Consider the following 56,758-nt stretch of genomic DNA (forward strand, 5'->3'; position numbering starts at 1 on the left):
GAAGAACCGTCAAACGCTTGACCTTCTTCGAACTTGCTTTCGTCAAACTGCGACACGGGCGCAGTGATGTGCTGCCATTTGCCACGGGTGTCGGTGAAACGGAAGTCCACGAATTTGACTTCGTTCTCTTTCACCATTTTGATTACGTCTGCGACGGTCTTGGCCATCAAGTTCTCCTGCTAGGGTAGGTTGGGTTAAAAAGTGTTTCGAGGTTTGAGAATGCAGTTTCTGTGCCAAGTTATGAATAACTTGATCGTTCTATGCACACCCCCATGAAGGGGCTTATTTTGCACCGAGTTCGGGCAGACTCACCGGCAAGTCTGCAGTTTGACGCACAAAAAGCCCGAAACTGAATGCACCAAAATAAGGCAATTCATCCATCATGCACCAAAATAAGGCAGACTCAAGGGCGCACCAATTCGGGGCCTAACGCAACACCAAATGGCTGCAAGCCCGCCAACAATGCGGGATAAGCCAACGCCACTTGCGCGGGTGAGCCCTTCACACCGAGCTCAATGTGGCGGCCATGCACAGGGTGGTCCACGCTGGGCAGGCTGAACACCTTGACACTGGCATGTTCGCGCTCCAAGGTTTCCATCAAAGGCGTCAATGTCGCCTCCATCGAGCCGTACACCACGACTGACTTTTCAATCCACGCTTCGTGCTGGAACAAATGCGGGTAATGCGTGTCGAGTACCCAAGCCATCATGGGCCAAGCCATGACCGGAAAGCCCGGCACAAAGTGCACCGTGCCGCCGCCTTGGCCGTGGCAGCTGAAACCCGGAATTTTGTTGTACGGGTTGGGGATGATGCTGGCCCCTTTGGGGAACACGCCCATGTTGAGGCGGTGCACGTTGTCAGCGCGGTCGGGCTCGTAGGGGATGCCCTGCTCTTTGGCCGTGTCTTGCATGCGCTCGCGAATCAAGGCTTCGGCTTGCGGGTGCAGTTCTAAGTCAACGCCCAATGCACGCGCTGCGCATTGGCGGGTGTGGTCGTCCGGCGTAGCGCCGATACCGCCGCACGAAAACACAATGCTGTTGCTCTCAAAAGCCCTTGCCAGCGTACGCGTGATGCGCTCGGGCGAATCGCCCACGTAATCGGCCCACTCCAGCGTGAGGCCGCGGGCAGACAACAACTCAATGGCTTTGGGCATGTGCTTGTCGGCGCGTTTGCCCGACAAGATTTCGTCACCGACGATGATCAGACCAAATTCGGGGCGCGTCTCAGACGACAGGGGGTGTGGCGTGTGGTTCATCCGTCAATGCTAGCGCGGGCAGCGGCTCGGAGGCGCCGACCACCACAAAGTCCGACTCCGCCCTCAGACTTTCCAACGCCGCCAAGCTGTAATGGGTGAACCACAAGGACGTGAACGCGAAGACCAAGGCGTAAATCCAAATGGCCAAAGGCACCAGCAACACAAACGCAGCCGCAAAAAAAGCGCCTGATGCCCACACCATGCTGGGCAAGGCGCCCATGTAGCCCGTCAACACGCCCATCAACAACAGCCATCCACGATGGCGACGTCCAATCGTGAGGCGCTCCTCACGGCTGGCGTGCGCCAACAGTGCGTCGTACACCATCACACGGTAGCTCAGCCAGCCCCAAATCAAGGGCGGCACCACAAACATCAAGGGCGGCACCACCCACAAAGGCAAAGAAATCAACATGGCCAACAAGGCCGCCAAGGTAGAGCCCAAGGTCCACAACAAACTGCTGATCACCGTGCCGCCTTGCTTGCGAGACAAGTGCTGAAAGCGGCGTTCGACCACCAGATGAACCAAGGCTGGCGACATCATCAAAGACACGGCCAACAAGGAGGCAATCACCAGCACGGGTGTGATGGCAAAAATGATCACCAACTGAACCATCACCCCTTGTAAGCCGCCCGCGCCACGCGCTTGCAGCCAATCCATCATGCTTTGCAGCATTTGCCACGAGTCCAGCATGCCGCGCACCCAATCTTGCATGGGTTGCCAATAGAAATAGCCCAAGCTCAAGGTCACCGCCAACAGCATGACCAAGGGCAGCAAAGACAGCAGCATCACGCGCGGCATCAGGCAATAAGCCAGAGCACGCCAAAAAGAATCTAAAAACAGTCGCATTGGAAAAGCATAACCGAGGCGGTCAATTTCCAGCATGGCCCTTCAAAACCGCCATCAGTCGCGTCAGCCCCAAGCGCTGCTGCGCCCAAAAGCCGTCACCGTAATCCACGCCTTGTTCCACTTGGTCGCGAATCCCCGTTGCCTCAAAGCGCTCAGAGAAATCGGCCGTGCCAAACAACATGTCCCACCAAGGCAACAACACGCCAAAGTTATGACCACCCAAAACCACCTTCGCGTTTTGCTGGGTTTCATGGCCCAAACCAATGGCGTGGTGCAGCCGATGAAAGCGCGGGCTCACCCACAGGCGCTCACCCCATTTGCCAAAACTCACCGCTAAATTGGCATGCTGAAAGTTTTCGCTGAGTTGCGTAAGCGCCACCACGGCCACAAACTGGCTGGGCGCAATGCCCACCACCTGCGCCACCAGCACCCACACCACAGCGCTGATGAGGTCGTCCAACAGGTGGTTGCGGTTGTCGGTCCACTGCGTCATGTGGCGCTGCGAATGGTGCACGGCATGCAACGCCCACCACCAATGCCACTGGTGCTGAGCGCGGTGCAGCCAGTAGTTCAAAAAGTCAAAGGCCAGCCAATAAATCAAAAAACTGGCCCACGGGCCATCGGTCACACCGGGCCACAGACCATCTAAGTGGAAAGAACCCACGCCTTGCGTGCGCAGCAAGCCCATCCAATCGTCGAGCACAGGCTCGATGGTGAAAAACAAAGCGATACGAAACAGGCCCAAACGGTGGATCAGGGTGTAAATCACATCGGTGCGCACGGCACTGGCTGGGGCGGCTGGTTCGACAGGGCGCCAGCGCTGCAGCGGTCCGATCACGGCCAACATGACCACGATTTGCAGCAAACCGACCAGCAACCAACCCGTGCCATCAAACAAGTCTTCCAAGCGGTTGCCCAACCCCAAAGCAAAGGCCAAGGGCTGCATCACGCCTTCGTACAGGGCGGCTTGTGCAGCGGCGAAAAGGTCGGTCAGCGTGTCCATGCCTTGAATTGTGGATGCGAGGGCAGCGTGGCGAAACAAAACCCTTTGGCTTTGAGGCCTTCAATCAGCGGCTCCAACACCGTAGGCGCCCACGGGTCTTGACGCGACCAAATGCCCAAATGGGCCATCAAAATATCGCCAGAACGCACCTTGCTCAAGGCGCGCTGCAACAACAAAGCGTTCGGGTATTTGTCGCTGGGCAACTCGTCACCCAAGAAGCCTGCGTCGGCCCAGCCTACATGGCCAAAGCCGCACTGCTTGGCCGCGGCCAACAACGAAGGGGACGTTTTACCGCCAGGCGCACGAAACAAGGGCAGCGGGGTTTGGCCCGTCAACTGCTGCAAACGGGTGTTGGCGCGTTGCAACTCGGCGCAATAGCGCTGGCTGTTCCACACCTCGGTTTTGCCTTTGTTCGGCCCCGCACTGGGGCGCATCTGCCAAGTGCCGTGCCCTGCGTCGGCACGCCAATACACATGGTCAAAGGTGTGCGAGGCAAACGCATGGCCTTCGGCGCCGCGTGCGCGCCACCAACTCGCCCAATGCTCGCCTAAGGTGCCATCGCCCTCTTGCGTGGGCTCATTGGCGGCAAAGAAGGTGACCTTCACGTTTTGACGCTGCAACACATCGGCAATCAAAGGCGCGACGCCCATGTGGCCGGTGTCAAAGGTCAGGTAAAGCGGTTTGTTGCAAGGCGAGGCGGCTTGGGCCGTCACACTCGCCGAGGTCAAAACGGTCAAAAAACCTAGCAGCCCATAGCGCGCTATCTTGGGCACGCCACGACGCAACAAATGGTTCAAAAACATGGCGCTTAAAAACGCTTGGCGTGGTCCAAGGTCCAAATGCCATGCGGCGATTTGCCCACGTTCACTTGGCGCAACAACTGGCCGTTGCTCAAGTCAATCACGCTGACTTTTTTGATCCAACGCGAAGACACCAGCAGCAACTTGCCGTCTGCCGTGACCTCCATGCAGTCTGGACCGCCGGGCGCTTTGAACTGCGCCACCGACGTCAAGGTGGTGTAGTCGATCTTGTTGATGGTGTTGGCCACGCGATTGCCCACAAACACATGGCGACCATCGCCCAAAGCACGGAAGGCGTGTGCACCTTGGCCCGTTGGAATGGTTTTGACCAACTTGGCTTGCGGGCCCGTGACGTCGTAGACCTCCACATGGTCGTCGCCGGTCAGGCCCACCAAGAGGTGTTTGTCGTCGGGCGTGCCAAACACGTCGGCGGGCATTTGGCCCGTTTTGACGCGCCATTTCAGGGTTTGGGTTGCCAAGTCCACCGCGACCAACTCGTTGCTGTCTTGCATGGTGGCGTAGGCCGTGGTGCTTTTGGTGTCAATCCAAATGTGGCTGGGCGTTTTGCCAGAAGGAATGCGCTTGGCCAAGGTCAGCGCTTGGCCGTCCCAGCGGTAAATGTCGATGTGGTTGAGACGGTTGGCCACCGTCACAAACCACTTCATGTCTGGCGAAAAACGCAGCTGATACGGGTCCAAGGTGCCGCGAATCATGTGCTGCACTTGTGCGGTACGCGGGTCGATGAAGGTGAGCGAGTCGCTACCCGCGTTGGCCACGATGACCGATTTTTCGTCGGGCGTGAGGTAGAGGTGATGCGGCTCTTTGCCCGTGGCAATGCGGTGGGTTTCTTTCCATGTGGTGGGGTCAATCACGCTGACGTTGGCGTCTTGTGAATTGAGCACAAAAATCGGGTTGGCAGCCTGTGCCGAAAAACAAGCCAAAACCAGTGTGGCCGCAAGGGCCAGCGTCACGCGTTGAAACAAAATCACGGGGGAAACACCTTTGAAAAACGTGTCTCAAGTGTAACGAGCGCGCCTGTCGCCATCCGCCATGTCGTCTTAATATCTGGCGATGGATTTGATTCAGCTCAAAGATGTACGCCTCGAAGTGGTGCGCATCGCCGCCCCTCCCCCTGCGCAAGGGGCCCCCGCCCGCGCGCCCTTGGTGTTTTTGCACGAAGGCTTGGGCTCGGTCGCGATGTGGCGCAGCCGCGCAGGTTTTTGGCCCGAACAGGTGTGTCACGCCACAGGGCGTGCGGGTGTGGTGTTTTCAAGGCGCGGCTACGGCCAGTCGGACGACATTCCCGATGTGCGCGGCACCCACGCGCTGCCCCCCGACTACATGCACCACGAAGCTTGGCATGTGCTGCCTGAACTGATCGAGACGCTGCAGCTCGAAGCGCCCGTGCTCGTGGGCCACTCCGACGGCGGCACCATCGCTTTGCTGCATGCCGCACGCCACCCGTTGAGCGCCTGCATCGTCATGGCACCGCATGTCAAAGTGGAGAAGGTGTCCATCCAAGCCATTGAAGCGGCGCGTGAAGCCTATCTGAATGGCCCTTTACGTGAACGCTTGGCCAAATTTCACGCCCACGTCGACACCGCGTTTTGGCAATGGAACGATGTGTGGTTGTCGCCAGGGTTTCAAAGCTTTGACATCCGGGCTGACTGCCAAACCATCCATTGCCCCGTGTTGGCCTTGCAAGGTGTGGACGACGCCTACGGCACCTTGGCGCAAATTGAAGACATCGCGCCAAGCTCTGAGATTCAACGGCACGCCCTGCCCGCCTGCGGTCATTCGCCGCACCGCGATCAACCCGCGCAGACGCTGGCGTTGATCACCGCGTTTTTACGCGATAAGCCTTAAGCGCTGGGTGCCTTCAAACTATTGGTCGCCAACAGCTTCAACTCATCCTCAGAAATCCAACGCCACTTGCCGGGTGCCAAATCGTCAGGCAAAGGCATGGCGCCAATTTGCGAGCGATGCAACCCCACCACTTTGTTGCCCACCGCCGCCAGCATGCGTTTGACTTGGTGGTACTTGCCCTCGGTCAGCGTCAGGCGCATGTGGTGATCGGCCACTGCCTCACAAGCGGCGGCTTTGACGGGCTTGGGCGAATCGTCCAGCACCACGCCATCGAGCAAGCGCTGCACCTGTTTGGCGTCCAACGGATCGTCGGTCGTCACTTCGTACACCTTGGGCACGTGGTGACGCGGTGAACTCATGCGGTGAATCAAGGGGCCATCGTCGGTGAGCACCAGCATGCCCGTGGTGTCTTGGTCCAAGCGTCCCACCGCTTGCACGCCTTGCACCGCACTTTTTTGCGGACGCTGGCGCAGCGCGGGTGGCAGCAAGGTGTAGAGGCTGGGCCAAGCCGAAGGTTTGTGCGAGCACTCGTAGCCCGCGGGCTTGTGCAGCAACACATAGGCCTTGTCGTGGTACGGCCAAAGAACGCTCTGCACCGAGTACATCAAGCCCTCTTTGACCGACACGTCTTCGAGGTGGTTGTCGCAGTCCACCAGGCCCTCGCCTAAGTCGACCTGCACATGGCCCTGCTGAATCAAACCCGCGCAAATACGGCGCGTACCAAAGCCTTGAGAGTACAAAATTTCTTGCAATTGCATAGCGCAATCGTAAACTGAACGCACCATGAAATTCAGCTCTCACTATTTGCAATGCCACGGCTTCAACCTCCACTACACCGCATGGGGCGACCCGTCGCTGCCGGCGGTCATCGCGTGGCACGGCTTGGCACGCACAGGCCGCGACTTTGATGCCTTGGCCGAACAGCTGTGCGGCCAATACCGCGTGATTTGCCCCGACACCATTGGCCGAGGGCTGAGTCAATGGAGCCACGCCCCTCACAACGACTACAGCTTTGCCACCTATGCCCGCACAGCCTTAGATTTGATGAACGGCTTGCACATTGACCAAGCCCACTGGATTGGCACCTCCATGGGCGGGGCCTTGGGCTTGGTGTGCGCGGCAGGCCTTGAGTTGCCGGCGTTCAAGGGACGCATTCGCAGTTTGCTGCTTAACGACATTGCGCCTGAAATTTCGAGCACGGCGGTAGAACGCATCAAAGCCTACGCAGGCCAGCCGCCTGCGTTTGACACCGTGCCCGAATTGGAAGCCTTCTTTCGCCAAGCCTACGCACCGTTTGGCTTTCACACCGACGCGCAGTGGACGCACCTGACCGAAACCTCCACCCGCCGTTTGCCCGATGGCCGCGTGACGCCCCATTACGACCCGAACATCACCCAACAGTTTTTTCGTGAAGTGCCCGAGTACCCCATGTGGACCGAGTACGACGCGCTGAACATCCCTGTCATGGTCATGCGCGGTGCCAACTCTGACTTGATTTCAACCGACACCCTTCAAACCATGCACACACGCGGACCAGGCACGAAAGATCTGTTGCAAACGGTGGAAATTGCAGGCTGTGGCCATGCCCCAGCGCTGAATGTGCCCGCGCAATGGGCGTTGGTGATGGACTTTTTAAAGTCTACGGATTAAGCCAACAACCAAGGGTTGGCGTACATCTCATGCTTATGGCGGCAGCCAAGCTGGATGCTTGCCCATCACCTCAGCAAACGCCTCTGAATTCTCAAATGCCATGAGCCATTGCGACAACTGAGGCCATGGCTGCGTATCAAACCACAACCGGTCGGTGCGTGCAAACTGGCGCACAAAAGGGGCCACGCAAGCGTCGAGCAAAACCCACCGCGGGCCCGCCAAATAGGCCTGCGCTTGGGCATGGGTTTGCAAATTCGCTTGCAATGTCGACTCCCACTGCATCAACACCTCTGCGCCCAGCGCACGGTGCTGCACCCCGTTCTCCAACCCAAAACGCTGCGGGTATTTGTAACGGTCGAGATGGCCTTTGAACGCGCCATCGTTCAACGCAATACCCGCCTCGGCCAAGATTTGCGCCTCGGGTGACTGGGGCAGCCAAACCTCTGGGTCCTTGTGTTGCAAGGCCCAGCGCATGATGTCCAAGCTTTGGTCCAACACCTCACCCGACGGCAAGCACAGCACCGGCACCGTACCTTTGGGCGACGCCGCCAACATCTGTGCAGGTTTGGCTTTCAGCGCCACCTCACGGTGCTCGTACGCCACACCGCTGACACGCAACGCCAAGCGTGCGCGCATGGCATAAGGACAACGTCGAAACGAATAAAGAACAGGCAGATCAGCCATGTTGCAAGGGCACAAAGGCGGCCCGCGCTTGGTCCCCCAAACTGTCGGTCAGCGTTTGCAGCAAACCAATCAATTGCTTGCGCTGTGCCTCATTCAGTGGCGCCATCAACTGCTCATACGCCTCATGCACAGGCGCCTCTGCTTTTTTAAGCAAGCGCTTTCCCGCAGCGGTCAGCTGAACGGCCATTTGCCGACGACTGCTGGCCGACACTTCGCGCGCCACCAAGCCCCGCTCTTCTAAGCCACGCAGCACGCGCAACACCGTCACTTTGTCAAACGCCAAGGCACGGGCCAAACGACTTTGGTCAATGCCAGGCTCGCTGGCCAGCACCGTCAGTGCCCCGTATTGCGCTTGCGTCAGGCCCACGCCCGCGCAGGCGTTTTCAAACATCGCGGCAGAAATTTGGTGCGAGCGCCTGAGCAAAAAGCCAGGGCGTTGGTACATGTTGGTGAGGTTCATAAATTCGGGTTTCTATGGATGCGCGGCGGTGAGGCTGCCCACAATAATCGTTTGCATGCTAACAAACCAAATCACCCCATGAATCGGGATAAACGATGACAGCCATCAAAGTAGCCATTATTGGCGGAGGCATCGCAGGCTTGGGTCTCGCCTTGGGTCTGCACGAACGCGGCATCGCTTGCGATGTGTACGAGAGCGTGCCCGAGGTCAAAGAAATGGGCGTGGGCATCACGCTGCTGCCCCACGCCACCAAAGAGTTGGCCGCCTTGGGCGTGCTGCCCCAACTCGAAGCCGTGGCCATTGAAAATTTGGAGAGCGTGTTTTACAACCGCTACGGCCAATACATTTACAAAGAACTGCGCGGCCGTCACGACGGTTACGCCACGCCGGAGCTCGGCATTCACCGTGGCAAATTGCACCGCATCTTGTTCGACGAAGTGGTCAAACGCTTGGGCACCGAGCATGTGCACACCGGCCACCGCTGCATACGCGTGGACCAAACCGAACAGCACGCCACCGTGACATTTGAGTTGGCCTCTGGCGGCACCCACCAAGTGCAAGCCGATGTGGCCGTGGCCTGCGACGGCGTGAACTCCACCGTGCGCAAACAGTTCTTCCCCGACGACAAGGTGTGCTTTGCAGGCATCAACACCTGGCGCGGTGTGACTGTGCACAAGCCCATTCTGACGGGCAAGAGCTACATGCGCGTGGGCTCCATTGACACCGGCAAGATGGTGATCTACCCCATCGTCGACAACGTGGATGGCCAAGGCAACCAACTCATCAACTGGATGGCCGAGATTCAACGCCCAGACACCAAGATGAACGACTGGAACAAAGCTGGCGACGCACGCGACTGCATCGACATTTTCAAAGACTGGAAATTCCCGTGGCTCGATGTGCCCCACTTGATCTTGTCGGCTGAGCGTGTGTTTGAGTACCCCATGGTCGACAAAGACGCCCTGCCGCAATGGAGCTTTGGCCGCATCACCTTGATGGGCGATGCCGCCCACCCCATGTACCCACGCGGCTCCAACGGCTCGGCCCAAGGCTTGATTGACGCACGCACCTTGGCCGACCTGTTGAGCAAAACCACCGACGTGGTCGCTGCCTTGCAGCAGTACCAAGACCTGCGCTTGCCCACCACCGCCAAGATTGTGCAAACCAACCGCACCGTGCCGCCCGACGCCATCATCATGAAGGCCGATGCCCTGAGCCACGGCCAACCCTTTGGCCACATCGACGACTTGATCAGCCAAGCCGAGCTGCGCCAAATTTCCGACAACTACAAACAAGTGGCTGGCTTTGCGGCCAAGTCATGAAACACACACGATAAATTCTGAGCGTCAAGATTGTTTAAACCCATGTCACTGCCCAACACCCAACGCCCCGGCAAAGCGCCGTATTTGCGCATCGCCACCGAAGAAGCGTTTTGCCCCAGCGAGATGCTGGACATCTACCGCAACATCTTGGCGCAACCCCATGTCGACCCCGGCTTTCAAAGCCTGATGGGCTTTTACATGAGCAGCCCCAGCGAACGCGCCAAGCACATCATGCGCTGCCTGACCGACCTCGACCAAGTGCGCCTCGGCCACATGGACGATGCGGGCATCGACATGCAAATCATTGCGCTCACCTCTCCCGGCGTGCAGTGCATGGACACAGCCACCGCCGTGTCGTTCGCCAAATTTGCCAACGACGAATTGGCTGAAGGCGTGCGGCGTCACCCCACGCGCTTTGCGGGCATGATCGCCATCGCGCCGCAAGACCCAGCCGCCGCCGCGCAAGAAATCGAACGCGGTGTGAACAAGCTCGGCATGAACTCGGTCATCATCAACTCACACACCCACGGTGAGTATTTGTCGGACCTCAAGTTTTGGGAAATCTTTGAAGCCGCGCAGGCCCACGACACCCCCATCTACCTGCACCCCAACACGCCGCCTGCCAACATGATTCAGCCGTTCTTGGAGTCGGGTTTGGATGGCGCGGTATATGGCTTTGGTGTAGAGACCGGCTTGCATGCCTTGAAGCTCATCACCTCAGGCGTGTTTGACCGCTTCCCTAAGTTGCAAGTGATCTTGGGCCACATGGGCGAAGCGCTGCCGTTTTGGGCCTATCGCTTGGACTACATGCATGCCGCAACCGTGCGCTCCAACCGCTACGAAAGCGTCAAACCGTTGAAGCGCAAACCCAGCGACTACCTGCGCGACAACTTCCACATCACCTGCAGCGGCATGGCGTGGCACAAAGCCATTGCGTTCACCCAAGACGTGGTGGGCGAAGGCCGCGTGCTCTATGCGATGGACTACCCCTACCAATACGCCATCGACGAAGTGCACGCGCTGGACGGCATGGACATGAACCCAGCCGCCAAGAAAAAGTTTTACCAGAGCAACGCCGAAGCTTTGTTCAAGATTCCAGCCAGAACGCTATGAAGGAGCCCATGATGAATCGCATCACCTTACGCCAACGTGTGCTGCTTTGCGGCGCCAGCCTCGTGCTGGCCTGCAGCGCTTTCGCGCAGTCCAGCACCGCCCCGATCAAAATCATCGTGCCCTTCACGCCAGGCACCGGCATGGACACCATTGCCCGCACCGTGCAAGCGCAGCTGGCTGAAAAAATGGGCCAAACCGTGGTGGTGCAAAACATGCCCGGCGCCAGCGGCAACATTGGGGCTGACTTTGTCGCCAAAGCCGCTCCCGATGGCAACACCATTTTGATGGGCGCTAACACCATGTTGATTGCCTCGCAGCTCTACAAAAATGCGTCGTTCAACCCCACCAAAGACTTCGCTCCCGTGTCGATGTCGGCCTACGGCACCTTGATGATGGTGGCCAACCCCAAGACGGGCATCAAGTCGGTGAAAGACTTGGTGGCTTTGTCGCAAGCCAAGCCCGGCTTTGTGTCGTTTGGCTCACCTGGCGTGGGCACACCCCACCACATGGCCATGGAGTTGTTCAAACTGGAGACCAAGGCTTTCATGCTGCATGTGCCCTACCGTGGCACGGCCGGTTACACGCAAGACTTGTTGGCAGGTGAGTTGATGGTGGGCTTCTTGCCTGTGCATGTGGCACAAGGCTTCGTGAAGTCAGGCAAGCTCAATGCCTTGGCCGTGGGCAGCACCAAGCGTCACCCCGTGGCGGCCGATGTGCCCACCTTCCAAGAGCTGGGCTACAAAGAAATTGACGTGGACCTTTGGTACGCCTTTTTCGTCCCCGCCAAAACACCTGCGGCAACGGTAAACAAACTCAACACCGAGTTCGCCAGCATCTTGCAGCAGCCCCAAGTGAAAGAAATTTTGGGCAAGGCGGGCTTAGATGCCAGCGCCTCCACGCCTGAAGAATTGGGCGCCATCGTGGCCAAAGACTACCCACGCTGGGGCCGCGTGATTCAGCTCAAAGGCATCGTCGCCGAATAAGCTCTGCAGCTTGGCCTGAAGCGGGGACAAGGCTCAGTCGTCCCCGTCCAACTTCCAAGTGGGCAAGCGCCATTCAAAATACAACGCCGCCAATCGCAGCAGCGTGGCCGTGGCAGCGCCCAAGGCGACCACCCAATCGGGGTCAAACCCCAACCACTGCAACAGCACCACCACCCACCCACCCGCAAACGCGCACACCGCGTAAGGGTGATGGTCGTGAAAGGCCGTAGGAATTTCGTTGCACACAATGTCACGCAGCACGCCGCCAAAAGTGGCGGTGATCACGCCCATCAGCACCGCGATCAAGGCGGGCATGTGCATGCCCAACGCGATTTGGGTGCCACTGGCCGCAAACAAACCCAGCCCTAAGGCATCGGGCCATTGCATGGAAGTTTGTGTGGGCCGAAAGTGTTTGGCACGCATGAGCAGCATGGCGGTGATGCACAAAATCAGCAGGCACCACACATACCAAGACTGCTCAATCCAAAACAGCGGGCGGCGGTCTAGCAACACATCGCGCAAAGTGCCGCCACCAAATGCCGCCACGCCTGCTACCACACACACGCCGACGGCATCGAGCTTTTTACGTGCGGCCTCCACAATGCCCGAGAGCGCAAAAGCCAAAGTTCCGGCGACTTCAATGCCGATATGCAAACCCGTTGCGGCAGGCAACATCAAACCGTCCATACCACTGCGCCTTAAAAACTCAACGAAGCCGGAGCCACCGCAGCCCCCTCAATGCGGTGTTTCTTCAGCGCTTGGGCGACAAAGCCACTGGCTTTCATCTCTTCTACATACTGGCTCAAATACTTGGCGGCCTCGTCACCACGGCTTTTGGGCAGTCCCATGGCTTGTGAAATGACCATGAAGCGGCCAGGCAACAAACGCAAATTCGGCACGCGCTGGGCATCGGCTTCGAGCTGCTGCTTCACGCCAGCCGCCACATCGGCACCGTTGACCACAAAGAAGTCGACCACCGTGGGCGACGTGGGGCTGCGCAGCAATTGGGCGTGTTTGAGTTCGCGGCTCAAGTACAAGTCGTAAGCACTGCCTTTGCCCACCACCACGGTGTGCTTGGCTTGATCCACCTCGTCGTTGTGCTTGAGGGGTGACTCTTGCTTCACCAAATAACTGCCCTCAATCAGCACATAAGGCGGGGTGAAGGCAATGGCATTGCCGCGCAAAGGGTCGATGGCAAAGAACCCAATGTCGGCCTGTTCGGTACTCACCGCGTCGACCGACTTGCCGGCGGCATCAAACACCACCAGTTGCAAAGGCACGCCCAGTCGTTGAGCCAAGCCCGTGGCCAGATCGACCGACACGCCTACGGGCAAGCCGGTGGTGGCGTCTTTTTGGGCCAAGATGGGGTTACCCAAGTTAATCGCGGCACGCAACACGCCCGTGGGGGCAAAGTGCTGCACCATTTGTGCCGAGGCGCTGGCCGCGCCGAGCACGCTCAACATGAGCGCGCAAGCTTGGCGCTTGCAGCCTTGAAGGAATGAACGGGGCCGGAGGCTTCGCATAAGGGCGACCTTTGACGGAGGGGGTGGGGGTATGAGGTGCATGTCATAACGCGCCATATTGCCTCAAAAAACTTGCATCCACAGTACAACAGCGACATCTTTCAAGCCCGCCCCCACTTGCTGCGAAAATAGCGGCATGACATACAGCGTGAAAGAAATTTTCTACACCTTGCAAGGCGAAGGGGCGAACGCGGGGCAACCCGCCGTGTTTTGCCGTTTTGCGGGCTGCAATTTGTGGACCGGCCGTGAAGAAGACCGCCCCAACGCCGTGTGCCAGTTCTGCGACACCGACTTTGTGGGCACCGACGGCACGGCCGGTGGCAAGTTTGAATCGGCCCAAGCCTTGGCCGACACCATCCTCAGTTTTTGGCCCGCCCACGACACCCAACACCGCTTTGTGGTGCTGACCGGCGGCGAGCCCTTGCTGCAAGTCGACACCGCGCTGGTCGACGCTTTGCACGCCCTGCACTTCACCATCGCGGTGGAAACCAACGGCACCGTGCTGCCGCCCGCGGGCATTGACTGGCTGTGCGTCAGCCCGAAAGCCGGCAGCAAGCAAGTGGTGACCTCGGGCCAAGAGCTCAAGCTGGTCTACCCCCAAGCCACCGCCCTGCCCGAGCAGTTCGCCGCGCTGGATTTTGAAAACTTTTACCTCCAACCGATGGACGGCCCGCTCGCGGCAGTCAACACTGCTGACGCCGTCGCCTATTGCCAAAACCACCCGCAATGGCGCTTGAGCGTGCAAACCCATAAGTTGATCGGCATCCGATGAAATTTGAACTCAGCCAACGCTTTTACTTTGAAGCCGCCCACACCCTGCGCCGCAAAATCGACGCTGAGGGCAGCTTGCGCATCCACGGCCATACCTACCACGTTGAAGTGACGATTGCGGGCATGCCAGATCCTGAGTCCGGCATGATGATGGACCTTGGCTTCTTGCGCCAAGAAGTCGAAAAAGCTCGCCTCACGCTGGACCACCACTTCCTCGACGAAGTCGAAGGCATCGGCCCTGCCACCTTAGAGAACTTATGCCTCTTCTTGCACAAACAACTCAAAGACAGCCTGCCCAACTTGGCCTGCATCACCATTGAGCGCCCCGCCAGTGGTGACAAGTGCAGCCTCAAACTGAGCGACTGACGCACGGCGGCTCCGCCCGCACACGGTTTTCCTTTTTCACACCTCTGGCTCGCCCCGCGCACCTTGCAGCGGGGTGAACCCATGCTTTTTCTTTTGAAGTTATGACCTCTTCCCGCCAAGGCACCCTCGGCATTGACTTTGGCACGTCCAACTCGGCCGTGTCGTGGGCCAGCCCCCAAGGCACCGCACGCCTCATTCCCTTAGAAGGCGAGGCTTTGGCCATGCCCACTGCGGTGTTTTACAACGCCGAAGACGGCACCACCCACTTTGGCCGTGAAGCCATTGGCCTCTACCTCGAAGGCACCGAAGGCCGTTTGATGCGCTCGCTCAAAAGTCTGCTGGGCAGCCCGTTGTTGATGGAAACCACCCTCATCCACAACCGCCAAGTGAGCTTTCAAGACATCGTGGCCACCTTCCTCGCCACCCTGCGCGACCGCGCCACGCACACGCTGGGCTTCGCGCCCCAACGCGTGGTCATGGGCCGCCCCGTGCACTTTGTGGACGACGATGCGGGGCGTGACGCCCAGGCCGAACAATCGCTGCGTGAAGCCGCGCAAGCCGTGGGCTTTGACGAGGTGTCGTTTCAACTCGAGCCCATCGCCGCTGCGCTGGACTACGAACGCCGTCTCTCCCGCGAGAGCACCGTGCTGGTGGTCGACTTGGGCGGTGGCACCTCGGACTTCACCGTGGTGCGTTTGGGGCCAGACCGCATCGCCCGCCCCGACCGCACCCAAGACATCTTGGCCACCACCGGCGTACACATTGGCGGGACCGACTTTGACCAAAAGCTCAGCCTAGAAAACGTGATGCCACTTCTGGGCTACCGCCACCTCGGCCCACAAGAGCGCATGGTGCCCAGCAACTTGTTTTTTGATTTGTCCACGTGGCACTTGATCAACTGGCTGTACCAGCCCCGCGCCATCAACCAAGCCAAAGCGCTACGCACCAATTACAACGACCCGCGACTGCACGAACGATTGATGTGCGTGCTCACCGAACGACACGGGCACCACATCGCGCACGAGGTAGAGCAAGCCAAAATTCGCTGCTCCATGACCGACGCCAACACCTCGGTGGATCTGTCTTGCCTAGAAGCCCATTTGAGTGCCCCGCTCGATGCCTCTCACATGCAAAGCAACTTAGACGCCTTGCTGCAAAGCACCGTGGCCTGTGCACAAGATTGCGTCAAAGCTGCAGGCTTGGCCCACACAGGCATTGATGCGATGTACCTGACCGGAGGCTCCTCAGCCTTGCGCCCATTCCAACGCGCTTTGCAGCACGCATTTCCTAACGTGGCGATGGTGGAAGGCGACTTGTTTGGCGGCGTGGCCTCGGGCTTGGCTTACAGTGCCTGAGCTCCTTCACTTTAAAAAACACATCCATGACCGCTGACACCTTGAAACTCTTTCAACCCACCCGCATCGGCGACATAGAGGTGGCCAACCGCGTGGTCATGGCGCCCTTGACGCGCTGCCGTGCCGACGAACCGGCGGGCGACATTCCCGGCAGCGACATCAACATTGAGTACTACCGCCAACGCAGCAACGCGGGCCTGATCATCAGCGAGGGCACACAGGTGTCGCCACAGGGCAAGGGCTACATGGCCACGCCCGGCATTTACTCGGACGAACAGGTGGCAGGCTGGAAGCCCATCACCCAAGCCGTGCACGACGCGGGCTCCAAAATCGTGGCGCAAATATGGCATGTAGGCCGCATCACCCACCCCGACTTGACTGGCGGCGCACAGCCCATCGCGCCATCGGCCGTACAACCAAAAATTGCCGCCTACACCCGCAACGGAAAAGTAGACGCGCCCGTGCCCCATGCCTTGAGCGTGGCAGAAATTCAAGAGGTGGTGAACCAATACCGCCGCGGCGCAGCCAACGCCATGCGTGCCGGTTTTGACGGCGTGGAAATTCACGGTGCCAATGGCTATTTGGTCGACCAGTTTCTACGTGATGGGGCCAACCACCGCACCGACCTTTACGGCGGCTCGGTCGAAAACCGCTGCCGCTTTGCACTCGAAGTGGTCGATGCGTGTGTGGCCGAAATCGGCGCGGGCCGCGTGGGCATTCGCCTCTCGCCTGTCAGCCCTGCCAACGACTCGTCCGACAGCCACCCCCAAGCCGTGTTTGGCCATTTGGTGGAAGAGCTCAACAAACGCGGCATTGCCTTCATTCACTTCGTCGAAGGCTCCACCGGTGGCCCACGCGACGTGCCGGGCTTTGACTACGCCGGTGCGCGCCTAGCCTTCAAAGGCACCTACATCGCCAACAACGGCTACACCCGCGACATGGCCATTGACGCCATAGCCTCAGACCGTGCCGACGCCATCGCCTTTGGCCGCCCCTACATCGCCAACCCCGACTTGGTGCAACGCCTCAAACTCAACGCACCGCTGAATGCAGCCGTGCCCAAAACGTTTTATGCGCCTGGGGCTGTGGGGTACACGGATTACCCAGCCTTGTAAATCGACCAGGTTTGACTCAAACAAAAGGGCCTCACGCGTGAGGCCCTTTGTCTTGCGATGCAACGGCAAGTGCCGTTGACTTAAGACGCGTCAGACTCGGTTTCAGCCGCCGCCTTCTTCGCCCCAATCCGCGTCTCCTGCCCCGCCACCAAACGGGCGATGTTGTCTTTGTGGCGCATCAGCAGCAAGGCGCTCATCGCCACAACAGCCAACAACTCGGCGTCGCTGGTGGCCCAAGCCACTTTGTCGCCTAGCCAGTAGTACGCAGGGGCAAACACCGAGGCGGCCAGTGCGGCGAGTGAGGAGTAGCGAAAGAAGAAGGCGACGATCAGCCACGTGCCCATGGTTGCAGCGCCCAAGATGGGCTCCACACCAAACAACACGCCAGCCGCCGTGGCCACGCCTTTGCCGCCTTTGAAGCCAAAGAACACGGGCCACAAATGGCCGATGAAGGCCGAGATGGCCACCAGCGCCACAGCGCGATCGTCCAAGCCAAAGTCGGGGCCATACAGCTTGACCAACAACACAGGAAAGTAGCCTTTGAGGGCATCAAACAGCAAAGTGGCGATGGCCGCTTTTTTGTTGCCCGAGCGCAGCACGTTGGTGGCGCCTGGGTTTTGGCTGCCGTAGGTGCGAGGGTCGTCCAAGCCCATCACGCGGCTGACGATGACCGCGAACGACAAAGAGCCCACCAAGTACGCGCCCACGACGAGCAGCATGACCGTTGAAGAATCAGAAAACATAAACAACTTCCATCAAAGCGCGGGGTCGCGCACGTCCCAACGAATGGCGTCAATGGCGGCCAAGACCTCGGGCGACAAGGTGGTGCCCCACGCGTCCAAGTCGGCATCCAACTGCGCCACCGAGGTGACGCCAATGATGGTGCTGGCCACTTGCCACTTGGTGTAACAAAACGCCAAGGCCATTTGCGTGGGGGTCATGCCGTTGTCGCGGGCCAAGGTGTTGTAGCGGCGAGCAGCGGCCAAGGCTTCGGGGCGGCCCCAGCGTTGCTTGCGCATGCTCTCGTAGGCCGACATGCGGCCGCCTTGCGCACCTTGCGGTGCGGTGGGGCCGTCAATGCCGCCTTCGTCGTATTTGCCGGTCAACAGGCCAAACGCCAGAGGCGAATAAGCCAGCAAGGCCACGTTCAAGCGGTGGCAGGTTTCGTCCAACGCGTTTTCATAGGTGCGGTTGAGCAAGCAATACGGGTTTTGCACCGTCTGCACACGGGGCAAGCCATGTTGCTCGGCCAAGCGCACAAACTCATGCACGCCATAAGGCGTCTCGTTGGACAAGCCCACATAGCGCACCTTGCCCGCTTTGACCAACTGAGCCAAGGCGTCGAGTTGCTCGTGAATGGAGGTGACCGATTTTTCTTTGCTGGGGTCGTAATAGGCCATGCCAAACGCCGGCACATGGCGCTCGGGCCAGTGAATTTGGTAGAGGTCGATGACATCGGTCTGCAAGCGGCGCAAACTGGCATCGCAGGCGGCCAAGATGTCTTGCCCATTCATGCCGCTGTTTTCGCGAATCCAAGGCATGCCGCGTGAGGGGCCCGCCACTTTGGTGGCCAACACCAGTTGGTTGCGAGCGCCTGGGTTTTTGGCAAACCAGTTGCCAATGATGGTCTCGGTTGCGCCACAGGTCTCGGCTTTGGCGGGCACGGCATACATCTCGGCGGTGTCGATGAAGTTCACGCCACGCGCCAGCGAACGGTCGAGGATGGCGTGGGCATCGGCTTCGTTCACCTGTTCACCAAAAGTCATGGTGCCCAAGCAAATGGGGGTCACGCGCAAGTCGCTGGTGCCCAGCTGAACGAGGGGGAAAGTCATGGGAACAACTCCAACAAAGGGGGTTTTCAAAAGCTAGCAAGTCTAAAGCTTGGCGCGGGCCTCTTCTTGCAAGCGCAAGACACGACGCTGCACCTTGCCGGTGGTGGTCATGGGCAGTTCAGGCGTGAACTCAATCTCTTTGGGATATTCATAGGGCGCCAGCTGGCCACGTACATGGGTTTGCAGCTCGTACACCAAGGCGTCTGAGGCTTCAAAACCTGCCGCCAACACCACATAGGCTTTGACCAAGGCACCCCGCTCGCGGTCGGGCTTGGGCACCACGGCGGCATTGGCGACAGCGGGGTGTTTGACCAAACAGTTTTCGATCTCGCTGGGGCCAATGCGGTAACCGGCTGACTTGAACACGTCGTCCGCACGGCCTTGGTACCAAAGATAGCCGTCGGCATCGCGGGTGGCGATGTCGCCGGTGCGGCACCAGTCGCCCGTGTACTTCTTGTCGGTGGACGCTGGGTTTTTCCAATAGCCCAAAAAGAAAATGGGGTCGGGCTGGCCATGTTGGTTGAATCGGTGCAAGGCCACGTCGCCGGGCACGCCCACGGCACATTCTTGGCCGTTGTCGTCGATCACCGCCACGCGGTGGCCGGGGTAGCCTTTGCCCATGCTGCCGGGCTTGGCGGGCCAGCCAATGCCGTCGCGTGGTTGGCCGTTCATGGCGCAGTTACCCACGATGTAGTTGATCTCGGTTTGGCCAAACATCTCGTTCACCGTGACGCCCAGCTGCGCTTGGCAATAGCCAAACACCGCGTCGCCCACGGCCTCGCCGGCACTCATGATGGCTTGCAGCTTGAGTTTGAACTGAGCGCTGGGCGTAGGAAAGGCCTTCATCATGGCCTTGAGCGCGGTGGGGAACAAAAAGGTGTGTGTGACCCCGTGCTGCTGCATCAGGGTGAAGGCCAGCTCGGGGCTGAAGCGCCCGTTCCACGCCACGATGGGGCGGCCAAAGTAGAGGGTGGGTAACAAAGCATCCATCAAACCGCCGGTCCACGCCCAATCGGCGGGCGACCAAAACACGGCTTGGCTCTCGCCTGCTGGCTGACGACCTGCATCGGTCGGTGAATCGGTTGAAAAACCAAACCAGTTCTGGCTGCACACAAAGCCCGTGAGGTTGCCGATCAAAGCGCGGTGCGGAATGAGTGCTCCCTTGGGCGGCCCCGTGGTGCCACTGGTGTAGATCAACACCGCCGCTTCGTCGGCCTTGGTTTGCACGGCGGTGAATTGGCGCTGCTGGTCAGCGATGGCGCTGGCGTAGTCCACCTCCACACGCAGCATGTCGTCGGCGCTTTCGAGATCAATGCCAATCACGTCACGCAAGGCGGGGCACTGCTCGCGCACCGACCACAAGTTGCCCACCGACGACGCATCCACAATGGCGGCCACCGCTTCGCTGTCTTGCAGGCGGTATTCCAAGGCATCGGGGCCAAACAACAGCGACAAGGGCATGGCCACGGCGCCCATTTGCAGCACCGCCATGTAGGCCACTGCCGTCTCAAAGCGCTGGGGCAAGACGATGGCCACGCGGTCACCGCGCTGCACGCCTTGCGCGACCAACACATGGCTCAACGCGTCGGCGGCCTGCTGCAACGCCGCGTAGCTATAAGTCAACGGTGCAGCATGGGCCTGGACTGCAGGTGCCGCTTGGTGCGCCACGATGGCCACGCGCTGTGCCGCGTCGGGCAAAGCGGCCCAGCGACGGCTGCACAGCTCGGCAATGTTGACGTGCTCGGGCACGGCCCAGCCGAAGCCTTGCTGCATGGCGTTGTAGAAATCGAGGGTGTCATGTGCTTGACGCTGTCTCATCGGGTGCTTCCTTATGATTCAAAGAATGTACCCAATCCAAAAAGCCTCCCGCACCGAATTTGTACCTATACGACATCTGAACTACCACGTCCGCCAATGGGGCACGCCCAGCCCCGAACGCACGCCGCTGGTGATGGTGCACGGGTGGATGGATGTGTCGGCCTCGTTTCAGTTCGTCATCGATGCGCTGCAACACGACCATTGGGTGATTGCCCCCGACTGGCGCGGCTTTGGCCTGACCGAGACGCCAGGGATCGACAACTACTGGTTCCCCGACTACTTGGCCGACCTCGACCAGCTGCTCGACCACTACGTGGGCGACCGCCCCGTGAATTTGGTGGGCCACAGCATGGGCGGGCACATTGCCACCATGTACAGCGGCATTCGGCCAGAGCGCATTGCACGCTTGGTCAACCTCGAAGGCTTTGGCATGCCCGCCTCGCGCGCTAGCCAAGCCCCTGGGCGTTATGCCAAATGGATGGACGAACTCAAGGCCGTGCAGCGCGGCGAGATGGACCTCAAACCCTACGCCAGCTTAGAAGGCGTGGCCCAACGTTTGATGAAAACCAACCCCCAGCTTGGCTCAGACAAAGCGCATTGGTTAGCGCAGCACTGGTCGCAAGCCAACGCGCAAGGCGAATGGCGCATCTTGGGCCATGCCGCGCACAAAGTGATCAACGCGCAACTTTTCAAGGTCGACGAAACACAGGCCATTTACGAGCGCATCACCGCGCCCACCCTGTGCGTGGTGGCGGGCACCGACAGCCTCACACAGTGGTGGAAAGACAAATACACGCTGACCGAATTCATGGCGCGCATTGCCTCGGTACCACAACTGCAACACGCGGTAATTCAAGACGCGGGGCACATGCTGCACCACGACCAGCCAGAAGAATTGGCGCAATTGCTTGAAACGTTTTTGGCCTAGCTTTCAAACCATTTTTAAGGTGGCAATAATGGCGCATTGCAATGCCATGCGCTTTTTTATGCCAAAGCCATCTCAACTGCCCCGCTCATTCGCTCGCCTTGCTTGGCTCATCGCCTGTAGCCTGCTCAGCGCGTGCGCGAGCTTGTTACCCGAAGCGCGCACAGAATCGCCCTCATTTCAAACCTTTCAAGATGCGCGAGCCGCCATTGAGAGCTTGACCCCGATGCAGAGCCACGTCGACGATGTATCGGCCTTGAAGCTTGGCCCCACCTACCAACCCAACACCATCATCTTGTCGTACCCCGACATCGTGCGACGCGTCTTAAACGGCAGCGTGTTGACCAAGGACGATCTAGGCCCTGGCATCTTGCGATGCATCAACGCACGTGACGCCTGTCGCGGCTGGGAAGTGAACATTGCAAAAATCAACAAAGCCCGCACAGGCGGCTTCTTGGCCGACTTCACCAACTTTCGACGTCGCTCAGAAACCACCGGCTGGCGGTTCAACGCCTTGATCTTGTTGGTCGACGACACCGTGGTGTACCGCTCTTGGGGTGGTCAGCCCGAGATTTACGAGGTCGACATACAGCACAATCCGCTCGGACCGCTGCAAGACATTGGCCCTGCGGCCATCACCCGGCGTTAAAACCTAGCCAACGCCCGCTTGGGAAGCATCGCTCACCCCCTGCGGACTTCACCTAAAATTAACTACTTTTGATACACACCTAGGTTTTTGAATGCGACTGAAATTAGCAAGCCATCTCGTGGTTTGGATGGCTTTTTTATGTGCCAACCCGTTGGCACACGCGCAGTCGACCGACCTGCTCAACACCGCGCACAACTTTCAGCCTTGCCCCAGCGCACTGAAAGCGGACGAGACGCCTGACACACCGCATGTCAAACCTTGGCAATTGATACTTTCACCCTATGCAGAGCACTGGCGCTACAACCCAGAACACCGCCCTGTGCGCTTAATTAGTCTAGAGCGTCAAGACATCAGCGGACGTTTTTGTGGCCTCGCCTTTTTCACCAACTCCTTTGGCCAGCCCTCGCTTTACGGCTTTGTGGGCCAACGCTGGACGGGCGTGATGGGCAACCCCAACGTGTTTTTCAAGCTCTCAGGTGGCCTCCTTTATGGCTACAAAGGGGCTTACAAAGACAAAATCCCGTTCAACAACTACGGCATTGCCCCCGCCATCATTCCGTCCTTGGGCTATCACTTCTCAGGCGACCATTCGGTACAAGCGTCAATGCTGGGCACTGCGGGCTTTTTGCTGGCATACAGCCACGACTTCTGAACGTGAGAAAATCTGCGGTTTCCCCCAGACACCTAAAGAAGACACCATCATGGAAGCTGAACGCACCAACCTCATTGGCACCACCCTCGCAGACTTGAGCGTGCGTACGGTCGACCTCCGGAGGTATCTTTGACTACGATGCCAAAGCTGAACGCCTGCGCACCGTCAACGCCTCGCTAGAAGACCCCACGGTCTGGAACGACCCGAAAAAAGCCCAAGAACTGGGCCGCGAAAAGAAAACTCTCGACGGCGTGGTGGTTACCCTCACACGCCTGACCCAAGAGCTGGCCGACAACACCGAGTTGTTTGAGATGAGCAAGGCCGACAACGACGAAGACGGCTTGCTCACCATCGAAGCCGACACCCAAGGCTTGGTCAAAACCATCGAAGAACTCGAATTCCGCCGCATGTTCAGCAACGAGGCGGACCCGCTCAATTGCTTCTTGGACATCCAAGCCGGCGCCGGTGGCACCGAAGCCTGCGACTGGGCCAGCATGTTGCTGCGCCAGTACCTCAAGTACGCCGAACGCAAAGGCTTCAAAACCACGGTGGAAGACGAATCTGCGGGTGACGTAGCCGGCATCAAAGGCGCCACCATCAAGATCGAAGGCGAATACGCCTTTGGTTTGTTGCGCACGGAAACCGGTGTGCACCGCTTGGTGCGCAAGTCACCGTTCGACAGCTCAGGTGGCCGCCACACCTCGTTTGCCTCGGTGTTTGTGTACCCCGAGATTGACGACTCGATCGAGATCGACATCAACCCCTCCGACGTGCGCACCGACACCTACCGAGCCTCTGGCGCGGGTGGTCAGCACATCAACAAAACCGACTCTGCCGTGCGTTTGACCCACATGCCCACCGGCATCGTGGTGCAGTGTCAAGACGGCCGAAGCCAGCACAGCAACCGTGACGTGGCGTGGAAACGCCTGCGCTCCCGCTTGTACGACTTTGAAATGCGCAAGCGCCAAGAAGAACAGCAAAAGCTCGAAGACACCAAGACCGATGTGGGCTGGGGCCATCAAATTCGCAGCTACGTGCTGGACAACAGCCGCATCAAAGACTTGCGCACCAACGTTGAAATTTCGGCCACCCAAAAAGTGCTGGACGGCGACTTGGACGCATTCATCGAAGCTTCGCTCAAACAAGGCGTTTAACGGCTGGTCCGTTTTTCGCCCTTTTCCCTCTCTCTAGGACACCAACATGCTGCGTGAAGGCACTGCCCCACTGGTTCAACGTGCGGATTACACCGCACCCGCGTTTTGGATCGACACCGTCGACCTGACGTTCGACTTGGACCCCGCCAAGACCCGCGTGCTCAACAAAATGACCGTGCGCCGCAACCCCGATGTGGCGGCCCAGCCGCTGCGTTTGGACGGCGACGAGCTCAACTTGGCGCGCGTGTTGGTCAACGGCCAAGGCACCTCGTTCAAGATGGACGGCAGCCAGTTGGTGCTGGAGAACTTGCCTGAAGGCCATGAAGCCTTCGCACTGGAAATTTTCACCACCTGCCTGCCCGCCAAGAACACCAAGCTCATGGGCTTGTACGTCAGCAACGACTCGTTCTTCACGCAGTGCGAGGCCGAGGGCTTTCGCCGCATCACCTATTTCTTAGACCGCCCGGATGTGATGTCGCACTACAGCGTCACGCTGCGCGCCGACAAAGCCGCCTTCCCCGTGCTGCTGAGCAACGGCAACTTGGTGGAAGAAGGCCCGCTTGAAGACGGACGCCACTTCGCCCGCTGGGTGGACCCGCACAAGAAACCTTGCTACTTGTTTGCCTTGGTCGCGGGCAAGTTTGTGTGCCGTGAACAGCGCGTCAAAACCCGCTCGGGCAAAGACCACGTGCTGCAAGTCTTCGTGCGTTCGGGCGACTTGGACAAAACTGAACACGCCATGAACTCGCTCATGGCCAGCATCGCGTGGGACGAAAAACGCTTTGGCCTAGAACTCGATTTGGAACGCTTCATGATCGTCGCCACCAGCGACTTCAACATGGGCGCGATGGAGAACAAGGGCCTCAACGTCTTCAACACCAAGTTTGTGTTGGCCAATTCATCCACGGCCACCGACACCGACTACGCCAACATCGAGAGCGTGGTGGGCCATGAGTACTTCCACAACTGGACCGGCAACCGCGTGACCTGCCGCGACTGGTTCCAACTCTCGCTCAAAGAAGGCCTCACCGTTTTCCGCGACCAAGAGTTCAGCCAAGACTTGGCCGCTGACGCTCTGACGCACAGCGCCACAGACCCTGTGCAAGGCCGCGCCGCTGCAGCCTCGGCCAAAGCCGTGAAGCGCATTGAAGACGTGCGCTTGTTGCGCACCGCGCAATTCCCTGAAGACGCAGGCCCGATGGCCCACCCCGTGCGTCCTGACAGCTATGTAGAAATCAACAACTTCTACACCGTCACGATTTACGAAAAAGGCTCCGAAGTGGTTCGCATGATGCAGACCTTAGCGGCCCCCGCCATCACGGCATCAGGCACCGAAGGCGGCTTGGCCCACACCGGCCGTGAAGGCTTTGCCAAAGGCATGGCGCTTTACTTTGAGCGTCACGACGGCCAAGCCGTCACCTGCGACGACTTCGCACAAGCCATTGCAGACGCCAACCCCCATTCGGCCTTGGCCCAGCATTTGCCGCAATTCAAACGTTGGTACGCCCAAGCAGGCACGCCCCGCGTGCAAGCGACAGGCGCCTACGACGCCACCACACGCCGCTACACCCTGACCTTGAGCCAAAGCTGCCCACCCAGCCCCGGCCAAGACAGCAAAGCCCCGTTTGTCATTCCCGTGCAAATGGGCTTGATCGGCGCCGATGGCCGTGAAGTGCTGCCCAGCCAATTGCTGGTGCTCACCGAAGCCACACAGACCTTTGAGTTCCATGATTTACCCATCACCACAGACGACGCCCCCGTGCCCTCGCTGTTGCGTGATTTCAGCGCACCGGTGGTGTTGGAGATGGCTTTCACGCCCCACCAATTGCTCACGCTCTTGGCGCACGACACCGACCCGTTCAACCAATGGGAAGCCGCACAACGCCTGTGTTTGAACGCCGCACTGAGCGCCGTTCAAGCCGAAGGCGAACCCACGCAAGTGCTCGACGACGCGCTGGTGCAAGCCCTGCGCACCGTGCTGCGCAACCCCACCTTGGATGCCGCGTTCAAAGAACTGGTGCTGACCCTGCCCGCCGAGACTTACATCGCCGAACAGCTCGATGTGGTGGACCCACAGCGCATCCACGCAGTGCGTGAGGCCATGCGTGCCCAACTCGCCCGTGAACTGCACGACGACTGGGCTTGGGCCTTCAACACCCACCGCGACAACGGCAACTACCGCCCCGACCCGCTGTCCAGCGGACGCCGCGCCTTGAGCGGCTTGGCGCTGACCATGCTCTGCTTAGATGCACGCAGCACCGGCGATGTGGTGTGGCCAGGCCGCACACTGCAAGTCTTTAAAGACGCACACAACATGACCGACCGCTTCAACGCGTTGAACGCCTTGGTCAGCAGCGGCCATGCCTTGGCAGCCGATGCCTTGCAACGCTTTTACAACCTGTTCGCCAACGAAGCCTTGGTGATGGACAAATGGTTTGCCCTGCAAGCGGGCAGCCCAGACCGCGGTGGCAACGTGTTGCCCGTGGTGCGCCATTTGATGTTGCACCCCGATTTCCACATCAAAAACCCCAACCGCGCGCGCAGCCTGATCTTCAGCTTCTGCAGCGCCAACCCAGGCGCCTTCCACCGCAGCGATGCAGCAGGCTATGTGTTCTGGAGCGAACGCGTGTTGGAGCTCGACGCCATCAACCCCCAAGTCGCCGCCCGCTTGGCACGCGCCTTGGACCGTTGGAGCAAGCTGGCCGAGCCCTACCGCACCGCCGCGCACGAAGCCATCAAACGCGTCGCCGCCAAAGCCGATTTAAGCAACGATGTGCGTGAGGTTGTCTCGCGCGCTCTTTCAAACTAAGGACCGAGTCATGAGCATTTCTTTAACCCGCTACCTCGTTGAACAACAACGCGCCAAAGGCCGCATTCCTTCCGAGCTGCGCTTGTTGCTCGAAGTGGTCGCACGTGCCTGTAAAAGCATCAGCCACGCCGTGAACAAAGGCGCCTTGGGCAGCGAACTCGGCGACGTCATGGGCTCGGCAGGCAGCGAAAACGTGCAAGGCGAAGTTCAGAAAAAACTCGACATCATCGCCAACGATGTGTTGATTGAAGCCAACGAATGGGGCGGCCACTTGGCGGCCATGGCGTCCGAAGAAATGGACAGCATCCACGTGGTACCCAACCGCTATCCACAAGGCGAATACCTGTTGATGTTTGACCCACTCGATGGCTCCAGCAACATCGACGTGAACGTCAGCATCGGCACCATCTTCAGCGTGTTGAAAAAGGTAGACCCCAACAAAGGTGTCAGCGAAGACGACTTCATGCAACCCGGCACCCAACAAGTCGCTGCGGGCTATTGCGTGTACGGCCCACAAACCACCTTGGTTTTGACCGTGGGTGACGGCGTGGCCATGTTCACTTTGGACCGCGAGCAAGGCTCGTTTGTGTTGACCCAAGAGAACGTGCGCATTCCCGCCGACACCAAAGAGTTCGCCATCAACATGAGCAACATGCGCCACTGGGACGAGCCCGTGAAGCGCTACATCGACGAGTGCCTGTTGGGCGAAGAAGGCCCACGCGGTAAGAACTTCAACATGCGTTGGATTGCCTCCATGGTGGCCGACGTGCACCGCATCTTGACCCGTGGCGGCGTGTTCATGTACCCCTGGGACAAACGCGAACCCGGCAAAGCGGGCAAGCTGCGTTTGATGTACGAAGCCAACCCCATGAGCTGGTTGGTCGAACAAGCCGGTGGTGCATCGACCAACGGCCAACAACGCATCTTGGAAATTCAACCCACGCAACTGCACCAACGTGTGAGCGTGATCTTGGGTTCTAAGAACGAAGTGGAACGTGTGACGAGCTATCACGCCAAAGCCTAACTGGCGCTACACACCGAAAGCCCAGCAGTTCAGTTTGCTGGGCTTTTTTTTGATCAAAACAACCCGGCTCCCGCGTGTTTCTTGAACTGATCCACAAACATCAGCACAGTGGGCGTCATCTCAGCGCCCTCTTTGGTCAGGGCCACAATTTCACGCGACACACTGGGAGAGACCAAATCCACGGTCGCCACAACGGTGGTGGACGACAAGGTTTGTGCGCGCGAGATCGCATAAGAAGGCAACACCGAAATGCCCTCGCCCTCGCTGACCAGCCCCAAGGCGGTGGCCACTTGCGACACCTCGTACGCGGGCTGAATGTGTTTGTTCCATTTGGCAAAAGCTTTGTCTACCAACACACGCAGGCCGCTGCCGTGGCGCATCAAGATCAAAGGCTCATCCAGCAAGTCTTGCCACTCCACCTCGCGTCGCTGCGCCAAACGATGCGCACGGGGGCAAACCAACATCAGCTTGTCGGTGTAAACCGGTGTCGCCAATAAATCTGCAGCATCGCTGCTGGCGGTGCACACCGCCATATCCGCCTCACCACGACGCACCAACTCGGGCAAAGATTCCACAGAAGCGTCCAACAACGTGACCTTGACCTGTGGGTGATGCAAACGAAAACTCGCAATCACTTTGGGAAACAAAGCGCTCGCCAACAAAGGCGATGCCGCCACGCGCAAGCGACCCGCCTTCACATGCTGTGAATTTTGCAAAGCAGAAATACCGGCCTCTAACTGCGCAAACACCTGTTCCACCGTGGGCAAGAACGCAAGCCCAGCTTCTGTCAACACCAAGCGGCGTGTGGTGCGGTCAAACAAACGCGCCCCTAAATCGTCTTCCATGCCGCGCACCAACATCGACAAGGCCGAGGGCGTGAGGTGCAGTTTCTCAGCCGCACGGGTCATGCTTGATTCTTGGGCCACGGCCAAAAAGGCACGCAGTTGTCTCAAACTCAAATTGGAGGCAGCGATCTTGGAACTCATGGCCTGAGTTTATGTCGCAGACGGCAGACCCCAGATTCAACAAATTGACTGCACGATTGTTCAATTTATATCGCCCCACGCAGGCGCAGGGTTTGATTAAATCCAGCTGTGACTCACTTCAACCCCACTTCCCCCATTGGCAACGCGGCAGCTTTGCACGCGCCCCAAGCCAAACCGCTGCGCCGCGAAGACAGTGCTTTGCTGCGCGGTGCGGGCTGCTTTGGGCAAGACGTGGTGATTCCCAATGCTTGCCACATTGCCTTTGTGCGCAGCCCGCAAGCGCATGCGCAGTTGCTGGGCATCCAGACCGATGCGGCCATGCAAATCGACGGGGTGTTGGCGGTACTGACCAGCACCGAGCTGGGACAGCACAGCCTGCCCGCACACAACCCGTTGCTACACGTGGTGCAAGACACCACGTTTCCTTTGCTCGCGCATGACCATGTGGCCTATGTAGGGCAACCTGTGGCGGTGGTGGTCGCCACCAGCCGCGCCATCGCCCGTGAAGCCGCAGGCGCAGTCGCGCTGTCACTGCACACCCTGCCACCCAGCAACGACTTCGCATCCACCGACGCCACCACACGCACTCAACACAACAGCGGCCAAATGCCGACGGGCAGCACGCATGTGGTGCAGGCGCACATCCAGTCACCACGCGTCAGCGCCATGCCCATGGAGCCACGTGCCTGCAGTGCCATGCTGCATGGCATCGACTCGGATGTGGATGTGAAAAGCCCACACCACATCACCGTGTGGCTGGGCACGCAAACCCCCTCCCGTGCGCAAGCCGACTTGGCAAGGGTGCTGCAAATACCGACCGAGCAAGTGCTGCTCATCAGCCCCGATGTGGGGGGTGCGTTTGGCGCCAAAGCCTCGGTCAGTCCGGAAGACTTGCTGACAGCCCTCACCGCACAACACATGCAATGTCACGTGCAATGGGTGGCCAGCCGCTCAGACGACTTTGTGGCGGGCATGCAAGGCCGTGGCTCAGTGCTGCAAGGCCGCTTGCACGTCAACGCCGAAGGCATGCTGGAAGGCTTGTGGGCACGGCTGCACTTCACGCTGGGCGCATGGCTGCCGTTTTCTGCCGTGGTACCGCTGCGCAACGCTGCGCGCATCTTGCCTGGGCCTTATGCGCTCAAGCACCTCGACATTGAAGGCATGGCCACGCGCGCGCATGCTGCGCCGGTCAATATCTACCGAGGCGCAGGTCGCCCCGAAGCCGCCTTGCTGATGGAAACCTTGATCGAACAAGCCGCGCGTCAATGCCAAATCGATCCGGTGGACTTGCGTTTGCGCAACCTCATTGCCGCCCAAGACATGCCCTACACCACGCCCACGGGCGAAGTGTTGGACTCTGGCGATTACGCCTTGGCACTCCACACAGCCTGCGAACAATTTGGCTACCACGCCGCACGCGTTGAACAATCTGAACGCCGCCGCAAAGGCGAACTGGTGGGCATTGGCATGGCGCTGTATGTGGAGCCCTGCGGTCAAGGGTGGGAATCGGCACGCGTGACTTGGCATGAGAACGGCCACGTCACCGTGGCCAGCGGTGCACCTGCGCAAGGCCAAGGCCACGTCACCACCTTTGCACAACTGGCTGCCGACATCTTGGGTTGCGAAGCCTCAGACGTGGACGTGCACATGGGCAACACAGCCCTATGCCCAGCAGGCACCGGTGCGCTGGCCAGCCGCAGCATTGCCATTGGGGGCAGTGCCATCGTGCAAGCGTGTCGTGCTGTGCTGGCTCGCCGCGAACGTGGCGAAGCGCTGCCGATCACCGCCGAAGAAAAATTCACATCCAACGAAGCATGGAGCTACGGCTGCGTGATCGCGCAAATGCGCATCGACATCGACACCGGCACCCCCACCATCGAACGCATCACTTGGGTCGATGACGCGGGCCATGTGCTGCAACCCCAGTTGGTCCACGGCCAATTGATAGGCGGTGCGGCACAAGGTTTGGGTCAAGCCATGCTGGAGCGTTTGGTCTACGACGACCAAGGCCAACTCATCACCGGCTCGTTGATGGACTACGCCATCCCGCGCGCCGACAACATGCCCCCGATTGACATCAGCAGCATGCACACCCCCAGCCCCAACAACCTGTTGGGCGCCAAAGGTGTGGGTGAAGCGGGCTGCATTGGCGTGCCCGCTGCGTTGATGAATGCCGCGCGTGATGCGCTCTCGCCTTTGGGCGAATTCGATTTGCAACTCCCCCTCACGTCAGAACAACTCTGGCGTGTTTTGTCGACCCATTTTGAAAAGGAAACCCCGTGAAATACAAAAAGTCAGAAGCCAAAGAATACGCACGCGAACACATGGTGGGCGTTTGGGCAGCCAACCTCACCCCCTTCAACGACGCCTTGCAGCTCGACGAAAAAGCCTACCGTGACAACCTGAACCACTGGGTCAACGACTTGAAGCTGGGTGGCTTGTTCATCGCAGGCAAACAGGCTGAGTTTTTCTCGATGTCTATCGCCGAGCGCAAGCGCTTGATCGACCTGTCAGTCGAAGTCGCCAGCGATGCGGGCAATCGCAACGGTGCAGGCGCATGCGGCATCGTCACCTCGTGCTCAGACACCAACCTCGATGTGGTGTTGGAGCTGGCCGAACACTCCAAAAACGTGGGTGCCGACTACGTGATCGTGCACAGCCCCGTGCTGCACTTTGGCGCCGACACCGACGAGACGATTTACGAGTACTACCGCTACTTGTCCGAAAAAGTTGACCTCGGCTTGGCCATGTGGAACCACCCCGACTGCGGCTACGTGATGAGCCCCGAGCTGTGCGCCCGCATTGCCGAGTTGCCCAACGTCGTGGCCATCAAGTACAGCACCGACCGCGCCAAATACGCGCGTCTGACCGAGATGGTGGGCGACAAAATTCACGTCAGCAACCCCGATGAGCCGGATTGGTTAGAGAACATCATCGAACTCGGTTGGAAGCTCTACCTCTGCTCCACGCCACCCTTCTTGTTGCAATCCAAGGTGGACCAGCGCATGAACGAATACACCCAACTGGCCTTTGCAGGCAAGTTTGAAGAAGCCCGCAAAGTGCGTGACAGCTTGGACCCTGTGCGCGAAGCCATCAAACACAGCAAGCCCAAAGGCAAGCCGCAAGCGCACGGCAAATACTGGCAAGAGCTGCTCGGACAACACGGTGGTCCGGTGCGTCGCCCATTGCTGCAATTGACCGAAGCCGAACGCGAAGCCACACGCCAAGCGTTTGCGCAATGCGGCTTGCGCACGGCCTGACATGAACGCACCGCTGCAACTGCACGTCAACGGCCAAGCGATGCGCTTGGACGTGGCGCCATCGCGTTTGCTGTTGGAGGTGTTGCGCGAAGAGTGCCAACTCACCGGCACACACCAAGGCTGCGACACCGCACAGTGCGGTGCTTGCACCGTGCTGGTCGACGGTGCAGCCGTGAAATCGTGCAACCGCTTGGCCGTGCAATGCAGCGGGCAACACATCACCACCATTGAAGGTGTGGCCCCCAACGCGTCTGAATTGCATGTGATGCAGCAATGCTTCAGCAAGCACCATGCGTTGCAATGCGGTTTTTGCACACCGGGTTTGGTCATGCGCGCACTGGCCTTGGTGCATGAAGCAGTGCCCGCCGAAGACCACGCTGTGCGCCATGCGCTGTCTGGCAACTTGTGCCGCTGCACGGGCTATGAAGGCATTGTCAAAGCCGTGTGCGAAGGCCTGACTTTGCTGCGCACACCACCATCGGGTACCACTGCGCCATGAAACACACCGGCTACCTTCGCCCCCAAAGCTTGGCCCAAGCGCAAGCCATGCTGGCGGCGCACCCAGATGCGCAAGCCTTGGCCGGTGGGCAAAGCCTGCTCGCGGCCATGAAGCTTGGCCTGTGCCAGCCCACGCATTGGGTGGACTTGCAAGACCTGCCTGAGCTGCAACACATCACACGTCACCCCGATCACTTGTGGATCGGTGCCATGGTCACGCACGAAGCGGTGGCCAACAGCGCTGACGTTCAAGCGTGGTGCCCCATGCTCGCGCACTTGGCGGGTGGCATTGCCGATCCGCAAATACGCCATGTGGGCACCTTGGGCGGCTCTCTCGCCAACAACGACCCTGCGGCCTGCTGGCCGGCCGGTGTGTTGGCCTGCGCAGCCACGGTGGTCACCACCCAACGCGAGATGGCAGCAGACGATTTTTTTGTCGGCTTGTTCGCCACCGCCTTGCAGCCGGGCGAGCTGATCTTGGGCCTGAAGTTTGCGCCTATCGCATCGGGCCACTACATCAAGTACGAACAACCCGCCTCGCGCTTTGCGTTAGTCGGCATCGCTGTCACACGCTCGGCACAACACACGGTGCGCGTGGCCGTGACGGGCTTGGGGCATGGCGTGACGCGCTGGCATGAAGCCGAAGACGCCCTCACAGCAAACTGGCGCGTGTCGGCCTTGGATGGTTTGTACATCTCTGACGCAGAGGCCATGAGCGATGTGCACGCCAGTGCCAGCTATCGCGCACATTTAACAGCCGTGCTGTGCCGTCGTGCGGTGGCGCATCAAACGGGTGAATCGCCCGCCATGCCACGCACCTCGCAACGCCGCGCTGCCCACCAAGCCACACAGCAAACACCCGGCGCCATCCCACCGGGCCACAGCTTGCATGGCGAACACACATTGAACGCGCGCTTGCTGCAGGTGTGGCAAGCGCTGCTGGACCCCGCCATCTTGCAAATGAGCATTCCGGGTTGCTCGGCCATGCAATTACTCAGCGCGAACCATTACCAAGCGACGGTCAAAGTCGGGTTGGGCCCGGTCTCGGCCAAGTTTGAAACCACGGTGCAACTGCATCCTGACATGGCGCCCACGCCAGGGTCTGCGCATGCGCAATGTGGTTTGGATGTGTCAGGTCAAGCCGGTGCTTTGGGCAGCGGTCGAGCGCAAGTGCATGTGCGCCTAGAGCAAGTCGGCTCACAAACACGTTTGACATGGTCTGCGCAACCGCAGCTGCAAGGCACCTTGGCACAGCTCGGCAACCGTTTGGTACAAGCCAGTGCACAGCGTTTGAGTGAACAGTTTTTTGAACGTTTTGCACAGGCCTTATCGGGTGAATCACCGAGGGCTGGCGCTTGGTTTTTCTTATATGCTTTGTCTCAACCGTTGCGCCGCTGGTGGCAACATTTTTTCAGGAAATAAAGTCCGATGACTTCTTCTCACGATGTACCACGCCACGACCATTACAGCGCGCCGCTGAACTTTCAACGCTGGACCGATGACCACGCCCATTTGCTCAAACCCCCCGTGGGCAATCAGCAAATTTGGAAGAACTCCGATTTGATTTGCACCGTCGTGGGCGGCCCCAACCAACGCACCGACTTTCACGTCGATCCGTTCGAAGAATATTTCCACCAATTCAAAGGCAACGCATCGCTGCTGATTGCCGATCGCGGCAAGTTTGAGCGCGTGCACTTGCGCGAAGGCGATGTGTTTTTGTTGCCCGCTTTTGTGCGCCACTCACCCCAACGCCCCGAAGCTGGGAGCATGTGCACCGTGATCGAACGCACCCGCCCCTTAGGCGAGATGGATGCCTTCGAGTGGTACTGCGCCGAATGCGGTCACATGGTGGCCCGCCGCGAGCTGCAACTGCAAAGCATCGTGGAAGACTTGCCCAAAGCCTTTGCCTCGTTTTACGACACCACCGACACCCAACGAACCTGCCCACATTGCGGAACGGTTCATGCTGGCAGAGACTGGCAAACTTGGCACCAACGTTGCGCACATAATTTCCCCAACACGGCCTTTTGATTTTTTGAACCACACCGGAGACTCAGCTCATGCAACAACGCACCCTCAAAGCCATTTGCGCAGCAGCCATTGCCACCTGCGCATTGGCCACCACATCGGCCTCTGCCCAAGTGAAGATTGGTTTCATGTCCACCCTGTCGGGTCCTGCAGCCGCCTTGGGTCAAGACATGTACGACGGTTTCATGTTGGGGGTGGAGCATGCAGGCGGCAAGCTGGGCGGTGCAGCCATTGAAGTGCTCAAAGAAGACGACCAACTCAAGCCTGAACTGGGCGTGCAAATCGTCAGCAAGTTCATCGAACGCGACAAGGTCGACATCGTCACCGGCGTGACCTTCTCTAACGTGATGATGGCCGTGGCCAAGCCCTTGGCCGATGGCAAAGCAGTGTTCGTGGGCTCCAACGCAGGCCCAGCGCCCTTGGCCGGTGCGCAGTGCAATGCCAACTTCTTCTTCACGTCATGGCAAAACGACATGCAAGCTGAAGTGGTGGGCAAGTACGCCACCGACAAAGGCTACAAAAACGTCTACATCATGGCGCCCAACTACCAGTCGGGCAAAGACAACGTGGCAGGCTTCAAGCGCTACTTCAAAGGTGGTGTGGCAGGCGAGGTGTACACCACGGTGAACCAACCCGACTACTCCGCCGAAATTGCCCAAATGCAAGCGGCCAAGCCTGACGCCTTGTTTGTGTTTTACCCAGGCGGCATGGGCGTCAACTTTGTGAAGCAAATGCGCCAAGCCGGTTTGCTGGGCCAAATTCCTTTGCTGTCGGTGTCCACCACCGATGGCTCGACGCTTCCTGCGCTGAAAGACACCGCACTCGGCGTGATATCGGGCACTTTCTGGGGGCCTGACTTCAACAATGCGGCGAGCAAAAAGTTTGTGGCCGACTTCGAGAAAAAGTACAACCGCATTCCTTCGCAATACGCCGCTCAGTCGTACGACTCAGCGTTGTTGATCGACAGCGCCTTGAAGAAAACCGGTGGCAAGGCCAGCGACAAAGCGGCGTTAACAGCCGCCTTGCGCGCAGCCGACTTCAAGTCGGTGCGTGGCAATTTCCGTTTCAACAAGAACGGCTTCCCCATCCAAGACATGCACGTGTTTGAAGTGGCCAAGGATGCGCAAGGCCGTGTGTCGCTCAAAACGGCCTCCACGCCACTCAAAGACTTGGCTGATCCTTATGTGAAAGATTGCCCGCTCAAATAAGCACCGTCTTGTCACACACACCGGGGTTGGCTTTGAGGCAAACCCCGGTTCTTTTTTAAAGATCGCATGAGTTTCAATTTGCTATTGGCACAGAGCCTCAACGGGCTGCAATTTGGTGTGCTGTTGTTTTTGATGGCGGCGGGGCTGACCTTGGTCTTCGGGATCATGAGCTTCATCAACCTCGCCCATGGCGCGCTCTATATGTTTGGCGCTTACTTTGCCGCTTTGGTGTTTGCGGCCTCGGGCTCGTTCGTGCTGGCCTTGTTGGCGGCAGCGGTGGGCGTGTTTGTATTGGCTGCGCTGCTCGATGCGGGTGGTTTGGCTGTGCTGCACAAACGGGATCACCTCGACCAAGTGCTGGCCACCTTTGGCATTGTGTTGTTCAGCAACGAGTTTGTGCGCTGGGCTTGGGGCAATTCACCGCTATTCATGGACACGCCCGAGGCGCTGTCGAACTCGGTGCAAATTTTTGGGTTCAACTACCCCGCTTACCGCTTCGCCATCATCGGCGTGGGCCTCGCCGTGGCTGTGGGTTTGTATGCGCTGATTGAGCGCACCCGCATTGGCATGCTGATTCGTGCGGGCGCGAGCAATCGCGAGATGGTGTCTGCGCTGGGCGTGAACATTGGTTGGCTCAACCGTTTTGTGTTTGCCTTGGGCGCAGGCTTGGCCGGTTTGGCAGGCGCCATGGTGGGGCCTATTTTGTCCATTCAGCCAGGCATGGGCGAGCCGATTTTGGTGTTGACCTTGGTGGTCATCGTGATTGGTGGCATTGGCTCGATTCGCGGCGCATTCTTAGGCGCCTTGGTCGTGGGCGTGGTCGACACACTGGGCCGCGTGCTGCTGCCGATTTGGCTGCGTGAATTGTTTGACGCCTCGGTGGCCAACGCCGCAGGCCCTGCCTTGGCGTCCATGCTGGTGTATTTGTTGATGGTCTTGGTGTTGGCGTTCAAACCCGATGGCCTGTTTCCTGTGAAGGCACGTCAACAATGAGCACCCCACAAGCATCCTCACGCACCAGCTTGCGTACCGCATTGGCTGGCCTGCTCATCACCGCCTTGGCCGCCGTGCCGGTGTACGCGTGGTTCACGCAAGACGTGTACGCCCTCACCTTGTTTGGCCGCATTTTGGCCTTTGGTTTGGCTGCGCTGGGCTTAAATTTGGCGCTGGGTTTTGGCGGCATGGTGAGCTTGGGCCATGCCATGTACATCGGCTTGGGCGCCTATGCCGTCGGTATTTTGTCGAGCTTGGGGTTGCACTCTGGTTGGCTGCACATGGCCACCGCGGTGTTGGTGACGGTGGTGATTGCCGCACCTTTGGGCTGGGTGGCGCTGCGCACACAAGGCATTGCGTTCATCATGATCACGTTGGCTTTTGCTCAGCTGTTTTATTACGTCTTCGTCAGTCTCAAAGCCTTTGGTGGCGACGACGGCATCAGCCTGCAACAACTCAGCGATTTCGATTTCTTAACTGGCAACAAATTTGCCATGTATGTGTCGCTGCTCATCACCGTGCTGTTGGCGTTGTGGGTGTTGCAACATGTGGTGGCCTCGCGCTTTGGGTTGGTATTGCGCGCCACCAAAGCCAATGATCGGCGTGTGCAAGCCTTGGGTGCACGCAGCCTGCCCTATCGCATCACAGCCTATGTGATCTCGGCGGTGTTGTGCGCGTTGGCAGGCTTTTTCTTGGCCAACCTCACGGGCTTTGTGTCGCCCGCCATGATGACCTGGGCGGTCTCGGGCGAGCTGATTGTGATGGTGCTCTTGGGTGGCATGGGCAGCGTGTTTGGTCCCTTGGTAGGCGCCTTTGCGCTGCTGCTGACCGAAGAAGGTTTGAAACTGCTGACCGAGCGCTGGCCCATGATCTTGGGCCCGCTGATCGTGTTGATCGTGATTTACCTCAAGCGCGGGCTCTGGGGCCTGCTGGAGGAGCGTTGAGATGAGCAGCTTGTTAGAAGTACGCGGCTTGGTGAAAAACTACGGCGGTCTGCGCGTGACCGACCATGTGAACATCAGCCTGCAAGCCGGACACATCCACGCGCTGATTGGCCCCAACGGCGCGGGCAAGACCACCCTGGTGAACCAAATCGTAGGCGAAGTGCGCAGCGATGCAGGGCAAATTTTTCTCAAAGGCCAAGACATCACGCATTGGTCGGTGGCCAAGCGCGCGCGCGCAGGCTTGGGTCGTTCGTACCAAATCAACTCGGTCATTCCTGAGTTCACCGCTTTAGAAAATGTGTTGCTGGCCGTGCAAACCGCACAAGGCCACAACTTTCATTTTTGGCAAGCCGCCACCGCGCAACGTGAATTGGTCGAACGCAGCGACGCCGTGTTGGACCTGCTGGGCTTGCTGGCCGTGCGCCAACAGCGCGTGCGCAATTTGTCTTACGGTCAGCAACGCCAAATTGAATTGGCCATGGCGGTGGCCTCACAGCCTGATGTGCTCTTGCTGGATGAACCCATGGCGGGCTTAGGCCCGGCTGAAACGCAACACATGATTGATGTGCTGCAAGGCCTGCGCCAGCGGTTTGCCATTTTGTTGATCGAACACGACATGCATGCCGTGTTCTCGCTGGCTGATGAGGTGAGCGTGCTGGTCTACGGCCAAGTGGTGCTGTGCGACACGCCCGATGCCGTGCGCACCAGCGACATCGTGCGTGAAGCCTATTTGGGCGATGAGGAACTGAGCGCATGAGCACGCCGCTGTTAGAAATTCGACAAGCCACCAACGGCTATGGCGCCAGCCAAGTGTTGTTTGGCATGACCCTCTCCGTTCAAGCTGGCCAATGTGTGAGCTTGCAAGGCCGCAATGGCATGGGCAAGACCACCACCCTCAAAAGCATCATGGGCTTGTTGCCGCTGTGGCAAGGCGAGGTGTTGTGGCAAGGACAAGCCATTCACACATGGGCCCCCCATCGCGTGGCACAACTGGGCGTTGGCTTGGTGCCTGAGGGGCGGCAAATTTTTCCTAACCTTACCGTGTGGGAAAACTTGGTGGCCACCGCGCGGCCTGCGCGTGCAGGCAGCAAGGCCTGGAACTTAGAACGCGTGTACGCCTTCTTTCCGCGCTTGGCCGAGCGTCAAAACAACTTTGGCAACCAGCTCTCGGGTGGCGAACAGCAAATGCTGGCCATTGGCCGCGCCTTGATGACCAACCCGCAACTGCTGATCTTGGACGAAGCCACCGAAGGCTTGTCGCCCTTGATTCGCGAAGAGATTTGGGCGGCCTTGAACGTGCTGCGCAGCGAGGGTTTGTCGATCTTGGTCACCGACAAAAACATGCAGCAACTGCTCACCCTGTGCGACACCCACTATGTGATGGAAAAAGGCCGCTGCGTGTGGTCTGGCGACTCCGCCGCGTTCCGTGCGGATGCCAGCGTGCGTGAGCGTTATTTGGCGGTTTAACTTAGCCAAACACCACCGGCGCAAAGTAGCGCTCCACCGTCGCCAACAAACTCAAACCCACCACCCATGATGTTTTGGGGTTGTCCGGTGACGGACGGTTGGTGATGTCGGCATGCATCTCACCAAACGCGCCTGTGGCGTGTACAAGGTGTGTGTTGCCCTTGGCTTGGGGGTCGACCACGATGCGCACTTGCGTACGTTCAAAGCCCGTACCCGCCAAAGCCAAACTGGCGGCCACGTTCAAGTTTTGGGGATAGCGCAATGCCGCTTCACGCGCATGGCCATCAAACAACACCACGTCCTCCGTCAACGGCTGCGCAATGCCTAAACGTTGCAACTCGTCGGCCCATGCCGATGGCGGTTTGCGAGATTCATAGACCACCTGTGTGTCGGGCAAATCGCGCACGGCACGGATGTAGTCCAACGCACCGATGGCGCCGCTGGGGAAAATCAACTTCGCCCCGCCCTGCTCGGCAGCTTGGCAGAGCTGATTGAAAAACGCTTCGTCGGCCATGGCCCCCACCGACACCGCGACAAACGACAGACCTGCAGCCAAACAAGCGTGCGCATAGCTGTGCACAGCATGGTGGCCAGCCGCTTCCACCACCAAGTCGGGTTTGAATTGCAGCACCTCGTCCATGCTGAACAAGCCGGTCACGCCAGCAGGTAATTTGCTGAGCGAGGGAGAACCGGCGCGCAACAAAACAGCCAACACACAATCAGGCCCGTGCTTATCGCGCAAGCGGCCAATCAACTCTGCAGCGATGGCGCCATAACCGATGATGACTAAACGAGCTTTCATGAGGATGCGTCCGTGTGTAAGGCGCGGTTGAGGCCAAAGCCTGTGCCGTCGGGCACTACGCCCCCAGCATGCACAGCCACCGCGCAATATTTGAATTCAGGTATTTTGCCAAATGGATCGAGCGCTGCATTGGTCATCAAGTTGGCCGCAGCTTCGTAATACGCAAAGGGCACAAACACCGCGCCAGCAGGTGTGCCGTCATCGCGTCGCACATGCAAGCTCACTTGGCCACGGCGCGAGGCAATCGTCATCACATCGCCCGCATGCAACCCCAAGCGCGTGAGATCAGCACCACACATGGAGGCGGTGGCCATCGGCTCAATCGCGTCAAGCACGGTGGCGCGACGCGTCATGCTGCCTGTGTGCCAATGCTCCAACTGCCGCCCCGTGATCAATACAAATGGGTACGCAGCATCAGGTCGCTCGTTGGCGGGAATGATGTCGGCGGGCACCAAGTGCACACGGCCGTCGTCGGTGTCGAAGTGGTGTTTGAACACCGTCGGCTCACCCGGATCGTCGGCTGTCAAGCACGGGTAGGTCACGCTGGACTCGCGCTGCAAGCGCTCCCACGTGATGCCGCTGATGCTGGCGTGCATGGCTTGGCGCATTTCTTCGTACACGGCTGCAACGCCGCTGTGCGCACCTTCGTAGTGCCAATGCAAGCCCATGCCTTTGGCCATTTGCTGGATGATCCACAAATCGGGTTGGGCTTGGCCCGGTGGCTCAATCGCTTGCTGACCCAGTTGCACCATGCGATCGGTGTTGCTGACCGTGCCGGTTTTCTCAGGCCAGGCGGTGGCGGGCAGCACCACATCGGCCAGCCAAGCGGTCTCGGTCATGAAAATGTCTTGCACCACCAAATGGTCCAGCGAGGCCAAGGCATGACGGGCGTGGTTCAAGTCGGGGTCGCTCATGGCGGGGTTCTCGCCCATGATGTACATGCCGCGCACCTTGTGCGGATCGCTGTCATCGGCCAAGGCTTTGTGCATGATTTCGACCACGGTGTAACCGGGCTGGTCATCCAGCGGCGTGTCCCAAAACTTTTCAAACCAATCGTGCGCAGCTGAGTTCGTCACGCGCTGGTAGTTGGGGTACATCATGGGAATGAGGCCTGCATCACTGGCCCCTTGCACGTTGTTCTGCCCACGCAAGGGGTGCAAGCCTGAGCCAGGTTTACCGATCTGGCCCGTCACGCTGACCAAGGCAATCAAGCAACGCGCGTTGTCGGTGCCATGAATGTGCTGACTCACGCCCATGCCCCACAACACCATGGCGCTCTTGGTGGTAGCAAATTCGCGGGCCACCTCGCGCAGGGTTTCGGCGGGCACGCCACAAATGGGCGCCATCGCTTCGGGGCTGTAGCCTTTGACGTTTTCTTTCAAGGCTTCAAAGTTGTTGACGCGGTCACGGACGAACGCTTCGTTCACCAGCCCCTCGTCAATCACCGTGTGAATCAAGGCGTTGAGCATGGCCACATCGGTGTCGGGCTTGAACTGCAGCGTGCGCCACGCGTGTTTGCCAATGTCGGTCACACGCGGGTCGGCCAACACAATCTTGGCGCCACGTTTGGCCGCGTTCTTCATCCACGTCGCGGCCACGGGGTGGTTGGCGGTGGGGTTGGAGCCGATGACAAAAATCAGGCTGGCATGTTCGACATCGTTGACTTGGTTGCTCACTGCCGCAGAACCCACGCCTTCTAACAAAGCCGACACGCTGGAGGCGTGGCACAAGCGGGTGCAGTGGTCCACATTGTTCGAGCCAAAGCCTGTGCGTACCAATTTTTGAAACAGGTAAGCCTCTTCGTTGCTGCCTTTGGCTGAACCAAAACCGGCCAAGGCTTTTTTGCCATGCGTGTCGCGCAACTGCTTGAGTGAACCCGAAGCCAAAGCCAAGGCCTCGTCCCAAGTGGCTTCACGAAACACCTGCGACCAATCGGCCGCATGCGCGTTGAGCTGGCTCAAAGCGGCGGGATCTTTGCGCACACCCGCTTTGCGAATCAAGGGCACCGTCAAGCGCTGGGGATTGTGGATGTAGTCAAACCCAAAGCGGCCCTTCACACACAAGCGGTTGTGATTGGCCGGGCCGTCGCGCCCATCCACGCTGACGATTTTGTTGTCTTTCACGTTGTAAGTGAGCAAGCAGCCCACGCCGCAGAACGGACACACCGAGTCCACTTGTTTGTCGACCGCTTGCGAACCGACTTGTGTTTTAGGCATCAACGCGCCCGTGGGACACGCTTGCACACACTCCCCGCAAGCCACGCACGCGCTGTCGCCCATGGCATCGCCCAAATCAAACACGATCTGACTGTGCGCGCCACGGTTGGCATAACCGATCACATCGTTCATCTGCTCTTCACGACAAGCTCGCACACAGCGGTTGCACTGGATACACGCATCAAGGTTCACCGCCATCGCCGGATGCGACACGTCGCACGCCGGTTGCTCGCGACGCAGCGCACGCAAGGCAGGACGCACCGTCACTTTCAACCGAGAAGCCCAGTCGCTGAGTTCACCGTGCTGCCCCAAGTCCGCGGCGGCGGGGGATGCGCCCGGCGCATCATTCCATTTGTGCCCCACATCCGGCATGTCCGACAGCAACATCTCCAACACCATCTTCTGACTCTTCAGCGCACGGTCACTCACCAGAACTTCGAGCCCCGCCGTCGCCGTGCGACAGCAGCTGGGGGCCAAGGTGCGCTCGCCTTTGATTTCGACCACGCACGCACGGCAATTGCCATCGGAGCGAAGGCCGTCTTTGTGACACAGATGAGGAATGTCTACGCCGTGGCGCTGCGCAGCTTTGAGAATGCTCTCGCCCTCGTAGGCGTGCACCGTTTGGTCGTTGAGCTTGAACGCCACAGTGGCTGGCATCAGCGTTTGTTTGGAAATGGGCGCATTCATTCAAGCCACCTCGTGAGGGAAATACGTTTGCACGCAACGCACAGGATTGGGCGCTGCTTGTCCCAAACCACAGATCGACGCATCGGTCATGACTTGGTTGAGGTCTTCCAGCGTGGCGTTGTCCCACACCGGTGCTTGCATGAGCTGCGCGGCTTTGGCCGTGCCTACACGACACGGCGTGCATTGGCCGCAGCTCTCGTGCGCAAAGAAATTCATCATATTCAAAGCCGCATCGCGGGCAAGGTCGTGCTGGCTCAATACCATCACCGCCGCGGAGCCAATGAAACACCCATAGGGCTGCAAGGTGTCAAAGTCCAAGGGAATGTCGTTCATACGCGCAGGCAAGATGCCGCCTGACGCGCCGCCGGGCAAATAGGCGTACAAGGTGTGGCCATCCAACATGCCGCCGCAATGCTCGTCAATCAATTCTTGCAGGGTGATGCCCGCAGGCGCCAGCTTCACCCCGGGCTGTTTGACGCGCCCGCTCACACTGAAGCTGCGCAAGCCTTGGCGTCCGTTGCGCCCGAAACTGCTGAACCACGCGGGGCCTTTTTGCACGATGTCGCGCGCCCAGTAAAGCGTTTCAAAGTTGTGCTCTAAGGTGGGGCGACCAAACAAGCCCACTTGCGCGATGTAAGGCGGACGCATGCGCGGCTCGCCACGTTTGCCCTCAATGCTCTCGATCATGGCGGACTCTTCGCCACAGATGTAAGCCCCCGCACCGCGTCGCAGCACGAGGGTGGGCAAGGGGCAAGGTGGGTTGGCCTGCAACGCGGCCAACTCTTGCGTCAACAACGCACGACAGCCGTGGTACTCGTCACGCAAGTAGATGTAAACGGCGTCAATGCCCACCACATGTGCGGCGATCAGCAGCCCTTCCAAGAAGCGATGCGGGTCGCGCTCTAAATACGTGCGGTCTTTGAAGGTGCCAGGCTCGCCTTCGTCGATGTTGACCGCCATCAAACGCGGTGCCGCTTGCTCGCGCACGATGCGCCATTTGCGCCCTGCCGGAAAACCCGCACCGCCTAAGCCGCGCAAGCCCGACGCCTCCATCGCTTGCAGCACTTGTTCAGACGTGATGTGTGGCTGCGTGCCCTTGTCATCACCTTGGACCAGCGCCGTCAGCAAGTCGTAGCCCCCTTGCGCGCGGTACTCGGCCAACCGCAAGGCATCGGGCAAAGTCGCTTGTGTATGGCCAGCTTGCACAGCCGCCACGACGGACTCTGGCGTGGCATGGGTCACAGCGTTTTGATGCACCACGGCCACCGGTGCCTGTTCGCACCGCCCCACGCAAGGGGCAGCCACCACGCGCACATCGGCACGCCCCAGCAGGGTTGGCAATTTGGCCAACAACGCTTGAGCACCGGCCAATTCGCAACTCAAACCATCACACACACGCACCGTCAAACTGGGCACCGCTTCATCACCGCGAATGACCTCGAAGTGGTGGTAGAAGGTCGCCACTTCCAACACCTCGGCCTGCGGCAGATTCATCTCTGTGGCCAAAGCCACCAAATGGCGCGCGTGCAAACCGCGATAGGTGTCGTTGAGTTGGTGCAAATGTTCAATCAACAGATCGCGACGGTGTGGGGCTACGCCAACCAGCGCACGCACCTCTTGAAGCGACACCTCATCGGCTTGGCGCCCCTTGAGGTGACTGATGCGACGAAGCGTCTCGCGCATCTGATCGGCAGAGGCCAAGGGCTGTGTGTGGGAGGAAGTCATCGTGGGTTTAGGTGGTCTTAGTTGTAGTGGGCATTTTCTGGCGAAACGCCCCGTTCGTCTGTCGCGTTGGCTCTATCATTCTGACCTATGAAATTCATGACTTGGCCCGTCCCCGCCCTGCTCGCTTGGGGTTCATCGTGGCTCATCTTCAAAGCGTTGCAAACTGTCGGCCTGAGTGAAACGATTGCGTTGGTCACGGCCACATTTTGGGGTGGTTTTTTGAGTAAATTTGGCAGTACGACCATGCGCAAAGCCTTGATTGTGTTGGGCTTTCCACTGTCTATGCTGGTCTCATCTTCTACCTTGCACATGCCGCCTCTGGCGTGGCTGATGTTGCTGGGGTTGATTGTGTTGGTCTACCCCCGCAAAGCTTGGCGCGATGCCCCTTTGTTCCCGACCCCCAAAAAAGCGCTGAAACATTTGCCAGACCACATCACCCTGCTGGGCGGTGCGCGCATTTTGGATGCCGGTAGTGGCATGGGCGATGGCTTGATCGCTCTGCGCGACGCCTATCCACGCGCCGATTTGAATGGCCTAGAAATGAGCTGGCCGCTGCGCATATTGAGTGCCATGCGCTGCAGCTTTGCGCGCATTCGCCAAGGCGACATTTGGCTAGCCGATTGGCGCAGCTACGACTTGGTGTACTTATTTCAACGCCCAGAAAGCATGCCCAGAGCCGTTGAAAAAGCCGAAGCTGAAATGCGTCGTGGCGCGTGGCTGGTGAGCTTAGAGTTTGAAGCCCGAGAATTGGTGCCACATGCCGTGGTTTATGGCGCGGATGGTCGTCCGGTGTGGATGTACCAAGTGCCGTTCAAACGACGCGGGTGACCCACAGTTTGTCGATGCGACGACCGTCTAAATCGACCACTTCTAACATCCAATCACCGCACACCACACGCTCAGACACGGTCGGCAAATGCCCCGAAATGGCCATCACCAAACCCGCCACGGTGTTGTAAATGCCGCGGTCTTCATCAGGTAGATCGCGAATTTGCAACCGTGCTTTGAACTCACTCACAGGCATCAAACCATCGATCAACCAACTGCCATCAGGTCGCGGTGTGGCCCAAGCCTCGTCAGCAGAAGCGGCATGCAACAACTCACCCGTGATGGCCTCTAGCAAATCGCGCGGGGTTAACAAGCCTTGCACCACGCCGTACTCGTCCACCACCAACACCATGCGGCCATGCGCGGTGGCGCGCTCTGCCGGACGGCGAAATTGCTCTAACAAATCCAAACCACTCAAGGTTTCAGGCACAAACGAGACGGGCTGAGCCAAGCGGTCTACCGTCATGTCGGTGTTAGGCGGCAAGCGCAACAGTTGCGACACACTGATCGCGCCCACCACATCGTCTAGGCCCCCGCGACACACGGGGTACCAAGAGTGCGCACCTTCAGCGCCCACCTGCGCCAGCGCTTGAGGCACGGACGTTTTGGCGTCTAGCCACTCAATGTCCGAGCGGTGCACCATGATGGAGGTGAGTGTGCGTTCGTCGAGGTTGAACACGTTTTGCACCATTTGGTGCTCGTGTTGCTCGATCACCCCAGCATCCACACCCTCGACCAAACTGGCCGTGATTTCTTCTTCCGTCACCGTGCGTGCGCCGTGCACATCGATGCGCAAGAGCTTCAAAATACCGCCCGTGCTGGCCGACAAAAAATACACAAAGGGCTTGGCCACCGTGGCCAGCGCCAGCATCAGCGGTGCCGCCACGCGTGCCACCGCCTCTGGAAACAATTGACCAATGCGCTTGGGCACGAGTTCGCCAAACAAAATGGTGCTGAAGGTGATCAGCGTGACCACCAAGGCTGTCGCCAAGCCTTCGGCAAAGCGCTCGGCCACACCGTGATGCGCCAACCAAACAGACAAGCCATCGCTGAAAGCGGCCTCGCCCACAATGCCGTTGAACACGCCAATCGACGTGATGCCAATTTGCACGGTCGATAAAAACTGGGTGGGCTGCGCCATCAAGGCCAATGCTGCGCGTGCGCCGCTGTCACCCGCCTCGTCCAGCGCTGCCAACCGCGCCTTGCGGCTGGACGACAGCGCCATCTCCGACATGGCAAACACGCCATTGAGCAGCGTCAGAAAAACGATGAGAAGAACATCCATGCGCAGCACTACAAGATTAAAAAATTAAAAAACACATCCACCATGGCACTTTACTTGATTGCATCGACGCCACCGATTTGCCAAAACGCTGCGCCCGCAAGACGCAAAAGTGCGCATTACACTCGCGCCGAACGATGAAGTTTTAGACAGGATCGCTATGGTGGATATCACGTCAACACAAACAGCCTCTGAACTGCTGGTGCGCCATTGGAAAGAAGGCACAACTTTGGCAGCCTTGCCGCCCTCGCTGCGCCCCACGAACCGCGAAGAGGGCTATGCGGTACAGGCACACCTAGAAACCACGAGCCAGCAGCCGCTGTTTGGCTGGAAAATCGCGGCGACCAGCACAGCTGGCCAGCAGCACATCGGTGTGGACGGGCCCATCGCAGGCCGACTGCTTGCAGAGATGGTGTATCGCGATGGCAGCGCTGTTCCCTTAGGTGCCAACCGCATGCGCGTAGCCGAGGCGGAGTTTGCATTTCGCATGGGTCGCGACCTGCCCCCTCGTCAAACCCCCTATGAAGTGAGCGACGTGCTCGCCGCTGTGGCCGAGCTTCACCTTGCGATCGAGATCCCCGACTCCCGTTATACAGATTTCGTCACCGTGGGCGCCCCGCAATTGATCGCGGACAACGCCTGCGCACACCAATTCGTGCTCGGCCCCAAAGCGCCAGAGATTTGGCGATCACTCAACTTGGCGTCGCACCGTGTGGTCGGCAAGGTCGGCGAACGACTCAGCCGCGACGGCATCGGGTCTAACGTGTTGGGCGATCCACGTGTCGCACTCACATGGCTGGCCAACGAGCTGTCAAACATTGGCGTCACATTGGCGGCAGACCAAGTCGTCACGACCGGCACATGCTTGGTGCCTTTAGAGATTCAACCCAATGACACGGTGTCTATCGATTTCGGTGTGTTGGGTCAGGTCAGTTGTTGTTGTTGTTTGACAGAAGTTTGAGTCCGCCCCCACCGGAGATCCATGCCCATGAAAATCACCCACATTCGCACGACACCTGTGCTCGCCCCCTTGCCTCGCCCCGTGCGCACAGCCTCGGGCACGATTGGCCAATTTCCCCTCGTCTTGATTGATGTGAGCACCGATAGCGGTGTCGTGGGCCGCGCCTACGCACAGGTGTATTTGCCTGAGCTGCTGCCTGCGTTGGCGCAAGCCGTGTCCGACCTTGCTGGCATGGTGATCGGTATGTCGCTCGCGCCCCGTGACATCCATGCGCACCTGCTCCGCCGTTGCCGATTGTTTGGCATGAAGGGGCTGCTGGGCGTGGCGCTCGGTGGGCTGGACATAGCGCTGTGGGACGCATGGGCACGTGCACGCAACGAGCCCCTGGCGCGCGCACTGGGGGCAGATCTGCGGCCACTCAAGGCCTATCACAGCGTTGGGCTGTACGACGCAAAGACGGTGGTCGAGATCGCGGAAGAAACGCTGGCTGCAGGGTTTTCAGGGCTGAAGATCAAGGCCGGATTCCCCACCTTCGCCGAAGATCTCGCGGCCATCCGCGCGGCCAAGAAAGCACTGGGCAACGCAGCCTCGCTGATGATTGATTACAACCAATCGCTCAGTTTTCCAGAGGCCATGGCACGCTGCAAGGCGCTGGATGACGAAGGTCTGGCATGGATTGAGGAGCCCGTGCTCGCCGATGATTTAGAGGGCTGCGCCCGCATCGCAGACGCCATCATCACGCCCCTCCAAATTGGCGAAAACTTTCACGGCCCGTCAGAGATGCGCGCAGCCATTGCCGCACGCGCCTCTGACTTGGTGATGCCCGACGCACAGTTCATCCACGGCGTCACAGGCTGGCTGGAGGCCTCGGCGCTGGCTCATACATCGGGGCTGCCCATGTCTTCTCACACATTCTTAGAAGCCAGTGCGCAACTGCTATGCGCCACGCCCACCGCAGATTGGATCGAAGTCTTGGACGCCGCAGGTGGGCTGCGGCATGCCCCGCTGCAGATCAAAGACGGCATGTTGATACCTTGGGACACCCCTGGCATTGGCATGGAATGGCGCGAGGACATGGTCGCGCGTTACCGCGTGTAACGCAGCGCTGACAACCACCACATCACGCATGGCACTTTACTTAGTTGGCGACATTCAAGGCTGCGACGAAGCGGTGGGGCGCTTGTTGGCACACGTCGCGTTTTCACCCAGCCGTGACACCCTGTACGTGTTGGGCGACTTGGTCAACCGCGGCCCCAACAACGCGGGGGTCTTGCGCCGTTTGATGGGCTTGGGCAGCAGCGCTCAATGTTTGCTGGGCAATCACGATTTGCATTTGCTCGCTGTGTCACGCGGCGTGCGTAAACCCAACAAGCAAGACACCATTCAAGACATCTTGACCGCGCCCGACAGCCACGAGTTGTTGCACTGGCTGCGCCACCAAAACATGGCCATGCAAGTGGGAAACGTGCTGATGGTGCATGCGGGCGTGCTGCCGCAATGGACAGCGGCGCACACCATGGCGCTGGCGGGGGAAGTTGAAGCCGTGCTGCGTAGCGACGACTGGGTGCAGTTCATGCCGCAGATGTATGGCGGCCTGCCCAATGTGTGGCGTGATGATTTGGCCGGTGCTGACCGCTTGCGCGTGATCGTCAACGCCCTCACCCGCTTGCGCTTTTGTGATGCACACGGCGCGATGGACTTCAGCGTGAAAGAAAGCGCAGACAAAGCCCCCGCGCACTTGATGCCTTGGTTTGATGTGCCGGGCCGACTAACGGCCAATATGCGCATGGCCTTTGGCCACTGGTCTACCGTGCACATTGAAGACCGCGCAGATGTGGTGTGCCTAGACGATGGGTGTGTGTGGGGTGGGTGCCTGAGTGCGGCCAAACTACAAGCCAAAGACACCCTGTTGACCGTGAACGAGGCGCCAGCGTGGGAGCGCGTTAGCGTGACGTGCCCACAAACCATGGACCCGTTGGCCTAGTCAAGCGGTCTGGCGGCCTTTGCCACACGCGCTTAGGCCCTTTTGGATCGACTTCTTTGAAATCTTTGGCGTCACCAACAAACGCCTTGCCACTTTTAAGCTGCAACAATACCTTGGACAACACAGAGAGAAAAAATGGACGAAACGAGTGCTCAGCAGGATCTTCAAACAGTCTATGTTCTTACAAATCCGGCAATGCCCGGTATCGTCAAGATTGGAATGACGCGGGCTTCGGATGCAGGCGAGCGCATCGCAACCCTTGGCAGCAGCAGCGCGGTTCCTCTCCCCTTCGATTGCATCTATGCCTGCAATGTCCCGGATGCGAGAAAGGTCGAACAGGCGCTTCACCTTGCATTCGCCCCTGACCGTATCAATCCTTCGCGTGAGTTTTTCAGAACCAAACCCAGTCAAGTCGTTGCCATTCTGGAGTTGTTGCACCAAGGCAAGGTAGTGACGGCGCAGGTTGAAGCACAGGCGGAAGCCAAGACAGACCCTGAAGCACTTGAATCCGCAGTCAAGGACAAGCGCAAGATGCGTCCAAAGATTGACTATTTGCAGATTGGTTTAAAGGTCGGGGACGTCATTACATTCAGAGATGGCGTCACAACCGCAACGATTGCCGGTCCACACACGGTAATTTACCAAGGCAATGAATCCGCCTTGCAGCCAGTCTCTCTTAAGCTCATGCCTGAAATTGTTGGCCGAGGTGTGGCTTCGAAGTTTTATTGGTCGATAAATGGCCAATCCTTGGCGGACCTTTACGAAGCTTTCCACGGCGACGAGGAGTAAAAAGTGCTTCACGCTTGTGGACCGACTTCAGCTCGCCCTAGGCAACCCACAGCACACGGCACTTCAAGCGGGTCTCGGGCTTGAAACTTGAAACTTGAAGACTGGGTGACTTGAGCACCTAGCAACTGCGCGCCAAGCTGCCAAAGTGGCCATCTATCGACCAGCATGTCACTGGCCTGAGCTGGTGCGAAAACTTTATGCAGCCGTCAAAGGCTCCATGCGCACCACGGCACGCGCTCCCACGGCGCTGGCAAAACGCTGGACTGTTCGCTTTGTGTCTTGCGCCTCAAGTCCGGCTGGATTTTCCCAATTTGGCATCGTCCTCGGCCCAACCCTCTATCGCAGGGTAATACCGTGTCGAACGGCCGTCACCGTATCGGGTGAGCAGCCCCAGCCGTTCCAAATCGATGAGGTCTCGGGCGGCGGTGGGCGTGGAGGTTTGCGCAATGCGTTCGTGCTTGCGCGTCGTCATGCCGCCCTCAAAACCCTTGGGGCCAGCGTCCAGCAGCTTCTTCATGGTTTTTTGCTGACGCACATTGAGCGATAGCGATGACATTTGGGCCTGAAACCGAATGCGTTGAATGGCGGAATCGATGGTGCGGTTGGCGAATTTGTTGGCCAGATCAATTTGCGCCAGCATCCATTCGACCCATGGCGTCACGTCCATGCTTTTGGAGCGTTGTGCCCGCTCTAACTCGCGGTAATACTGGTCTTTGCACGACTCGATTTGCCGCGACAGTGTCACGATTCGCCCAAGCTGTCCCATGTCTTGGCCCAGTGCCAGTTGCAAGATGGCCCGGCCTAAACGCCCATTGCCATCGTCAAAAGGGTGCAGCGTCTCGAACCACAGATGCGAAACAGCGGCACGCACCAAGCCGTCCATGGGCTGCGGCCCGACTTTGGGCTGAGTTTGGTTGAACCACTTTAAAAAAGCGTCCACCTGTTCGGCCAGGCTCTCAGCGGGTGGCGCAGCGTAATGCACCTTGCTGTGGCCCACGGCCCCACTCACGATCTCCATGGGCACAGAACGCAGCGCGCCCACATCGATGCGCTGCATGCCCGAAAAACCCGTCGGGAAAAGCGCCCCGTGCCAGCTGCACAGCCGCTCCAAGGTTAGGGGCGCGTCGGTGTTGAGGGTGGCGTCTTGCAACACGTCGATCAGTCCCTCAATGTTGCGCCTGCCTTCGCGCACGGGTGCGCCAGAGGTGTCGAGGCCCAAGCGCCGGGCCACAGAGGAGCGAACACTTTCAGGGTCCAGCTTTTCGCCCTCAATCGCGGAAGTGGTCAGTGCCTCTTGCGTCAGCGAGTCACGGATGTGGGGCTGCAGCCCTTCCAAGCCAATCGCCTCGGCTTTGCCAAGTAGAAATCCTTGGGATGTTCTGGCGGCCGCCAATGGCGCCTGAATTCGCTGCGCGTCGAACGCCAATGCTGGCCACTCTGGCAGCTGCCAAATCCAACGTTGATATGATTTCATGACTTAATCATATCAATATATGATTTGAATGGAATGAAAATCGTATCGTGCGCGGTGTCGCATGGACACTCAAATCGCAGCGCATGCATTGGCTCTAGGCCTTCCCTTGGTGACCCACAACACACGTCACTTCAAGCGGGTGCCAGGCTTGAAGCTAGAAGGCTGGATGACGTGAAAAACGCGCCCTTGGCGCGTTTTCTTTTAAGTAGTCGACTTGAACAAAGCCGCCATCACCCGCTTGGGCTTGATGTTGGCCGACTTGCGCAGTGGATCGGGTGCAGCAGGTGCAGCCTCGGCGCTGCGCACCGTCGCTTCATAGGGCTTGTCAAAGAACGGATCGTTCTTCACGCGTGGTGCAGGCGTGTAGCCCACTTCGCGGCTGCGGCGGCTGTCTTGCTCGCGGGGGCGTGCATCGCGCGAGGCATAGCCTTCGCGGGGGCGGCTTGAAAACTCTGAACGCGGTTCGCGAGAATCACCACGAGGCTCACGACGTTCACGCGAGCGGTCTTGCTCGACGGTCACGGTTTCCAAGTTGATCTTGGTCTTGAGCAATTTTTCGATGTCGCCCACCAAGCGTTGGTCGCTGCCCGACACAAAGCTGATGGCGTGGCCCAATGCACCGGCGCGACCTGTGCGGCCAATGCGGTGCACATAGTCTTCGGCGTTGAACGGGATGTCAAAGTTGAACACGGCGGGCACGTCTTTGATGTCCAAGCCGCGTGCGGCCACATCGGTACAGACCAACAAATCAACTTCGCCTTTCTTGAAACCTTCGAGGGCTTTCAAGCGTTCGTCTTGGCTCTTGTCGCCGTGCAAAGCGCTGGTGCGAAAACCATCGCGCTCGAGTGAGCGGGCCAAACGGGCGCAGCCGAGTTTGCTGTTGCAAAACACAAAGGCTTGCTTCATGCCGTTGGTTTTGATGAGGTGGCGCAAAGCGTTGTACTTGTCGTCCACGCTCACGCTGTAAAACTGCTGCGTGATGGTGGCTGCGGTCTCGTTCGGACGCGCCACTTCGATGGTGACGGGGTTTTGCAAATAACTGCCGGCCAAGCGTTTGATCTCGGGCGAGAAGGTGGCCGAGAACAACAGCGTGGTGCGCTGTTTGGGCAAGTGGCTCAAGATGCGTTGCAGGTCGGGCAAGAAGCCAATGTCCAACATGCGGTCGGCTTCGTCGAGCACCACATACTCGACTTGGTTCAACACCACGTTTTTGGCTTCGATGTGATCGAGCAAACGGCCGGGCGTGGCCACCAGCACCTCGACGCCTTTTTTCAGCTCGATGGTTTGGGGCTTCATGTCCATGCCGCCAAACACCACCATGCTGCGCAAGTTGGTGTGCACGGCGTATTGTTTGATTTGCTGGGCCACTTGGTCGGCCAGCTCACGGGTGGGCAACAGCACCAAAGCGCGCACGGGGTGGCGTGCGGGCGAGGTGGAGCTGTTTTCGTGTTTGAGCAAACGTTGCAGCAACGGCAGCGAGAACGCCGCTGTTTTACCGGTACCGGTTTGGGCTGCACCCATCACATCTTGGCCCGTCAAAACCACCGGAATGGCCTGAGCTTGGATGGGGGTCATGGATTCGTAGCCCATTTCGGCTACGGCGCGTGCCAGCGCGGGGGCCAGCTGCAAATTGGAGAAAGAGGTCGTCATGTCTGGGGCATATTGTCGCATTGTGGGCGGCTCAACCCAAAACAGGCGTTTTCACCCCGAAACAGGTGTCTCGCCAAACGTTTTAGGTCTTGGGCAGCGTGACGCCGACTTGGCCTTGGTACTTGCCGCCACGGTCTTTGTAGCTGGTCTCGCACACATCGTCTTTGTCGCTTTCGAAGAACAACACTTGGGCACAGCCCTCGCCTGCGTAAATCTTGGCGGGCAGCGGCGTGGTGTTGGAGAACTCCAAGGTCACGTAGCCTTCCCATTCGGGCTCAAACGGCGTGACGTTGACGATGATGCCGCAGCGCGCATAAGTGCTCTTGCCCAAACACACGGTCAACACGTTGCGTGGAATACGGAAGTACTCCATGGTGCGGGCCAGCGCAAAGCTGTTGGGCGGGATGATGCAGACGTCAGACTCGATGTCCACAAAACTCTTGGGATCAAAGTTCTTCGGGTCCACCACCGTGCTGTAGATGTTGGTGAACACCTTGAACTCGGGCGCGCAACGAATGTCGTAACCGTAGCTGCTGGTGCCATAGCTGACGATTTTTTCGCCAGCGGCGTTCTGACGAATCTGGCCTGGCTCGAACGGCTCGATCATGCCGTGCTCTTGCGCCATGCGGCGAATCCATTTGTCTGATTTGATGCTCATGGGTTAATTTTAGGGCCTCGTCAAAGGCCCTCGTCCTTGTTCAGTTGTCGCCTTCGGCGAAACGCTCAAAACACAGCTTGAGATCATGCAGCCACTTCTGGCGTTGAACCTCAGACGCAAAGCTGGCTTCAAAGCTATTGCGAGCCAGTGCGTAGGCCTGCTGCGCCGTCATGCCCGTGGCAGCGAAGGTTTGTACAAAGTTGTCGTTGATGTAGCCGCCAAAGTAGGCGGGATCGTCCGAGTTGATGGTGACGCACAAACCAGCGTCTAGCAACTGCCCAATGTTGTGGTCTTTCAAATCGGGGAACACACACAATTTTTGGTTCGACAGCGGGCATACCGTCAATGGCACACGGTCCTTGGCCAAGCGCGCCATCAACGCCGCGTCGTGCACGGCCTGCACGCCGTGGTCGATGCGCTCGACACGCAGCACATCCAAGGCGCTCCACATATAGGCAGGTGGGCCCTCCTCGCCTGCATGGGCAACCAAATGCAAGCCATGGGCGTGCGCCAAGGCAAACACGTTTTTGAATTTTTCAGGCGGGTGACCGACTTCGCTGGAGTCCAACCCCACACCGATGAATTTGTCTTTGAAGGGCAAAGCGTCTTGAAAAGTTTGCAATGCGGCCTCTTCGCTCAGGTGGCGCAAGAAGCACAAGATCAGCTGTGCGCTGACGCCCAACTGCGCTTGCGCATCCACACACGCACGGTGCAAACCGTTGATGACAGTGGCCATAGACACGCCACGCTCGGTGTGGGTTTGAGGATCAAAAAAGATTTCAGCATGCACCACATGGTCAGCGGCTGCGCGCTGCAGATAGGCCCACGCCATGTCGTAAAAATCTTGCTCGTGCAGCAGCACGCTCGCGCCTGCGTAATAAATGTCGAGGAAGCTTTGCAGGTTGGTGAAGGCATAGGCCGCACGCAAGGCCTCGACGCTGGCATAGGGTAGCTGCACGCCATTGCGCTCGGCCAGCGCAAAGATGAGTGCAGGCTCTAGCGAACCCTCAATGTGAATGTGCAGCTCAGCCTTGGGCATTTCGCGCAAGAGCTTGGGCAAATTGACGGTGGCGACGGCGTGAACTTTGAACATAAAAACCTCCAGACATGAAGGCATGCTACATAAAAATACTTCCGCTTACCAAGCCGACACACAACCATCGCTGCGTGGGTCTTCGCCACCTTCAATCCAGCCCGTCGGGTGTAGCACCAAAGCACCCGCGTGGCCCATGCGCTCGTCAAAGTCAGACACCACTTCGACGGGGTGACCCAAGGCTTTGAGGCCCTCCACCACATCAGCGGCGTAACGCGACTCGACTTTCAAGCTGGTGCTTTGCTCGGCCCACGTGCGCCCCAACAACCAGCGCGGCGCAGCCACCGCCGAGCGCACGTTGTGCCCGCCCCACACATAGCGTGAAAACACCGCCGCTTGTGTTTGCGGCTGGCCTTCGCCGCCCATGGTGCCGTAGACCAGCAAACGGCCATCGTCCAGCTTCGCCATCGCTGGGTTGAGGGTGTGAAAGGGTTTACGCCCTGGTTCTAAGCTGCGCAGCTTGCCCGGTTGCAAGTCAAACGAACAGCCTCGGTTTTGCCACCAAAAGCCACTCTCGGGCAGCACCACGCCGCTGCCAAACTCAAAGTAAATACTCTGAATCATGCTGACCGCACGGCCTTGGTCGTCCACCACGCCCATCCACGTGGTGTCGCCATCCGAATTGGGGGCAGGCCAAGGACTGGCTTTGTCCGTGGGAACGGCATCGGCCAAGCGTTGCACCACCTCTGGTGTGAGCAAGGTCGTCGGGTCGACCGACATGTGGGCAGGGTCGGTCACAAAACGGTCGCGCACGATGAAAGCTTGTTTGGTGGCCTCCACCAAGGCATGAATACCGGCCACGTTGTCTGGGTTCCAGCCCTCTTGGCGAATGCGGTCATAGACACCCAAGATCAACAACGAGGCCAAGCCTTGCGTCGGTGGTGCCATGTTGTAGACGGTTGCGTCGGACAACTTCAAAGACAAAGGGGGTTTGACCACGGCCTGATGGTTGGCCAAATCTTGCGCGGTGATGGGGCTGCCCACGGCGGCCAAGTCACGGGCGATTTGCTGCGCCAACTCACCCCGGTAAAAGTCGTCTGCACCGGCTTCAGCCAATCGTGTGAGTGTGGCTGCCAATGCGGGGAACGCATGGCTGTCGCCATACTTGGGCACATCGCCTTGGGCATTCAAAAAGGCGTTGGCAAAGCCGGGCTGGTGTTGCAACTCACCGAGTTTGTTGCGCGTGTTGGCTTCTTGGCTGTGCGTGACCGGAAAGCCTTCACGGGCATAAAAAATGGCACTTTCTAAC

The 56,758-nt window shown here is 59.0% G+C and carries 55 protein-coding genes (2 of these 55 cut by a window edge); 31 read left to right on the plus strand and 24 right to left on the minus strand.

Translation table 11 applies throughout. The features are described 5' to 3' along the window. From glnA to C5F52_RS22695, 6 genes are all read right to left on the minus strand, one after another. Positions 1–167 carry the 5' portion of a type I glutamate--ammonia ligase gene (glnA, locus tag C5F52_RS22670; protein WP_104800632.1) on the minus strand. The gene continues 1,249 nt to the left of window position 1, outside the view, so the window shows 167 of its 1,416 coding nt (coding positions 1–167); it begins with the start codon at positions 165–167; its stop codon lies beyond the left edge, outside the window. 236 nt (positions 168–403) lie between these two features. After that, entirely contained in the window at positions 404–1,255 is an 852-nt protein-coding gene (locus C5F52_RS22675) for a molybdopterin-binding protein (protein ID WP_104800633.1), read from the minus strand. After that, entirely contained in the window at positions 1,224–2,138 is a 915-nt protein-coding gene (locus C5F52_RS22680; protein ID WP_369953902.1) for an EI24 domain-containing protein, read from the minus strand. The genes C5F52_RS22675 and C5F52_RS22680 overlap by 32 nt, the downstream gene beginning before the upstream one ends. Continuing rightward, on the minus strand, positions 2,125–3,105 hold the full coding sequence (locus tag C5F52_RS22685) for a sterol desaturase family protein (protein ID WP_104800634.1): 981 nt from the start codon (positions 3,103–3,105) through the stop codon (positions 2,125–2,127). The genes C5F52_RS22680 and C5F52_RS22685 overlap by 14 nt, the downstream gene beginning before the upstream one ends. Continuing rightward, positions 3,093–3,908 (minus strand): polysaccharide deacetylase family protein, encoded by an 816-nt coding sequence (locus tag C5F52_RS22690; RefSeq protein WP_104800635.1) that lies wholly within the window; start codon positions 3,906–3,908, stop codon positions 3,093–3,095. The genes C5F52_RS22685 and C5F52_RS22690 overlap by 13 nt, the downstream gene beginning before the upstream one ends. A 5-nt stretch (positions 3,909–3,913) precedes the next feature. Then, a complete protein-coding gene (locus tag C5F52_RS22695; protein WP_236657986.1) occupies positions 3,914–4,876 on the minus strand; it encodes a YncE family protein in 963 nt (320 codons plus the stop codon). A 100-nt stretch (positions 4,877–4,976) separates the two neighbouring features. On the opposite strand from C5F52_RS22695, the gene C5F52_RS22700 reads away from it, so the two are divergent. Beyond that, on the plus strand, positions 4,977–5,771 hold the full coding sequence (locus tag C5F52_RS22700) for an alpha/beta fold hydrolase (protein ID WP_104800636.1): 795 nt from the start codon (positions 4,977–4,979) through the stop codon (positions 5,769–5,771). Here the strand turns inward: C5F52_RS22700 and C5F52_RS22705 are convergent. Further along, on the minus strand, positions 5,768–6,529 hold the full coding sequence (locus C5F52_RS22705; RefSeq protein ID WP_104800637.1) for a 16S rRNA pseudouridine(516) synthase: 762 nt from the start codon (positions 6,527–6,529) through the stop codon (positions 5,768–5,770). The genes C5F52_RS22700 and C5F52_RS22705 overlap by 4 nt on opposite strands. Positions 6,530–6,554: 25 nt before the next feature. Here C5F52_RS22705 and C5F52_RS22710 point away from each other — a divergent pair, with 25 nt between their 5' ends. Further along, the gene (locus tag C5F52_RS22710) at positions 6,555–7,421 is read left to right on the plus strand and encodes an alpha/beta fold hydrolase (protein ID WP_104800638.1); all 867 of its coding nucleotides are present in this window, start codon (positions 6,555–6,557) and stop codon (positions 7,419–7,421) included. Positions 7,422–7,454: 33 nt separating this feature from the next. Here the strand turns inward: C5F52_RS22710 and C5F52_RS22715 are convergent, their stop codons facing one another. Both C5F52_RS22715 and C5F52_RS22720 read right to left on the minus strand, forming a co-directional pair. Next, on the minus strand, positions 7,455–8,105 hold the full coding sequence (locus tag C5F52_RS22715) for a glutathione S-transferase (protein WP_104800639.1): 651 nt from the start codon (positions 8,103–8,105) through the stop codon (positions 7,455–7,457). Further along, positions 8,098–8,565 (minus strand): MarR family winged helix-turn-helix transcriptional regulator, encoded by a 468-nt coding sequence (locus C5F52_RS22720; protein WP_104800640.1) that lies wholly within the window; start codon positions 8,563–8,565, stop codon positions 8,098–8,100. Before C5F52_RS22720 ends, C5F52_RS22715 begins: the two co-directional genes overlap by 8 nt. Before the next feature lie 104 nt (positions 8,566–8,669). Between C5F52_RS22720 and C5F52_RS22725 the strand changes: the two genes are divergently transcribed. The 3 genes from C5F52_RS22725 to C5F52_RS22735 are packed head-to-tail and all read left to right on the plus strand — an operon-like array spanning position 8,670 to position 11,983. Continuing rightward, complete coding sequence (locus tag C5F52_RS22725) at positions 8,670–9,887, plus strand: flavin-dependent oxidoreductase (protein WP_104800745.1); 1,218 nt, start codon at positions 8,670–8,672, stop codon at positions 9,885–9,887. A 42-nt stretch (positions 9,888–9,929) separates the two neighbouring features. After that, a complete protein-coding gene (locus tag C5F52_RS22730; protein ID WP_104800641.1) occupies positions 9,930–11,000 on the plus strand; it encodes an amidohydrolase family protein in 1,071 nt (356 codons plus the stop codon). Positions 11,001–11,011: 11 nt separating this feature from the next. Beyond that, the gene (locus C5F52_RS22735; protein ID WP_236657977.1) at positions 11,012–11,983 is read left to right on the plus strand and encodes a tripartite tricarboxylate transporter substrate binding protein; all 972 of its coding nucleotides are present in this window, start codon (positions 11,012–11,014) and stop codon (positions 11,981–11,983) included. A gap of 33 nt (positions 11,984–12,016) precedes the next feature. On the opposite strand, the gene C5F52_RS22740 is transcribed toward C5F52_RS22735, so the two are convergent. After that, entirely contained in the window at positions 12,017–12,670 is a 654-nt protein-coding gene (locus tag C5F52_RS22740) for a trimeric intracellular cation channel family protein (RefSeq protein WP_236657978.1), read from the minus strand. 11 nt (positions 12,671–12,681) lie between these two features. Further along, on the minus strand, positions 12,682–13,446 hold the full coding sequence (locus tag C5F52_RS22745; RefSeq protein WP_104800642.1) for an ABC transporter substrate-binding protein: 765 nt from the start codon (positions 13,444–13,446) through the stop codon (positions 12,682–12,684). 196 nt (positions 13,447–13,642) lie between these two features. On the opposite strand from C5F52_RS22745, the gene queE reads away from it, so the two are divergent. The 4 genes from queE to C5F52_RS22765 all read left to right on the plus strand — a co-directional run bounded on the left by queE (position 13,643) and on the right by C5F52_RS22765 (position 17,113). Then, complete coding sequence (gene queE, locus C5F52_RS22750) at positions 13,643–14,278, plus strand: 7-carboxy-7-deazaguanine synthase (protein ID WP_104800643.1); 636 nt, start codon at positions 13,643–13,645, stop codon at positions 14,276–14,278. Beyond that, complete coding sequence (locus C5F52_RS22755) at positions 14,275–14,643, plus strand: 6-carboxytetrahydropterin synthase (protein ID WP_100132651.1); 369 nt, start codon at positions 14,275–14,277, stop codon at positions 14,641–14,643. Before queE ends, C5F52_RS22755 begins: the two co-directional genes overlap by 4 nt. A gap of 101 nt (positions 14,644–14,744) precedes the next feature. Next, on the plus strand, positions 14,745–15,998 hold the full coding sequence (locus C5F52_RS22760; RefSeq protein WP_104800644.1) for an Hsp70 family protein: 1,254 nt from the start codon (positions 14,745–14,747) through the stop codon (positions 15,996–15,998). Between the two features lie 26 nt (positions 15,999–16,024). Further along, positions 16,025–17,113: an alkene reductase gene (locus tag C5F52_RS22765; protein WP_104800645.1), complete on the plus strand. Its 1,089-nt coding sequence runs from the start codon at positions 16,025–16,027 to the stop codon at positions 17,111–17,113. 80 nt (positions 17,114–17,193) lie between these two features. Here the strand turns inward: C5F52_RS22765 and plsY are convergent, their stop codons facing one another. From plsY to C5F52_RS22780, 3 genes are read right to left on the minus strand one after another with little or no spacing between them, the layout of a single operon-like run. Further along, positions 17,194–17,856 (minus strand): glycerol-3-phosphate 1-O-acyltransferase PlsY, encoded by a 663-nt coding sequence (gene plsY, locus C5F52_RS22770; RefSeq protein WP_104800646.1) that lies wholly within the window; start codon positions 17,854–17,856, stop codon positions 17,194–17,196. A gap of 12 nt (positions 17,857–17,868) precedes the next feature. Next, complete coding sequence (locus C5F52_RS22775; RefSeq protein WP_104800647.1) at positions 17,869–18,945, minus strand: aldo/keto reductase; 1,077 nt, start codon at positions 18,943–18,945, stop codon at positions 17,869–17,871. A 42-nt stretch (positions 18,946–18,987) separates the two neighbouring features. Further along, positions 18,988–20,763: an acyl-CoA synthetase gene (locus C5F52_RS22780; RefSeq protein ID WP_236657979.1), complete on the minus strand. Its 1,776-nt coding sequence runs from the start codon at positions 20,761–20,763 to the stop codon at positions 18,988–18,990. Between the two features lie 25 nt (positions 20,764–20,788). On the opposite strand from C5F52_RS22780, the gene C5F52_RS22785 reads away from it, so the two are divergent. The 6 genes from C5F52_RS22785 (at position 20,789) to C5F52_RS22810 (ending at position 27,976) form a co-directional block, all read left to right on the plus strand. Further along, positions 20,789–21,691 carry an alpha/beta fold hydrolase gene (locus C5F52_RS22785; RefSeq protein ID WP_104800648.1) on the plus strand — a complete coding sequence of 301 codons (903 nt, stop codon included), beginning with the start codon at positions 20,789–20,791 and terminating at the stop codon, positions 21,689–21,691. Positions 21,692–21,749: 58 nt separating this feature from the next. Then, the gene (locus tag C5F52_RS22790; protein WP_146100145.1) at positions 21,750–22,337 is read left to right on the plus strand and encodes a hypothetical protein; all 588 of its coding nucleotides are present in this window, start codon (positions 21,750–21,752) and stop codon (positions 22,335–22,337) included. Positions 22,338–22,464: 127 nt separating this feature from the next. Then, positions 22,465–22,989: a hypothetical protein gene (locus C5F52_RS22795; protein WP_104800650.1), complete on the plus strand. Its 525-nt coding sequence runs from the start codon at positions 22,465–22,467 to the stop codon at positions 22,987–22,989. 49 nt (positions 22,990–23,038) lie between these two features. Further along, positions 23,039–24,143, plus strand: a protein-coding gene (gene prfB / locus C5F52_RS22800) for a peptide chain release factor 2 (RefSeq protein WP_104800651.1) whose coding sequence is annotated in 2 segments (ribosomal slippage) — positions 23,039–23,119 and positions 23,121–24,143 — 1,104 coding nt in all. Because the reading frame shifts where the segments join, the coding sequence is not laid out codon by codon here. Between the two features lie 46 nt (positions 24,144–24,189). After that, on the plus strand, positions 24,190–26,952 hold the full coding sequence (gene pepN, locus C5F52_RS22805; protein WP_104800652.1) for an aminopeptidase N: 2,763 nt from the start codon (positions 24,190–24,192) through the stop codon (positions 26,950–26,952). Positions 26,953–26,962: 10 nt separating this feature from the next. After that, positions 26,963–27,976: a class 1 fructose-bisphosphatase gene (locus C5F52_RS22810; protein ID WP_104800653.1), complete on the plus strand. Its 1,014-nt coding sequence runs from the start codon at positions 26,963–26,965 to the stop codon at positions 27,974–27,976. Positions 27,977–28,029: 53 nt separating this feature from the next. Here C5F52_RS22810 and C5F52_RS22815 read toward each other — a convergent pair whose 3' ends face one another. After that, on the minus strand, positions 28,030–28,962 hold the full coding sequence (locus tag C5F52_RS22815) for a LysR family transcriptional regulator (protein WP_104800654.1): 933 nt from the start codon (positions 28,960–28,962) through the stop codon (positions 28,030–28,032). Between the two features lie 108 nt (positions 28,963–29,070). Here C5F52_RS22815 and C5F52_RS22820 point away from each other — a divergent pair, with 108 nt between their 5' ends. The 10 genes from C5F52_RS22820 to C5F52_RS22865 all read left to right on the plus strand — a co-directional run bounded on the left by C5F52_RS22820 (position 29,071) and on the right by C5F52_RS22865 (position 39,360). Further along, a complete protein-coding gene (locus C5F52_RS22820; protein ID WP_104800655.1) occupies positions 29,071–31,245 on the plus strand; it encodes a xanthine dehydrogenase family protein molybdopterin-binding subunit in 2,175 nt (724 codons plus the stop codon). Then, entirely contained in the window at positions 31,242–32,222 is a 981-nt protein-coding gene (locus C5F52_RS22825) for a dihydrodipicolinate synthase family protein (protein ID WP_104800656.1), read from the plus strand. Before C5F52_RS22820 ends, C5F52_RS22825 begins: the two co-directional genes overlap by 4 nt. Before the next feature lies 1 nt (position 32,223). After that, positions 32,224–32,721, plus strand: a complete 498-nt coding sequence (locus tag C5F52_RS22830; RefSeq protein ID WP_104800657.1) for a (2Fe-2S)-binding protein — start codon at positions 32,224–32,226, stop codon at positions 32,719–32,721. Beyond that, complete coding sequence (locus C5F52_RS30445) at positions 32,718–34,142, plus strand: FAD binding domain-containing protein (RefSeq protein WP_161499754.1); 1,425 nt, start codon at positions 32,718–32,720, stop codon at positions 34,140–34,142. The genes C5F52_RS22830 and C5F52_RS30445 overlap by 4 nt, the downstream gene beginning before the upstream one ends. A 6-nt stretch (positions 34,143–34,148) precedes the next feature. Beyond that, positions 34,149–34,751 carry a 3-hydroxyanthranilate 3,4-dioxygenase gene (locus C5F52_RS22840; RefSeq protein WP_104800658.1) on the plus strand — a complete coding sequence of 201 codons (603 nt, stop codon included), beginning with the start codon at positions 34,149–34,151 and terminating at the stop codon, positions 34,749–34,751. 29 nt (positions 34,752–34,780) lie between these two features. Continuing rightward, a complete protein-coding gene (locus tag C5F52_RS22845) occupies positions 34,781–35,956 on the plus strand; it encodes an ABC transporter substrate-binding protein (protein ID WP_104800659.1) in 1,176 nt (391 codons plus the stop codon). A 66-nt stretch (positions 35,957–36,022) separates the two neighbouring features. Then, a complete protein-coding gene (locus C5F52_RS22850) occupies positions 36,023–36,949 on the plus strand; it encodes a branched-chain amino acid ABC transporter permease (RefSeq protein ID WP_104800660.1) in 927 nt (308 codons plus the stop codon). Continuing rightward, complete coding sequence (locus C5F52_RS22855) at positions 36,946–37,893, plus strand: branched-chain amino acid ABC transporter permease (protein ID WP_104800661.1); 948 nt, start codon at positions 36,946–36,948, stop codon at positions 37,891–37,893. The genes C5F52_RS22850 and C5F52_RS22855 overlap by 4 nt, the downstream gene beginning before the upstream one ends. Position 37,894: 1 nt before the next feature. Then, on the plus strand, positions 37,895–38,650 hold the full coding sequence (locus tag C5F52_RS22860; RefSeq protein ID WP_104800662.1) for an ABC transporter ATP-binding protein: 756 nt from the start codon (positions 37,895–37,897) through the stop codon (positions 38,648–38,650). Continuing rightward, a complete protein-coding gene (locus tag C5F52_RS22865) occupies positions 38,647–39,360 on the plus strand; it encodes an ABC transporter ATP-binding protein (RefSeq protein ID WP_104800663.1) in 714 nt (237 codons plus the stop codon). Before C5F52_RS22860 ends, C5F52_RS22865 begins: the two co-directional genes overlap by 4 nt. A gap of 1 nt (position 39,361) precedes the next feature. Here C5F52_RS22865 and C5F52_RS22870 read toward each other — a convergent pair whose 3' ends face one another. The 3 genes from C5F52_RS22870 to C5F52_RS22880 are packed head-to-tail and all read right to left on the minus strand — an operon-like array spanning position 39,362 to position 44,790. Next, entirely contained in the window at positions 39,362–40,162 is an 801-nt protein-coding gene (locus C5F52_RS22870) for an aspartate dehydrogenase (protein WP_104800664.1), read from the minus strand. Beyond that, entirely contained in the window at positions 40,159–43,065 is a 2,907-nt protein-coding gene (gene fdhF / locus C5F52_RS22875) for a formate dehydrogenase subunit alpha (RefSeq protein ID WP_104800665.1), read from the minus strand. Before fdhF ends, C5F52_RS22870 begins: the two co-directional genes overlap by 4 nt. Further along, the gene (locus C5F52_RS22880; protein WP_236657980.1) at positions 43,066–44,790 is read right to left on the minus strand and encodes an NADH-ubiquinone oxidoreductase-F iron-sulfur binding region domain-containing protein; all 1,725 of its coding nucleotides are present in this window, start codon (positions 44,788–44,790) and stop codon (positions 43,066–43,068) included. A gap of 96 nt (positions 44,791–44,886) precedes the next feature. On the opposite strand from C5F52_RS22880, the gene C5F52_RS22885 reads away from it, so the two are divergent. Then, positions 44,887–45,618: a class I SAM-dependent methyltransferase gene (locus tag C5F52_RS22885; protein WP_236657981.1), complete on the plus strand. Its 732-nt coding sequence runs from the start codon at positions 44,887–44,889 to the stop codon at positions 45,616–45,618. Here C5F52_RS22885 and C5F52_RS22890 read toward each other — a convergent pair. Then, on the minus strand, positions 45,602–46,903 hold the full coding sequence (locus tag C5F52_RS22890) for a hemolysin family protein (RefSeq protein WP_104800668.1): 1,302 nt from the start codon (positions 46,901–46,903) through the stop codon (positions 45,602–45,604). The genes C5F52_RS22885 and C5F52_RS22890 overlap by 17 nt on opposite strands. 157 nt (positions 46,904–47,060) lie before the next feature. Between C5F52_RS22890 and C5F52_RS22895 the strand changes: the two genes are divergently transcribed. From C5F52_RS22895 to C5F52_RS22910, 4 genes are all read left to right on the plus strand, one after another. Further along, positions 47,061–47,861 (plus strand): 2-keto-4-pentenoate hydratase, encoded by an 801-nt coding sequence (locus C5F52_RS22895; protein WP_104800669.1) that lies wholly within the window; start codon positions 47,061–47,063, stop codon positions 47,859–47,861. 27 nt (positions 47,862–47,888) lie between these two features. Continuing rightward, positions 47,889–48,959, plus strand: a complete 1,071-nt coding sequence (locus tag C5F52_RS22900) for an enolase C-terminal domain-like protein (protein WP_161499755.1) — start codon at positions 47,889–47,891, stop codon at positions 48,957–48,959. Between the two features lie 28 nt (positions 48,960–48,987). After that, positions 48,988–49,845, plus strand: coding sequence for a symmetrical bis(5'-nucleosyl)-tetraphosphatase (locus C5F52_RS22905; RefSeq protein ID WP_104800671.1), 858 nt, complete (start codon positions 48,988–48,990; stop codon positions 49,843–49,845). 135 nt (positions 49,846–49,980) lie between these two features. Then, positions 49,981–50,634: a GIY-YIG nuclease family protein gene (locus C5F52_RS22910; protein WP_104800672.1), complete on the plus strand. Its 654-nt coding sequence runs from the start codon at positions 49,981–49,983 to the stop codon at positions 50,632–50,634. A gap of 286 nt (positions 50,635–50,920) precedes the next feature. Here the strand turns inward: C5F52_RS22910 and C5F52_RS22915 are convergent, their stop codons facing one another. Then, positions 50,921–52,108, minus strand: coding sequence for a Fic family protein (locus tag C5F52_RS22915; protein ID WP_104800673.1), 1,188 nt, complete (start codon positions 52,106–52,108; stop codon positions 50,921–50,923). 61 nt (positions 52,109–52,169) lie between these two features. Between C5F52_RS22915 and C5F52_RS29770 the strand changes: the two genes are divergently transcribed. Continuing rightward, positions 52,170–52,283 (plus strand): type II toxin-antitoxin system VapC family toxin, encoded by a 114-nt coding sequence (locus C5F52_RS29770; RefSeq protein WP_201747079.1) that lies wholly within the window; start codon positions 52,170–52,172, stop codon positions 52,281–52,283. Between the two features lie 26 nt (positions 52,284–52,309). On the opposite strand, the gene C5F52_RS22920 is transcribed toward C5F52_RS29770, so the two are convergent. The 4 genes from C5F52_RS22920 to ggt all read right to left on the minus strand — a co-directional run. Next, complete coding sequence (locus tag C5F52_RS22920) at positions 52,310–53,758, minus strand: DEAD/DEAH box helicase (protein WP_104800749.1); 1,449 nt, start codon at positions 53,756–53,758, stop codon at positions 52,310–52,312. An 82-nt stretch (positions 53,759–53,840) separates the two neighbouring features. Beyond that, positions 53,841–54,416 (minus strand): dCTP deaminase, encoded by a 576-nt coding sequence (dcd, locus tag C5F52_RS22925; RefSeq protein WP_100132599.1) that lies wholly within the window; start codon positions 54,414–54,416, stop codon positions 53,841–53,843. 40 nt (positions 54,417–54,456) lie between these two features. After that, a complete protein-coding gene (locus C5F52_RS22930) occupies positions 54,457–55,509 on the minus strand; it encodes an adenosine deaminase (RefSeq protein WP_104800674.1) in 1,053 nt (350 codons plus the stop codon). Between the two features lie 45 nt (positions 55,510–55,554). Then, on the minus strand, positions 55,555–56,758 hold the 3' portion of the coding sequence (gene ggt, locus C5F52_RS22935; protein ID WP_104800675.1) for a gamma-glutamyltransferase. Its footprint extends 389 nt past the window's final position; only the last 1,204 of its 1,593 coding nucleotides appear in the window; the start codon falls outside the window, past its right edge — the gene reads right to left on this strand; the stop codon is at positions 55,555–55,557.

It is taken from the genome of Limnohabitans sp. TS-CS-82, from assembly GCF_002943475.1.

What these genes read in the sequence shown, in the direction of transcription:
- C5F52_RS22675 (WP_104800633.1), bottom strand. Translation starts at nt 1,255, where the DNA reads ATGAACCACACGCCACACCCCCTGTCGTCTGAGACGCGCCCCGAATTT.
- C5F52_RS22680 (WP_369953902.1), bottom strand. Translation starts at nt 2,138, where the DNA reads ATGCTGGAAATTGACCGCCTCGGTTATGCTTTTCCAATGCGACTGTTT.
- C5F52_RS22685 (WP_104800634.1), bottom strand. Translation starts at nt 3,105, where the DNA reads ATGGACACGCTGACCGACCTTTTCGCCGCTGCACAAGCCGCCCTGTAC.
- C5F52_RS22690 (WP_104800635.1), bottom strand. Translation starts at nt 3,908, where the DNA reads ATGTTTTTGAACCATTTGTTGCGTCGTGGCGTGCCCAAGATAGCGCGC.
- C5F52_RS22700 (WP_104800636.1), top strand. Translation starts at nt 4,977, where the DNA reads ATGGATTTGATTCAGCTCAAAGATGTACGCCTCGAAGTGGTGCGCATC.
- C5F52_RS22705 (WP_104800637.1), bottom strand. Translation starts at nt 6,529, where the DNA reads ATGCAATTGCAAGAAATTTTGTACTCTCAAGGCTTTGGTACGCGCCGT.
- C5F52_RS22710 (WP_104800638.1), top strand. Translation starts at nt 6,555, where the DNA reads ATGAAATTCAGCTCTCACTATTTGCAATGCCACGGCTTCAACCTCCAC.
- C5F52_RS22715 (WP_104800639.1), bottom strand. Translation starts at nt 8,105, where the DNA reads ATGGCTGATCTGCCTGTTCTTTATTCGTTTCGACGTTGTCCTTATGCC.
- C5F52_RS22720 (WP_104800640.1), bottom strand. Translation starts at nt 8,565, where the DNA reads ATGAACCTCACCAACATGTACCAACGCCCTGGCTTTTTGCTCAGGCGC.
- C5F52_RS22730 (WP_104800641.1), top strand. Translation starts at nt 9,930, where the DNA reads ATGTCACTGCCCAACACCCAACGCCCCGGCAAAGCGCCGTATTTGCGC.
- C5F52_RS22735 (WP_236657977.1), top strand. Translation starts at nt 11,012, where the DNA reads ATGAATCGCATCACCTTACGCCAACGTGTGCTGCTTTGCGGCGCCAGC.
- C5F52_RS22740 (WP_236657978.1), bottom strand. Translation starts at nt 12,670, where the DNA reads ATGGACGGTTTGATGTTGCCTGCCGCAACGGGTTTGCATATCGGCATT.
- C5F52_RS22745 (WP_104800642.1), bottom strand. Translation starts at nt 13,446, where the DNA reads ATGTTGAGCGTGCTCGGCGCGGCCAGCGCCTCGGCACAAATGGTGCAG.
- queE (WP_104800643.1), top strand. Translation starts at nt 13,643, where the DNA reads ATGACATACAGCGTGAAAGAAATTTTCTACACCTTGCAAGGCGAAGGG.
- C5F52_RS22755 (WP_100132651.1), top strand. Translation starts at nt 14,275, where the DNA reads ATGAAATTTGAACTCAGCCAACGCTTTTACTTTGAAGCCGCCCACACC.
- C5F52_RS22760 (WP_104800644.1), top strand. Translation starts at nt 14,745, where the DNA reads ATGACCTCTTCCCGCCAAGGCACCCTCGGCATTGACTTTGGCACGTCC.
- C5F52_RS22765 (WP_104800645.1), top strand. Translation starts at nt 16,025, where the DNA reads ATGACCGCTGACACCTTGAAACTCTTTCAACCCACCCGCATCGGCGAC.
- plsY (WP_104800646.1), bottom strand. Translation starts at nt 17,856, where the DNA reads ATGTTTTCTGATTCTTCAACGGTCATGCTGCTCGTCGTGGGCGCGTAC.
- C5F52_RS22775 (WP_104800647.1), bottom strand. Translation starts at nt 18,945, where the DNA reads ATGACTTTCCCCCTCGTTCAGCTGGGCACCAGCGACTTGCGCGTGACC.
- C5F52_RS22780 (WP_236657979.1), bottom strand. Translation starts at nt 20,763, where the DNA reads ATGAGACAGCGTCAAGCACATGACACCCTCGATTTCTACAACGCCATG.
- C5F52_RS22785 (WP_104800648.1), top strand. Translation starts at nt 20,789, where the DNA reads ATGTACCCAATCCAAAAAGCCTCCCGCACCGAATTTGTACCTATACGA.
- C5F52_RS22790 (WP_146100145.1), top strand. Translation starts at nt 21,750, where the DNA reads ATGCCAAAGCCATCTCAACTGCCCCGCTCATTCGCTCGCCTTGCTTGG.
- C5F52_RS22795 (WP_104800650.1), top strand. Translation starts at nt 22,465, where the DNA reads ATGGCTTTTTTATGTGCCAACCCGTTGGCACACGCGCAGTCGACCGAC.
- pepN (WP_104800652.1), top strand. Translation starts at nt 24,190, where the DNA reads ATGCTGCGTGAAGGCACTGCCCCACTGGTTCAACGTGCGGATTACACC.
- C5F52_RS22810 (WP_104800653.1), top strand. Translation starts at nt 26,963, where the DNA reads ATGAGCATTTCTTTAACCCGCTACCTCGTTGAACAACAACGCGCCAAA.
- C5F52_RS22815 (WP_104800654.1), bottom strand. Translation starts at nt 28,962, where the DNA reads ATGAGTTCCAAGATCGCTGCCTCCAATTTGAGTTTGAGACAACTGCGT.
- C5F52_RS22830 (WP_104800657.1), top strand. Translation starts at nt 32,224, where the DNA reads ATGAACGCACCGCTGCAACTGCACGTCAACGGCCAAGCGATGCGCTTG.
- C5F52_RS30445 (WP_161499754.1), top strand. Translation starts at nt 32,718, where the DNA reads ATGAAACACACCGGCTACCTTCGCCCCCAAAGCTTGGCCCAAGCGCAA.
- C5F52_RS22840 (WP_104800658.1), top strand. Translation starts at nt 34,149, where the DNA reads ATGACTTCTTCTCACGATGTACCACGCCACGACCATTACAGCGCGCCG.
- C5F52_RS22845 (WP_104800659.1), top strand. Translation starts at nt 34,781, where the DNA reads ATGCAACAACGCACCCTCAAAGCCATTTGCGCAGCAGCCATTGCCACC.
- C5F52_RS22850 (WP_104800660.1), top strand. Translation starts at nt 36,023, where the DNA reads ATGAGTTTCAATTTGCTATTGGCACAGAGCCTCAACGGGCTGCAATTT.
- C5F52_RS22855 (WP_104800661.1), top strand. Translation starts at nt 36,946, where the DNA reads ATGAGCACCCCACAAGCATCCTCACGCACCAGCTTGCGTACCGCATTG.
- C5F52_RS22860 (WP_104800662.1), top strand. Translation starts at nt 37,895, where the DNA reads ATGAGCAGCTTGTTAGAAGTACGCGGCTTGGTGAAAAACTACGGCGGT.
- C5F52_RS22865 (WP_104800663.1), top strand. Translation starts at nt 38,647, where the DNA reads ATGAGCACGCCGCTGTTAGAAATTCGACAAGCCACCAACGGCTATGGC.
- C5F52_RS22870 (WP_104800664.1), bottom strand. Translation starts at nt 40,162, where the DNA reads ATGAAAGCTCGTTTAGTCATCATCGGTTATGGCGCCATCGCTGCAGAG.
- fdhF (WP_104800665.1), bottom strand. Translation starts at nt 43,065, where the DNA reads ATGAATGCGCCCATTTCCAAACAAACGCTGATGCCAGCCACTGTGGCG.
- C5F52_RS22880 (WP_236657980.1), bottom strand. Translation starts at nt 44,790, where the DNA reads ATGACTTCCTCCCACACACAGCCCTTGGCCTCTGCCGATCAGATGCGC.
- C5F52_RS22885 (WP_236657981.1), top strand. Translation starts at nt 44,887, where the DNA reads ATGACTTGGCCCGTCCCCGCCCTGCTCGCTTGGGGTTCATCGTGGCTC.
- C5F52_RS22890 (WP_104800668.1), bottom strand. Translation starts at nt 46,903, where the DNA reads ATGGATGTTCTTCTCATCGTTTTTCTGACGCTGCTCAATGGCGTGTTT.
- C5F52_RS22895 (WP_104800669.1), top strand. Translation starts at nt 47,061, where the DNA reads ATGGTGGATATCACGTCAACACAAACAGCCTCTGAACTGCTGGTGCGC.
- C5F52_RS22900 (WP_161499755.1), top strand. Translation starts at nt 47,889, where the DNA reads ATGAAAATCACCCACATTCGCACGACACCTGTGCTCGCCCCCTTGCCT.
- C5F52_RS22905 (WP_104800671.1), top strand. Translation starts at nt 48,988, where the DNA reads ATGGCACTTTACTTAGTTGGCGACATTCAAGGCTGCGACGAAGCGGTG.
- C5F52_RS22910 (WP_104800672.1), top strand. Translation starts at nt 49,981, where the DNA reads ATGGACGAAACGAGTGCTCAGCAGGATCTTCAAACAGTCTATGTTCTT.
- C5F52_RS22915 (WP_104800673.1), bottom strand. Translation starts at nt 52,108, where the DNA reads ATGAAATCATATCAACGTTGGATTTGGCAGCTGCCAGAGTGGCCAGCA.
- C5F52_RS29770 (WP_201747079.1), top strand. Translation starts at nt 52,170, where the DNA reads ATGGACACTCAAATCGCAGCGCATGCATTGGCTCTAGGCCTTCCCTTG.
- C5F52_RS22920 (WP_104800749.1), bottom strand. Translation starts at nt 53,758, where the DNA reads ATGACGACCTCTTTCTCCAATTTGCAGCTGGCCCCCGCGCTGGCACGC.
- dcd (WP_100132599.1), bottom strand. Translation starts at nt 54,416, where the DNA reads ATGAGCATCAAATCAGACAAATGGATTCGCCGCATGGCGCAAGAGCAC.
- C5F52_RS22930 (WP_104800674.1), bottom strand. Translation starts at nt 55,509, where the DNA reads ATGTTCAAAGTTCACGCCGTCGCCACCGTCAATTTGCCCAAGCTCTTG.